This is a genomic window from Desulfosarcina sp. BuS5 (genome assembly GCF_028752835.1).
GTDB lineage: Bacteria > Desulfobacterota > Desulfobacteria > Desulfobacterales > BuS5 > BuS5.
In genome coordinates this window covers 3,200,858-3,258,528 of sequence record NZ_CP087952.1, presented here as the reverse complement: position 1 = coordinate 3,258,528, position 57,671 = coordinate 3,200,858, and the positions used below count along the sequence as shown (strand labels likewise).

Below are 57,671 nucleotides of genomic sequence, written 5' to 3'. Positions count from 1 at the left end.
TGATGATAATCTTTTTGAGTAAGGCGAAGATTTATACGCTTATCTTTCTTCAAGGTATTACGTGCTGCTAAAATTGCTTTGCTTTTTTCTTGATCAACATTCTTAACAGAGTGCCATTCTCCACGCTCAATAGATTCCATTATATCTTTTTCTTCTTGATCTATTGGGCTAAAGGTTTTGTTGCTAAATTTATTCATTATTCCCCCTTTAATCCGAAATGTTTTGAATATTTCCGGCTTGGAAATGCTGTTTTGAGAAAAATTTCTTCCTCTGTTTCCACAAAAGGTACTACCACAGCATATTGATCAATTTTTATAATATATATCTTTTGATTGGAATGCCCTGGGTTTTCCTCAATGCTAAGAATTTGCCCAGATTCAATTAAATAAGCAATTTCTTCAAAAGAAATCCCACGCTTACACTTTAAAAGCTCATTTTTTTCAGAATTCCAATTTAAATATTTCATGTACAAACAATATGCTTATGGATGCCTTTTGTCAATATGAAATGCTAAAAGTATTAAGGAAGATATCAGAAACAGAACATACTGCATCACAGGGCGCAAAAAGGAACGTGGAAATGGCAAATGTGATTGGGAATTTAGTCGGAGGAAGTAAGCCATGCTGGCCCTAAAAAAGAAAGAGAGCGATTCAAGCCCTATTGCGAGAAGTTTGTATCTTTCCCAAGATGAACCATGGGAAAGATTATTGGAAATCAAGGGTAGTTGTTTACCATTGAAAGGGTATTTGTGGCGTCCCCAAGGGGATTTGAACCCCTGTTGCCGGCGTGAAAGGCCGGTGTCCTGGGCCAAGCTAGACGATGGGGACGCAAAAATTTATAACACCTGATGGGCCGTGCGCGACTCGAACGCGCGACTCTCTGCTTAAAAGGCAGATACTCTACCAACTGAGTTAACGGCCCGATGCGCTAAAAAAATAATATTTTTAACTGTAAAATTTATTTTTGTCAACAAAAAAAGTAATATTAAATTTATTTTTATCTATCTCTTTAATCTGCGCCAGTCCTACATGTTGACATCCATTTTCAGCGTATTATTATTGAATCATTATCAAATACTAAAATCGTATAATAAAACAGGAGAATAAAATGGTCGTAAAAAAAGAGACTCATCAATTTAAAACAGAAGTTCAGCAAATGTTAAAATTAATTATAAACTCAATGTATTCCAATAAGGAAATCTTTTTAAGAGAATTGATTTCCAATTCTTCGGATGCCATTGACAAGCTCAGTTTTGAAGCTCAGACTTCACCAGACATAATTGGTGATGATACCGAATTTAAGATAAAAATCATTCCGGACGGTATAAAGCAAACCCTGGAAGTTTCAGATAATGGAATCGGTATGACCTATGATGAGGTAATGGAGAATATAGGCACTATTGCCAAAAGCGGAACCGGAGCCTTCCTGGAAGCGCTTGAAGCGGCTCAGAATAATGACACCTTGGCGCCCGAACTTATAGGCCGATTCGGAATCGGTTTTTACAGTGCCTTCATGGCTGCTGATAAAATTATTCTGATAACCAGGCGGGCCGGTTCTGAAACTGCCACAAAATGGGAATCCCATGGTGACGGCTCCTATACAATTGAAGAGACCTCTAAGGAATCGCGAGGCACTTCTATAATTTTAGAATTAAAAAAACAGGAAAAAGGCGAGAAGGATTTTACTGATGAATGGACTATAAAGTCTATTGTCAAACAGCATTCGGATTTTGTTCATTACCCGATTGTTATGGATGTAGAGAAGGATGAACCTATCCCCAAAGAGGAACAGGTTCTTGATAAAGAGGGCAAGCCTGTAGGAGAGACAACCAAAAAGGTAATCAGGGAAGAGACCCTTAACTCCATGCAGGCCATATGGACAAAAGCCAAGGATGAGGTTTCAGACAAAGAGCATGAAGAATTTTACCAACATATCAGCCATGACTGGAACCCTCCCCTGACACGTCTGCATATGAAGTTTGAGGGCGCAACCGAATATACCGCTTTATTATATATTCCCTCCAAGGCGCCCTTTGATATGTTTCATACTGAAAGCGGTCACGGTATACACCTTTATTCCAGACGTGTATTTATTATGGATAACTGCAAAGAACTTATACCGGAATACCTGAGATTTGTAAAAGGTGTGGTAGATGCACCGGATCTCGATCTGAATGTAAGCCGTGAAATTTTACAACAAAACAACCTCATCAGAAATATACGGCGAAACCTTGTAAAAAAGATCTTCGAGCTGTTGAAAAATATGGAAAAGGATGATTATGAAAAGTTTTATGAGGAATTCGGACAGCTTATCAAAGTAGGCATTCATACAGATATTGAAAACAGAAATAAAATCTCCGAACTTATCCGGTATAAAACTACCAAATCCGAAGGAAAACTGATTTCCCTAAAAGAGTATGTTGAGAATATGGACAAAGAACAGGAAAATATTTACTACATCACAGGGGACAATCTGTCGGCCATCATGAACAGCCCGCATCTTGAACAACTGAAAGCAAAAGATATTGAAGTCCTGTTAATGTCTGACCCTATCGACGAATGGGTTGTGCAATCATTAACGGAATACGATGGTAAACAGCTCAAAAGCGCTGAAAAGGGCGATCTTGATTTAGAAAAAATTGATGAAAAGAAACAGGATGAATATACCGATCTGTTCAACTTTATTAAAATAGAACTTCAGGATAAAATTAAGGAGGTGAAGGCCTCCACGCGTTTGAAAGATTCGGTTGCATGCCTTTCGGGAGATACTTACGACATGAGCGCCTATATGGAAAAAATCATCAAGTCATCAGGGCAGAAGACGCCTGATGTTAAACGGGTGCTTGAGTTAAACATTGATCATCCGGTCATGTCACAAGTTAAAGCGTTGTTTGAAAAAGATCCTTCTGTGCCGGTAATGAAGGAATATTGCAACCTCTTCCTTGATATTGCGCTAATCAGTGAAGGCGGCAAGGTGGAGAATCCTGCCCGATTCTCAAAAACAATCGGAGAGTTGATGTCAAAAGCTATAACCGTGTGAGATTTGTAAACTTGATTTAACCGCGGAGAACGCAGAGACCGCTGGAAGAATATTATATTAAAATTCAAGCAGTTCCTCTGCGCTTTCTGCGGTTAAAATATCGGGTTCATAAAAAATTTTTCCAGGATTCAGAATGCCTTTAGGGTCAAATATGTTTTTGATTTTTTTCATCAAAGCTGTTTCAACCAGGCCGATTTCCTTTTCCAGGTAATTTGACTTTGTAATGCCTATGCCATGCTCTCCGGAAATTGTTCCCCCCAGCTCCAGGGCATAATCGAAAAGAGCATTGACTGCATATTCAGCCTTTCTAACATCTTCTATATTTTTTTTATCAAGCATCACATTTACGTGGATATTTCCGTCTCCGGCATGGCCGAAACTGACAATTGTAAGCCCGGTCTCTATTTTTATCTCCTTTATCTTTTTAACCATATCCGGAATTCTGCTTTTAGGAACTACAATATCTTCATTTATTTTATCAGGGCCATATTCAAAGAGCGCCGGGGATAGAGCTTTGCGGGCTTTCCGGATATTTTCAGATTCCTCATTGTTTTTTGCTATCTGAATATCAACAGCTCCCATTGATCGGCAGATTGCGCCAAGTTCCTTTATTGATCTATCCGCATCTTCTTGTTTTCCGTCCGCCTCGATTATCAGCAGGGCGGCAGCCTTAACCGGCAGGCCGGTTTTAAGATAGCCTTCGGCGCACCTTATGGATGCATTATCCATATATTCTATCGAACGTGGTATGATACCGTGATTCATGATTGCAGAGACTGTTGCAGCAGCTGTTTCCATTTCTGAAAAAGCGGCCTTCATTATTCTTACTGTCTCCGGAAGCGGTAAAAGACGCAGCACCATTTTTGTGATTATTCCGAGAGTACCCTCCGAACCTATTAGAAGTCTGGTTAAATCGTATCCGACAACCCCTTTGGCTGTTTGCACACCGATATTAATTATCTCGCCTGTGGGGAGCACAATTTCAAGGCCGAGTACATAATCCCGTGTTACTCCATACTTGACGGCACGCGGGCCTCCGGAACATTCGGCCATATTTCCGCCCAGAGTGCAAAAATCAAAACTGGCCGGATCAGGAGGATAAAAGAGTCCTTCCTTTTCAACTGCGTTATGCAAACTAGCCGTCACGACTCCAGGCTCAACATGGGCTACAAGGTTGTCTTTATCAATTTGTATTATCCGGTTAAAACGGGTCATAACTACTATTACGCCCTGTTTAACCGCAAGGGACCCACCTGTCATTCCTGAACCTGCTCCGCGGGGAATCACAAAAAAACCATCTCTATTTGCAAGTGTTAAAATGGAGGAAACTTCCGCTGTATTTTCAGGGAACAGCACCGCATCAGGCATATAGGTTAATCCGGTTGCATCATATGCATAACAGGCAAGATCTTCCTTATCTCTAAGGCAATTTTTTTTGCCTACTATTTCCCTGAGTCGTCGAAAAGTTTTTTTTGAAAGAGTCATTAAGGTACTTTTAAGGGAACTGGAAGGAAAAAATCTACGCATATCGTGCAGAATTTTTATTCGTCTTCAAGGCGTAGTAACAGTTGCATAGTGAACTATACAACTGTTACCGCAACGTAGAAGACGGACAAAAGGGCAAGCAGGATGCGTAGATTATTTTCTGTAAGTTCCCTAAGGTATAGAAGACAATCAGAATTTTCCAGCATCCAGTTTGCCGGTAAGTATCTCAACCTGCTTTTTGATTATGGTGTTATCTTTTATTCCACGCTCAACACAGTTGATTGAATGAAGGGTTGTGGCATGATACCGGTTATAACTTTTTCCTATTAACTGGAGGGGCGCGTCAGTATACTTTCTGGAAAGATACATGGCTATCTGCCTAGGCCGTGTATAGCATCGTTTACGTGAGCGTGAAACAATATCATTAACTGAGACATTAAATTCCTTGCAAACAAGTTTTTTGATAATATCTATAGTTATTCTCTTTTGTATTCTGACTATATCCTTTACAACATTTTCCGCAAGATCGAGATCTATTTTCTTTCCCAGCAGAGATGCCCTGGCTGTAACGCCTATAAGGCCGCTCTCCAGCTGCCTCACATTTTCCGTAAGGGCGCCTGCCAGAAAATTAATGACATCATCTGAAATCATCATATGATTGCGTATCGATTTTTTCTTAAGTATGCGTACCCTGGTTCTGAAATCAGGCGGCTCTATACTAGAAATAAGGCTGTAGGAAAAACGGGATCTGAGTTTATCATTCAGGCCGGGTATATTAGAAGGTAAATAACAACTCGAAAAAATTATTTTTTTATCAGCTTCGTGCAGTGATTCAAGTGTTAAGGAGAGCTCTTCCTGGGTTCGTTTTTTTCCGCTCAAATAATGCACATCCTCAAGCAGCAATACATCGCAACCGTTTCTGTACTTTGTTTTAAATTGATTGATAGAATTATTCTTGAATGCGTTTACCATTTCATTGGTAAAATCTTCAGCAGTAATATAATATACCTTTTCGGTAACATGTTCGGATAATAAGTGATGCCCGATTGCCTGGGAAAGGTGGCTTTTACCCATACCTGTTTTTCCCAGAAAAAAAAGAGAATTCTGCTGGGAACTCTTCATAGATGCAAGCGACAGCGCAGCTGAATATGCTAAATCATTGTTATTCCCCACAACAAACTGATCAAAAGTATAATTTTTACTCAGCAGCCGTCCGCAGCGGGGTTGGAAATTCAGGTTTGGTAGAGTCATTTGAGGGTTTGATGAGATTGATAGCGGCTTTTTTTTCTGATTGGCGGAAATATCTACTGATAATCTACATTTTTCCCCAGTAATTTTTTCAAATTCCTTTTCTATAAGAGCAGCATACTGGTCCAGAATTCTTTTTCGGGAAAAAAAATTAGGACTGTTAACCTGTAATCGCCCCCCCTGAAAAGATTGAAACTCCAAAGGCCCTATCCACATCCTGAAGCTGTGACCAGGAACACTTTTTTTAATAACAGACTGAACATTTTTCCATACAGTTTCCATCAACAGCACACCTGTAATTTAAATAAGATTAATATAAAAATTTTGTCACGCCATTAAAGGCGAAGAAATGTAAATTTGAATATACATATATTCGGAGGAATCTATATCTGGCCAGAAAAAGAATGAATCAAAAACTTAATGCCTTTTTATGGGAATAGCGCTCATAGGTCAAACCTGGAAATTGCAATTTTACATCTATGGGAAGCCGAGTTATGAACATTTTATAACTAAAAGTTTTTATTGATATAATTGGCAGAGCTCAAGATAACAGGCTTTAAATACGCCCTTTTTAAAATTAAATTTTTTTGCTAAAAAATTTAAGCATATCCGCCTTTATTAGACAATTTATCAACAAAAACATTTTCTGCTGAAATCTAGTTTATACTTTTATTATCGTCAATTTTTAAAAAAGCAAAAATTTTTCAGCCTGCTTCCAGGCAACATCTTTGATTGAAAGAATATATCACATAATAGCAATAGATTTTATCTGCAATCAAACTATATCGGTGTTATGGTAAGATCCAGCCAAATGTGGTTACCCTGCATTTGCAAGCTTTACCCGTTGCTTTTTCGATTTGATCCTTTCTCCTGTTGGCAACAATCTTGGAATTACACCCTTTTTAGGGCAATCCTGCTCAAACAGGCAGCAGTCGCATTGAGGCCCTACCGGTTTGCAGCGCTCTTGTCCGAACGTGACTATAATTGAATTAATCCTGGTCCAGTATTTGATGGGTAATACTTTGCACAAAGCCCTTTCTGTGGCTTCTGGAGTTTTGGTGTTCACAAATCCCCAGATATTCATGATGCGGTGCACATGGGTGTCGACGCATATGGCAGGTTTGCCGAATGCCACCGCTAAAACAAGGTTGGCTGTTTTACGCCCCACCCCCGGCAGTTTTAACAGTTCCTCAAGTTCATCCGGCACCTTGTCGGCATAAGGTTTCAAAGCGTACGGCAGCCCGTAAAGATACTTCGCTTTATTATTAAAAAATCCAACCGGGCGGATCAATGCACGGATTCTTTCCTCACTCAGACCGGCCAGCGCATGAATATCAGTCGCCTCATTAAATAAGCTGCGGGAGGCCCGGGCAGTGGTTTCATCCCTGGTTCTGGCTGAAAGAATTGTTGCCACCAGCACCTTGAAGGGATCACGGGTCTGCACTGCGATCAGGTCAACAACAGGAGTATGGTAATTTGCAACCTCCTGTTCCAGAGCCAAAATAAAAGATTCAAGCTTGATGCCCATAGTGTTTCTCTTTATCCTTTGCGAAGTTTCCCCGAACATTTCCAGACTGCACATAAAACATTACAAATATAAAAAATATATACGATATACGAGGGATGATCAAGTTTTCCCAATCTTACAGGGCGATTGCATCAAATGCGGCCTGATTTTTGATTTACAATAAATTCAATATGGTAATTTAATAGAAAATAAAAATAAGGAGGGCGCCTGGCAATTGTTGTAATATTTGCTTGTTTTTGACGCGATTAAGCTTTATCATCGCTTCAAAAAATTAAGCTGTGAAAGTCAGGAAGCGCAAGCTCAAATAAATATTTATGGTGGAAAAAAGGTATAATGATTTAAACGGATATTTTAGAAAAATATTCGGTTGCAGGGTGCAGAAAATTTCCATAGATGCCGGTTTGTCATGCCCGAACAGGGACGGCACGCTTTCAAGGGGGGGCTGTATCTATTGCAATGCCAGGGGCTCAGGAACAGGGGCGCACTCCCGGGGACTCTCCATAACAGAGCAGCTTTGTAAGGGTAAACAGGCGCTTGAAAAAAGATATAAGGCAAAAAAATTTATGGCCTATTTTCAGTCTTTTACCAATACTTATGCCCCGGTCGAGAAGCTTGAGCAGCTTTATGGCGAGGCCCTGGCGGTCAAGGATGTGGTGGGGCTTTCAATAGGGACAAGGCCGGATTGCGTGGACAAGGAGGTCCTGGAACTTTTGCAGGATTATGCTCGGGACCGGTTGATATGGATCGAATACGGCCTCCAGACTGCGCATAATGCAACTCTCTCTTTTATTAACAGGGGACACGATTTTACAACTTTTCAAAATGCTGTAGATGCAACTGTTAATCGGAATATCAAAATTTGTGCTCATATTATCCTGGGTCTTCCCGGTGAAACCAGTGCGATGATGATGGAGACCGCCAAAACTTTGTCCGACATGCGTATTGACGGGATTAAGCTGCATCTTTTATATGTTGTAAAAGGGACAAAACTTGAGAAACTATACAATAGAGGACGATATAGATGCCTTGAGCAGGATGAATATGTAAATATCGTTGCAGATTTTCTTGAAAAAATACCTTTTAATATAGTGATACAGCGCCTGACAGGTGATCCTCACCCTGAAGAACTGGTTGCGCCGGCCTGGTCTATTAAAAAAACGGAAACTCTTGCTTTGATTAACGACATATTGACAAAAAGAGATTCCCGGCAGGGTAAGTTTGCCGGAAGAAGAAAAAAATGAAAATATTATTAACTAATGATGACGGAATTTATGCAAAAGGACTCCTGGCGCTTTATGATAGATTTGCTGAAAAACATGATGTCACGATAATTGCGCCGGATCGGGAACGTAGCGCCGTAGGACACGGTTTAACAATTTATTCGCCGATTAGAATAAAAAAAATTAATGATCATTGCAAGGTAAATGGTTATGCCGTCAGCGGCACACCTGCGGACTGTGTCAAGCTCGGTATAGTGGAATTGCTTGATCACAAACCTGATATGGTAATTTCCGGAATAAATCCCGGCGCCAATGTGGGTATAAATATAAACTATTCAGGCACTGCAGCGGCTGCCAGGGAGGCGGCCCTGTTAGGAATACCTGCGATGGCCGTTTCAGTACAGGGCTTTATAACGGATCATTATGCCGATGCCGCTGTTTTTGCCGAAAAATTATTTGAAAAAATTGTGCAGCGCGGATTGCCCAGGGGAACTTTTCTAAATGTCAACCTCCCTGATCTGCCTCTGGATAAAGCAGAAGGGGTTATTATAAGCCGGCAGGGAGCTTCTGCTCTTGACGAGTATTTTGATCAAAGAATCGATACCAGGAATCGCACATACTACTGGCATGGGTGTGATCTGCCGGCTGAAATAGAGATCCGGGAGATAGACGAAAACGCTGTCTTGAATAATTTTATTTCAGTAACCCCTGTAAGGTGTGATATGACGGACTATTCATTACTGGATGATTTAAAAACATGGGATATTGGCGGGATTATTGAATGAAAAATCAGTTTGTAAATGATTTAAGTTCCGGCGTTAAGGTGGATGATCTCTTTGTGTTGTCGGAAAAGAATATTGCCCAGAAAAAGGACGGCAATAATTTTCTGCATGTTGTTCTGTCTGATAAAACAGGAAAAATAAAAGGTGTTGTATGGGATAATGTGGACAATATCATCAATAGTATAAAATCCGGGGATTTTGTTCACGTAAAAGGAAATGTCGTCGAATACAGGGATTCTTTGCAGCTTGTTGTAAAGACCATGGAATATCTTGCTGAAGATTCTGTGGAACCGGCTGATTTTTTACCTGTAACATGCCATGATATCGAAAAAATGTTTGACCGTATAAAACAAATAACATCCTCTATCAAGACTGATTATCTAAAGGGACTTTTTGACGCGTTCTGGAACGATCAGGATTTTGTCAGCAGGTTCAAACTTGCTCCGGCCGCAAAAAAAATGCACCATGCCTATATAGGCGGCCTGCTGGAACATTCATTATCCATGGCGCTTCTGGTTGAAAAAATAGCAGGCCATTACGGTGGAATAAATCAGGATCTGCTCCTTGCGGGAGCTATACTTCATGATATTGGGAAAATACGTGAATTCAATTACAGGACAAAGATTGACTATTCGGATGAGGGTCGGCTGTTGAATCATATTGTTATTGGAATACAGATGGTTGATGAAAAAATCGGTCAAATAAAAAATTTCCCCGAAGAAGATGCCCTGCTTTTAAAACATATGGTTGCAAGTCATCACGGCATCAGGGAGTTTGGTTCGCCGGAGCCGCCCAAGACAATTGAAGCTGTTTTGCTTAATTATGTTGATGAGATAGATTCCAAGATTAATGGTATTCGCAATTTTATTTCTTCTGCAGATCAGAATGAAGCCTGGACATCATATCACAATCTCCTGGGACGTCATTTTTATATAGGGAAAAAGGAATAATAACTACTGTTTATGTTTATTACTTTTGAGGGCATAGAAGGGGCGGGCAAGACAACCCAGGTAAAACGACTGCATGCATTTTTAATTAATAACGGTTATGAATCCATTATGACCCGTGAACCCGGCGGTACCAGGATAGGCGGCCATATTCGTTCTATTCTGCTTGATCCGCAAAACAGCGATATGGAGCCTCTGACCGAACTTCTTCTTTATACGGCAGACCGGGCTCAACATATTAATGAAATTATAAAGCCGGCTTTAAGCAGCAACAAAGCCATCTTGTGCGACCGTTACTTTGATGCAACCCTGGTTTATCAAGGCGTTACTCGAGGACTCAACACCGGACTTATTAAAAAATTACATGAAACAATTTTTAATAATCTTAAACCTGATATCACCTTTCTCCTGGATCTTGCGCCCGAACTCGGTTTGCAACGCGCGTGGAACGATATTAATAATGGTTCCAGAAAAAATCATGAAACCAGATTTGAGAATGAGAATTCTGCTTTTCATGAAAAAATCAGGACCGGCTATCTTGAACTTGCACATAGTGAACCTGGGCGGTTTCGCATTATTGATGCATCTAAAGACCAGGATCATATATATCAGGATATAATAGAATCATTGATCGAGGGAAATTCCTTATTGCAGAGGGTTTGAATTTATGAAAGCGATATTTTTTCCATATACACATATTAATAACACTGTTGCTGAAGCATTGAATTCATGGTTCCGGCAAATTATCGTTTACCATCCATCCAAGCTTAATGATCCGGCCATTATGAATGATGCCGAATCTATTGATTTAATAAGTATACGCACTCCTGTGTCCGGCGATGAAGATTTGATCAAACGCATTATACAGGACTTCAAGGCTTGGGGGGATATTCACAATAGTGGTGAAATGGATACAATAAAGTTCACCGGTAATACTATACCTTTTTTTGATGAGAACTCAATAAATCAAATAAAGGCAGATATAAAACAAGGGATGTCAAATCCCGCTGAAATGAAAGAAGACCATCTCTTGAATGCAAGAGTCTTTCTTCATTTGGCCCAGGAATTTGACCAACAGAATAATGAAATGAGACAGGAATTACTTTTGTGTGAAGAACTGGAACAGAAACTTATAAACGATCTAATGGGAACCGACAAGAATAGTGCGGATCACAACAAACCAAAGGAATTTTCCCCGGATAGTTCCGGCAATTTTATGATAGAGCAGAGAATTGCCGCGTGGTCCAGGCTTTTCATGCATGAGCAGGAATGCGTGCCTCTGTTTATTACCACCAGCAGGCAGGCAATCGAATATTTAACGGATAAGGCCGGCGCCGCCGGGGAGATATTAACAATTAATGCTTATGAACCGGAAGCCGACGGTTTTTTAGACAAAATTGATGATATGGCGAGAAATGTGTGGGATCCGTCAACAACTATCCCCCATATGAAAACCAGGAGCCTGCAAGATACCGATAATCCGGAAATAGAAACATCCAACAGACTAACCTTTTATATAATACCTGATAAAACGCCCCATGAGTTTTTTGCCGGCTGCGCTGATATTGACATTTCCGGAATAGACCTGGTCGAAGAAAGAAAAAAGGTGAGGAATACCATATTGGGGCTCTTTCAAAGATCTCAAAATAGATCATAAATTAAATAAAGGAGGCTATTTATGTATTTTAATCAAAAGGGAGATGTAAATACGGAACAGACGCTTAAACTTGCCTGTGAAAGAGCAAAAGAACTTGGCATAAATGAACTTGTCATCGCTTCTACAACAGGAGATACCGCTTACAAGGCTGTGGAAGTCTTTTCAGGTTTCAAGATTACCTCTGTAACTTATCACTGCGGTTTTAAAGAACCTTTTAAGAGCGTGATGGCGGATAATGTTAGAAAGGATTTGGAGGAAAAAGGTGTTAAGGTTATTTCCGCAACCCATGCGCTGTCGGGCGTGGAAAGATCAATAGCAAAAAAATATTCCGGATCACTTCCTGTGCTTCTTATCGCAGATACCTTGAAGCTGTTCGGCCAGGGCACCAAAGTAGCGGTGGAGATATCAGTAATGGCGGCAGATTCGGGTGTGCTTTCCGGAAACGATATAGTATCCATAGGCGGATCGGCAAAGGGCTCGGATACAGCCTTGATTTTAAAACCGGCCCATCAGTCGTCTTTTTTTGATCTAAAGATAAGGGAAGTAGTATGTAAACCGAGTTCTTGTTGAACCGGATACCAATAACGGAAAGGAGGCCGTTTATGTATTTCAATCAAAAGGGAGCAGTAAATACTGAACAGACGCTTAAACTCGCCTGTGAAAGAGCAAAAGAACTTGGTATAGATGAATTGGTCATTGCTTCTACAACAGGAGATACCGCTTACAAGGCTTTGGAAGTATTTTCCGGTTTCAGAATTACCTCTGTGACTATTCACTGTGGTGCTAAGGAACCTTTTAAAAGTGTAATGGCGGATAATGTTAAAAAGGATTTGGAGGGAAAAGGTGTTAATGTTCTTTCCGCTTCCCATGCACTGTCAGGCGTGGAAAAATCAATAGCAAAAAAATATTCCGGCTCACTTCCTGTGCTTCTTGTCGCAGATACCTTGAAGCTGTTCGGCCAGGGCACCAAAGTAGCGGTGGAGATATCAGTAATGGCGGCAGACTCGGGGGCGCTTTCCGGAAACGATATAGTATCTATAGGCGGATCGGTAAAGGGCGCAGATACAGCCCTGATTTTAAAACCGGCCCATCAGTCGTCTTTTTTTGATCTAAAGATAAGGGAAGTAGTATGTAAACCGGCTTCTTGTTAAGGGGCTGGAAATAAATAAATCATTGGAATTAGCGCCCTGATTTAGGTCAGGTTTAGTCGATCAGATTGAACAAAACCGCAGGCATAGCAGGGCTACGTCGAGGATTTTGTGATTGAGGATCGGCTGAAGATGGCCTGAAGCAGGGATGCGAAAACGATGAGTTATTTCGTCCACGTTCCTAAGGCTGTTTTTTTAAATTTTTTTGCCATAAGCTCCATGTTCTCCTTATTGCCCGGATATTCATTATTCGTTAAAGTTTTTTTGTTTTATGCCGATAAAGAATACATATTCTCTCCCTGAACATAAAAGGAGAATATTATGGAGATAAATACTGTAAGTGTGGCACAGTCTAACGTCATACGAGATGTCGGACCAAGCGTTTTGGATAAGTCTTTAAATCAAAAAGAAGAACAAGCGTTAGGAATTGGCAACCATGGTCGAGAGGTTGAAAATACAAAATCGGATGATCCTTTTTTGGGTCAAAATATAGATTTGTTCACATAGAATCTATATTCTCCGGTTTTGTCAGTAAGACAACAGCAAGACCTGTTTAGGGAGAGTCTATAAATCTTCAGGCGTAAAAGCCACAACATCATCGATTTCAGCCGTGTCGGCAAACAGCATTACAAGTCTGTCTACCCCAAGGGCATTACCGGAAGCTTCAGGCATGAAATGCAAGGCATCGAGAAATTTACCAGGCATGGGGTATTCTTTTTTTCCTGATAAGCGGCGCACTCTTATTTCATGTTCAAATCTTTCTCTCTGCTCGTCAGGATCGGTGAGTTCGCTGAAAGCATTGCATAATTCGATTCCACTTATATAGAGCTCAAAACGTTCTGCGAAATTGCTATTATCAGGTTTCAGCTTTGCGAGGGCGCCGGAGGACGCGGGATAATCATAAAGAAAAAGGGGCTTTTCGAGGCCAAGGTTTGGTTCTATTTCCAGCCCAATGATTTCATCAAGCCTGTCTTGTTCAAGTGCCGTCTGCATCGACACTGAAGAAAATTTTTCAAAGGCCTGGGCTACACTCATACGATCCCATGGGTGCGCTAAAGAAATTTTTTTACCTTGATATTTAATCTGCCCTCCAAATCCGGTATTCCGGGTGATTTTTCTTATTAAATCTTCACACTGCTCCATCATATCCAGGTAATTGCTGTTAGCTGTATACCATTCGAGCATGGTGAATTCAGGCAGATGTTTTTCGCCTCGTTCAGCTTGCCGGAAACATCGGCATATTTGAAATATACGCTTATACCCGGAAGATAGCAGCCGCTTCATGCATAATTCAGGTGAGGCCTGCAGAAAAAAATCGCCTGTTTCAACGGCATCTATAAATGTTTCCGGCGCAGGCGCAGGTATCCTTAACGGGGTCTCTACCTCCAGATAGCCTTTGTTATAAAAAAAACTGCGCGCGGATCTGATTATATCAGCCCGCAATTTCAGGTGTTTTTTAAGCTTGGGCATAGTATTTGATAAAAACAATATATTGACAACAGGTTAATCGGCAACCTATTAAAGGAACCGTTGACAGTTAACCCTTGCCTGGAACAAAATTTACATAGTAAATATTTCTTTATAATCATTCGTAAAGTAATTTCCAAGGATTAAGAAAATTAATATACTTATTGTTAAATTAAGCGCCATCGGAGATGTGATTCACACTCTTCCTTCTTTAAACGCATTACGAAAAAGATATCCTGCGGCTAAAATTACATGGTTGGTAGAAGAAGCCGCATCGGATTTTGTCAAGGGCCATCGGGCGCTTGACCGGGTTATTGTTTCCAAACGGAAAAAATGGATTAAAGGGCTTTTTAGCGCATCGGTTTTAGAAAATTTTCATGAATTGTTAAATTTTGTTAAAGAGCTGCGTGATACAAAATATGATTTGATAATCGATTTTCAGACTCTTATGAAAAGCGGGATTCTGGTTGCCCTGGCAAAAGGCAAACGCAAAGCAGGATATGGAAAAGGCATGGAACATATGGAGCATAGCTACACATTCCTGAATGAACGGATCCCGCCGGTCGATATGAATAACCATGCTATCTTAAGGAGTTTAATGCTGCTTGACTCCCTGGGGATTAAATCTCAAAAGATTCAATATGATCTGCCGGTGTTTAAGGAGGATATAGAAAAAACAGCTGATCTTTTAAAAACAACCGGTCTTAGCGGATCAAAACCTGTAGTATCTGTTAACCCGGTGGCCAAATGGGAAACAAAATTATGGGATAATAAAAAATTTGCAGAATTAGGCGACAGTCTGGTCAATGATTATGGGGCGGAAATAATATTTACAGGAAGCAGGGATGATCTACCTGTTATTGAAGATATAATTTCCCACATGCAAACAAAAGCTGCTAACCTGGCCGGAAAAACCACATTAAAAATGCTGGCCGCAGTCTTTGAGCAGGCTGACCTGGTTATTTCAACAGATACTGGCCCGATGCATGTAGCTGCTGCAACCGGAACACCTGTAGTTGCTATTTTCGGACCGACCGCGCCATGGCGCACAGGCCCATTTGGTTCCATGCATCAGGTCGTGCGGGCAGAATTGGAATGCAGCCCATGTTTTAAGCGTAAATGCAATTCTGTAGACTGCATGCGAAACATATCCGTGGATCAGGTCCTGTCTGCAGTCTCTGCTGTTCTTGAAATTGAAAAATCAGCATGATTTTTTAGGGAACTGGAAGGAAATAATCTACGTATATCGTGCAGAATTTTTGTTCGTCTTCAAGGCGTGGTAACAGTTGCATAGTGAACTATACAACTGTTACCGCAACGTAGAAGACGGACAAAAAGGCAAGCAGGATGCGTAGATTATTTTTTGTAAGTTCCCTTAGTTCTTATTTAAACAGGCCTGGTTGCAGATAATTCTGATATGATACACATTTATTTTTTTGTTTGCATTTTCGGCATACATCTACATGCTTTCTTGGGTTGCCTTTTTTGGGGCAGCTAATATATATTTTAAGTTTATGGGGTCGTATTAATTTTTTAAGTTGTTCCATTACATTGCCTAAGGACTATTGATTTATGCTGCTTGCTATAGATGTGGGAAATACAAATATTGTAGCAGGTATCTTTGAGGGTGACAAACTGAAAGTAAAATGGCGGTTCAGAACTGAAAAAGATTCCACTGAAGATGAATTTCAAACACGGATGGCCGTTTTTTTTGAAAAAAGCGGGATAAGCTTTGCTGATATTAAAGAAGTCGTTGTTTCATCAGTTGTGCCTTCCATAGGTATAACCATCGATTCTTTTTGTTATAAATGTTTTGCCTGTTCTCCTTTATGGGTTGATGCAAGCTCAGCCCCAAATCTTACAGTTCTTTACAGGGAGCCGGCTGCAATAGGCGCGGACAGAATTGTGAACGCCGTGGCCGCATTTAATAAATACGGAACAGATCTGATTGTAATAGATTTCGGCACAGCGACGACTTTTGATGCCGTTTCCGGAAATGGTGAATATCTTGGGGGCGCTATCAGCCCGGGAATCAAGACTGCTGCGGAAGCGCTTTTTTTAAATGCGTCTCAACTGCCGCGGTTTGAGCTCTCGGATCCTCCTGAAGTGGTTATAGGAACTGATACTGTAAGCAGCATGGAATCAGGGATTATATACGGATATGCCTGTCTTGTGGATGGTATGGTCAGGTTGATAGGGGAAGAAATGGATAAAACCCCGATGGTAATTGCTACCGGAGGCCTGGCGACATTAATGCTGGATGTCTGTGAAATTATTAAAACGGTTGAACCGGATCTTACCCTGGAGGGGTTATGTTTAATCGGGAAGGGGTCAGGTCTTCATTCTTGACAGATGAATAAGTTCATTTGATGTATAAAAATCATAAATCTGTCAAGAATGAAGACCCGACCCCTTCCTATCTGGGAAATGCTGCCACAATCCCCCCATCCACCGGCAGGGATGCGCCGGTTGTGGGCGTCTGGTCGCCGGCAAAAAAGACAACCGCATTTCCAACATGTTCCGCTGTAACCGATTGTTTTAATAAATTCCTGTTTCTGTAGTATTCTTTTAATCCTTCAGAATCCAGGCCCCTCGATTTCATCCTGTCCGGGCCTATAAGATCCCATAATTTTGACGAAATATCATTATCTCCAAAAACAGCATCAGGGTTTATCATGTTTACTTTAACACCTATTGATGCAAGTTCCATGGCAGCTATTTTGGAAATTTGATGAGCTCCGGCCTTGGATGCACTGTAAGCGCCGAATGCCGCTCCGGGGTCAAATACATTTTTTGAACTTATAACAACTATATTGCCGCCGGTATTCTGCCTTTTAAAAACAGGAATCGCAGCTTTTATAACATTAAAAGTGCCTTTGAGATTTACATCAATTACCTTATCGAATCTGTCCGGTTCCAGATCCTCAATGGTGGCGACATGTGCAACCCCGGCATTTGGAACAAGAATGTCTATCCCTCCGAATTTCAGGCTGATTTCAACAAAGGCGTCTTGAACGGACGGATAATTTGTAACATCAAAAATTTGAATTTCAATCCTGTTATAATCAAATTCTTCCGACAGGATGGAGCGAACTTTAATAAGGCTTTGCTCATCAATATCGGAAAGTACAACTGCCGCGCCGGCTTTGAGTAACTGCCTTGCTATGCCGAAACCTATGGCGCCTCCGGCGCCTGTTACCAGGGCCGTCTGACCTTCGAGAATAGTTATTGATCGTTTTTTTATTTTTTTCAATTGTAATGGCCAGTATTCCATATCAAAAAGATGAGAATCGGATATGGGCAAATAATCTCCGATAATATTAGCGTACAATTTGGCCTTAATGGTCTGTTCACCAATATCTGCTGCTATAACTGCATCTGTTTTTGTGTATCCTAATGCAATCAGTCCCAGACCGGATACCAGGATGAGCCGTGGAAAAGGATCCAGTTCTTTGCGCTTGGCATCTTTTTTCCCGGACTGAGTAATGAAATAATGATGGTAATCCTCTTTATAAGAACCGATTATCTTATCAAGATAAGTCCTGAGATTGTCATCCTTATCAGGAACAGAGTCAATATATACCATTCTGTTCTTTGTGCGGATTACATGGTCAGGCGTCAAGACTCCGGTTAGGCATAAAGCTTCCGCCTCTTTTGAACAGGAGGCTCCCACCATTTGGGAATTATTTCTTAATTCAACAAAAAAACGCCTCTTTCCTCCATCAACCCCATATGTACAAGCACCCCTGATCGACTGGGCAAGCCTGGCCAGGGCTGCTTCCGGATTTTTGTGAACCGGCACAGGCTCGGGAAAGCTCATGACGGGTTTATCTCTCACCCGTTCCATAATAAAATCTTCCGCCCGGGTTACATAATCGATCATTCTATTGTAGGCTGTTTCGGCATCTTCGCTAAAAGTAAAAATCCCATGGTTCATTACTACCACAGCTTCTATGTCAGGATTTTTTTTATATGCAGCCAGAATAGATTTAGCCAAAGGAAAACCTGACATAATGTATGGAATTACAGCTATACCAGAACCCAGCGCCTCTTTCAGCATTGCAGGTCCATTTACACTGTTGGTCAGAATAAGAATGGAGTCGGCATGGGTATGGTCTATATATTTATGCGGCAAAAAGGCATGCACTACGGTTTCAACAGAAGGATCGGGAGAATCTGCCAATATCCTGTGTATTCGCAATTGATTATCCATATCATCTTCCGAGAGATTTTTCAGGGAACACAGTTTGCGCAGTGGTTCCAGATTCAGTCCTGTAAATCCTTCGGGAGCAACAGTTTTCAGATCGGCGCCGCTTCCCTTTACAAATATAACTTTTCTGTCCGCTCCGGTTATATCAGGCAGTATGGTCTTCACGGAAGTGTTTCCGCCTCCGTGAAGAACCAGATTTCTATTGCTTCCCAAAAGACGGGAGGTGTAAACTCTTAAAGCCAGATCTTCAGGATATTTTGAAAAATTACTTATAAAGACCAGGCTCTGTTCAATATCAAAAAGATTTTTCATGATGCCTTTTACAATTTACCTTTTTCTTCCTGATAAATATCGGCAGCGTCTTTTACATCCGCGTCCGCGTGAATTATTGCGCGCAGGGCCTTTATCATGGGTACCGGATATTCATGCTGCCAGACATTCCTTCCCAGAGTCAGACCAATTGCTCCCCTTGTCATGCCGTCATAAACAAATTCAAAAACTTCCTGTTCTGTTTCACATTTTGGGCCGCCGGCCATGACTACCGGAACCGGGCACCCATTAACGACCTTGTCAAAATCCTCGCACCAGTAGGTCTTTATCACTTTTGCTCCGAATTCTGAGGCAATTCTGCAACATAAACTAAGATATCGCGCATCTCTTTTTTTAAGTTCCTTTCCAACCGCGGTTACAGCCATTACAGGGATACCATAATCCTCGCATTCATTCACAAGTTTGCCCAAGTTTACAAGCGAATCATATTCATAATCACTGCCAACGAAGATGGACATCCCAACGGCGGCCACGTTAAGTCTGATGGCCTCCTGTATGGATGTGGTTATAGCTTCATGGGCCAGATCCTTGCCTATTACACTGGAACCCCCGGACATTCTGAGTATCAAGGGCGGACTGTTTTCAGGATCAACACATGCCCTTAGTACCCCGCGTGTTACAAAAAGCCCGTCTGCATAAGGAACCAGGGGTTTGATTGTATCACCCGGTTTTTCCAATTTAGTTGTCGGACCTTGAAAATAACCATGATCAATAGGCAGAAACATACAGTGTCCGTCCGGTTTTATAAGCCTGCCCAAACGATTTTTCATTCCCCAATCCATAATCCCTTCCTCCCTCTGGTTTTGTGCCAAATTTTAAAATCAGGTAATTATCTGACGGTCTATACCTGACAATATATAGGTTAAAAAATCCTTTTAACCTTTTTTATTACTTCACAACATGAAACCGTTGCAATAAACGATTTAACCTTTGATAGATCTTTTTTGCCTGGAGATGCTTCCACTCCGGAACTTACATCTACAGCATCCGGCATCCCGGACTCTATTGCTTCAGCCACATTACCAGGTGTAAGTCCTCCGGCCAGAATCAAAGGATGTTTTTTTCCAACATCCCGCGCCTCGCTCCAGTTCCAGGTCAAAGCATTCCCTCCGGGCAGCGCTCCCCGGCCGCATTCCACCAGATATGCGGATGCGTCGTAATTATCAATTGCATTAATAGAAGGTTCCCTTTTAACAAAGAGAGCCTTGATGACCTTTAAATCTTCTTTTGCAAGGCGTTTAACAAGATCAGGAGCCTCTTTCCCATGCAGTTGAACGGCATTTAGGCGGCAAGATTCAACAATACGCATAATTCCTGCATAAGATTCATTAACAAATACGCCGACGGTGGCAATATCATCAGGCAAGGCGGAAGATATTTCTTTGGCCTGATGTAAGGATAGATTTCTCGGGCTTTTGTTAAAAAATACGAGACCGATGGCATCTGCACCCAATGATGCCGTTTCAACGGCCTCTTTAACATCAGTCAGACCGCAGACCTTGACCTGGGGATGGTTTCTATTCTCGATAATCATTTGTCCATAGTAATGACTTAATAAAATCAGAAGCCTTTTTTGCCCTTACCAGGCTTTCTCCAATCAAGAAATTGTTAATTCCCGCTTCTAAATTTTTTTCAATATCTATTCTATCTTTTATTCCACTTGCAGCAATCGGTATCTGACCGGGGGCAAGCATTGATACCAGGCGGACGGCAATAGATAAATCAGTTTCAAAAGAACTAAGATTCCTGTTGTTTATTCCAATAAGCCGAGCGCCGGAAACAGAAGCATTCTCAAGATCTTTTTCTGAGTGGATTTCCACAAGCGCATCCAGACCAAGTTCTCTGCACAGACTTAAATAATCCTTAAGTTGTTCGCCGGATAAAATGCGAACTATAAGAAGAACCGCATCCGCTCCAATAGCGGCCGATTCATAGATCTGGTAAGAAGATATAATAAAATCTTTGCGCAGCACAGGTAAATTCGTTGATTCCCTGGCCCTGATTAAATCATCGAGACTCCCCTTAAAATAATTTTTTTCCGTTAAAACAGAGATGGCTGCCGCTCCTCCCTGTTCATATTCCTTAGCCAGGTCAACAGGATTAAGATCAGGGGCAATAAGCCCTTTGGAAGGGGATGCCCGTTTAATCTCAGCAATAATATTTATACCTGCTGGTCCGGGCTGAGCAAGATTATTAAAAAAACTCCGTTTTTCCCTGGGCGCACCTGATCTTGATAAGGCTTTAACCCGGGCTGTCTCTTCAGGAACAATTTTTTTAATGCTTTTAATCTCTTCCTGTTTATTATTTACTATTATATTTAAAAAATTTGAAGTCATTATGCGGGCAACTTTAATGCATGGAAATAGAAGTGTCAATAGAGGATGCTTTTTAATCCAGGGCGATTGCATCAAATGGTTGTGTGGTTGTTGCAGAGACGCAAAATTTTGCGTCTCTACTTGTTATGCATATAGATTGTTACATAAATAATTTCACTGCTTTATCGGTCGTCGTAGTATTACAATACGCCTTTCTCATTTATCGCTGTAAAATAGGGAGATCACCAATGCGCGGCCCAACATATTGATGGATTATCTTCATATACTCTCTTCCAATCTTAGTTCTTCGTTTAGCAACAAATCGAATTACTCCCAAAATTTTTACGATTATCTCATTGTCTACATCTTTCAAGTCACTTATCATGGCATCTTTAACGTAAGTAACTCCATTTGCAATTACCTGGCTGTCTGTGTCCATTTGCTGATCTTTAAAATGATATATATCAATGAGCAATTCAATGATTCTTATTGCATCACTATCGTTTAGTTTATTTTCATTTTCTATATCATATGAGCATAAGGCACCTTCCACTGTGTTTCCATATGATTCAAGTTCCATATTGCCATCCATTTCGGATACTGAATATGCGGGAACGTCATTATATTTTCTTTTTGGTTTCTTATAGAAACCACATTCCGAACATGTCTCAGGTTTTCTTGTATTTCCACAGCACAAGCTGCAAACGAGACCACCGGCGATTAAGCACCGCCTTTTCCCTTTTCTTGAATTGCATATTGAACACTTAGCCATTTATTTTCCTTATTAACTCAAGTTTTCGAAAAATAGTTCCTGTAAAAATTGACATCTGGCATATTTTTTGCTATGCGGCCTTTTTTATAGGAGCAGTAACATCCCCATTAATAACAACTAACTCTTTGTATTTCTTACGATTGCGGTTCATGTTAGCCCTGCTGAATTCAACCAGTTTGTTAACGAAATCCTCATCGGATTGTACTCGCAAGACAAACGCTTCCAAATTTTCGTTTTGCGCTCGGCGAACTATTGAAGGAATCGTTAATGGTTCCTTTGGCAGTTTTCCAACAGTGCATTGCTTGTAATTCTCCAAATGGAGGAGGAAGTCAATCCAGGACACCAGGTACAACGCTAGTGTTGCGCCTTGTTCACTCCTGATAGTGGCTCCCTCCATATCGGACAACTGCTTTGCATTCTTGAAAAACTCCTCAATAACCCAGCGGTGGCTATAAACAGAAATGATTTTGGTGGCTTCCCAGGTGAGACAATTGGTGAGGAGATACTTGATGGTTTGAGTGGCAGGGTCGTGACTTTCAACTATTCGATGTTTGCCAGGTATGGCATTCAAGCGAACTGTTGAAGCCTTGGTTATGTAAAGTGCTTTTTCCTTTTGACCTGTTTCCGGGTCGGCAGGAAATCCACAACGAACAAAGGTTGTTATTTTTTCAAAATATTTTGCTAATCCAACAAGATCGTATTGATATTTTGCTAATCGTCCCTTTGGAGTTAACTTTGGTTCTTTGCATGATTCTCTTATCTTGAGATTAGCTTTTATCTCAAGCACATAGTCAAGATTAAGCCGATTAAGCTCCTTGATAAATGGCGATATTCCAAACCAGGAGTCGGCAAGAACAATACACTTTGGAAACCCTTTTAATATGGCCCACTCCATCATTTCTACTGCAAGATCATATTTGGTTATGCAGTCACACCGTTTACCGCGTTGCCAAGGCATAAGAGTACCGGTTCCCTTGTGATATACTCGAAAAGCAATGGGGAATTTGATAAGTGCCCCATCACTATAATAGAGGAAAACAATGCAAGTTGCTTTTAAATTGGTTCCAAGTGCATGATCGAACAATATGAAAACACCATGAATCCATTTACAAAATTTGGTATGATGTTTCATGGTATCATCTATGATGAAATAGCCATGAGAAATTTTGTATGTGTTGAGTGTCTGAAGCAAATAGAGCATTTGCAATTCATCTGTACAAATTTTTGCATTCGAAAAAAGATAGGAAAGTGTGCTCACTGCTTTCTCTTTCAGCAACATACAGCTAATTTCAGTAAGATGTAGACGTGACCCTAATATTAATGCTGTAGCAACCAAGGTAAAGTCATACATCTGGGCATTCGTCAGTGCGGGTTGAAGAAAAGAGAGACCACTTACAACAAAACCAAGCCGTTTGGCACATGGAATTTTCATTTGTTCTCCTTGATGTATATGTGAGAAAAAAAATGAACCAAACTATTTTGACACGTTTTGTTAATTTTGTCTACTATTATTTTTCGAAAACTTGAGTATTAAGTAGAGACGCAAAATTTTGCGTCTCTACGGTTGCCCACCGCATAAAATTTATCATTTTCCCATTTTTACGGATTGTTTTTAACATATTCTGTTATTTCGTTAAATGATTTTTCGTTTCGGATAATGTGATCATGGAATCGTGATTGCCATGTAAATTCAATATGATTCATTGTGGAATATTTTTTGACCCGGATGGTAAGATTCAAATAGTGTAACGCCCATGCTGACAAAATATTGTAACGGTTTTAGGGAAGGTATTCCGCAGCCGTACCCTGCCCTGAAAATCTTATGAATACCCCGCCTATCCCGCCTTTGGGACAAAATTTGGTTGCTGAATTCAGTCCGAATGAGCGTTACAGTATTTTGCAACTTTTCGCTGAAAAGACCCCATTTTTAGTACGTTTCAGCTCAGCTTTCTGATACTTAATTATACGAGTACGATCAACTGCTTTGTCTTTCCAGGCAGTTCTACTTTTTTTTAATTTTGAAACTTTACTCATAGCAATAGCCATCTTTTTGGTTAAAATATTTGAATATATAGGGAATAATGATTTTTTTCAATCAGCAATCTTGAATTATTGACGGCATTTTGTTATGGTCTACGCAAATTTTACTGAAAATATTGAAGGTGCCTGAATGACATATGATAGGTTGCAAGCAAAAATAATCCCTGGCAAACATTGTAGCTTTTGTGGAAACGATTCTGTTCCTTTAATAAAAACAAAATGTTGTGACCAATGGATTTGCTGTGACACTTCTTTTGCATCTATAAAAGGTGGAGATTATTGCCAATATCATCACGAGTACGAGAGTCTCTGCTATTTTCATTACAATAACAGCCATTCAGGGATATGGCAGGAGTGCAAAGAATGCCGGGATTTGGTTGGGGAAGATAATTTTAATGCTGCATTTCATGACCCCAACAATGTGCCAAGATATTAATCGCACTCATGATAGGGCCAAAAGTTGAGCAAAAAAAGTAGCCACAAAACTGAGTTTTTGGACACCCCAATCTTAAAGCGGTTAGTTCGAAGGAGAAGTATAAAAAGCTGGGCAAATATTTTGAGCTCAAGAAACCAGATTCGGTGTATCTGTGGACGTGGGAGCTATTATTGATGATTTGCTCGGCATTTAATGCGATGCTGATAGCTAATGGATGATGTCGACTTGGGTGCACATGTGTCCCTAACAAGACGGTTTCACCTGATCGCAGGGGTTGAGCTGTTTTGGAAGCTCTTCGTTTTTTGAAAATTATAGGTGTTTTTAAGTCTACCGGAAGCTCCTGCGCCAGGTGAACCGCGCCGTTGGGCAATAAAAAAGAAACCGAAACTTTAAAGAATCTGACGTAACCCCCCTGGAGTCAAAAATGAGAATAGGTTTTATTTCTACTTATCCACCGATAGAATGTGGTATCGCTACATACACACAATACCTTACCGATGCATTAAGGCGCAACGGTATGGATGTATATATCGTCTCCCATTATGGTGGGGGGGGGAGAAATGTGTTTACGGCCTTTAACTATGAGGATGGAGACCTTGCCGAAAATGCATTTTCTATGATGACCAGGCTTACACCGGATATTGTTCATATCCAACATGAATTTGGTTTATACGGAAAACATTTTGGTGTGTCTGTCATCCCATTAATTATGCTGTTCCGACTTACAGGGATACCGGTTGTAACTACACTCCATACGGTTTATTCTAAAATTTCTGACGAACACCTCATAATTCTTTCCTCTCTCATAGAAAATTCAAATTCAGTAATAGTCCATGAGCCTTATCAGTTTGAGGCATTAAAAGCCCACTTTAACAAAAAAGAGTTATTGAATAAGATTCAGGTGGTTACTCATGGAGCCAGAGAAGTCGAGCCAATAAAAAATGCAAAGGCAACTATGGGAATTCCATCCGGCACAAAGGTCATACTTATGATTGGGTATTTCAGACCGTCCAAGGGATTCGATAGGATCATAAGGTTGTGGCCCAGGATAGTTGAAAAACACAGCTTAAATGACATATTGCTTGTGGTAGCAGGCAAGATTAGAGGTGTTGAGAACCGAGATTATCGAAACATGCTTTTTAAAGAGATAAATTCATCTGCAGAAAAGGATACTATCAAAGTAATAAGAGGACAGATATCACAGAACTCCTTCGATACAATATTATCAGCGTCTGATGTAGTAGTGCTTCCTTACTCTATAAGCTCTCAAAGCGGCATAGTCGCGCATTGTCTTGCCTTTGGGAAGCCTATTGTCACGAGTAATACACTTGCAATGTCCTCACTTATTGAAACGATACATGCAGGTTTGGTATGTAATACAGATAAAGATTATATAGAGAACATTAATGCCATTTTAAGTAACGATGATTTGAGAAAAGAATTTTCTGAAAATGCCCTGAGATATGTGAGAAATAATATATCCTGGATAAAGATAGCTCAGAAACATATAGAGATATATAAAATGATTGTTGAGCCGTCTGTTCTGGATATAGATGCTATATGGATGGATTAAAATAGGTATTAAGGAGTTTAATAATGAACCGTTCACCATTTGAAAGATATTATAAAAACCCCATTATCAAAAGAACAGACATCCCTTATCCCTGCAGTTCGGTCTTCAATGCCGCTGCATGTAAATATGGTGATGAATACATATTATTATTAAGGATAGAAGACCTTGAAGGAAAAAGCCATTTAACCCTTGGCAGATCTGCAAACAGTGTAGATTTTCGTATAGATAAGGAACCATGGATCGAGACATCACAAGATCCTGTCTTTGAACCTTATGAAAGATTTGGGGTGGAGGACCCGAGGATCACAACCATTGACGGTATCTATTATATTACCTATACTGCATTCGGTCCCTATGGTGTTAGGGGGGCCATAGGAAAGACATCTGATTTTGATAAATTTAAGCGCATATCTTTTGTGACGGATGTCGATAACAAGGATGTGGTATTGTTTCCGGAAAAAATCAACGAAGAATATATCTTAATTACCAGACCCGGAGGATTTGGGGGGCAAAGAGGAGATATATGGATATCTTATTCACCTGACCTTATTTATTGGGGGAAATCCAGAATACTTATGAGTCACGCCCCTGGTGGATGGAGCTCAGGTAAATTGGGGGCGTCTGTGCCACCTATAAAGACCCAGGAAGGGTGGTTATTATTCTACCACGGTGTTAAGCGCACAGGGAGCGGGAACATATACCGAATAGGGGCCGCGCTCTTAGATCTTGAAAGACCTCATATAGTCATGGGGCATACCAAATATTTCATACTCGGTCCTGATGAAAGCTATGAAAGGATTGGCGATGTCCCAAATGTTGTATTCCCATGTGGAGCAATACTGGAAGAAAACGGTAGGATAAAAATGTATTATGGTGTATCAGATACCGCGATAGCTATGGCTACTGCCGATATAGAAGAGATCGTCAGACGTTGTTTGTTATAAAAAGCAGAATATACGTGAGATGGGATCAGCCGCCCTTGACATTGGACATTTTGGCCGAACAAATCACTGCTCGTGCCAAGATAAATCCGAATCGTTGGGATAAGACACAAGGTCTTTGAAACTCGATATTGTTACCAAGTGGGTGCTCGGGAAACGGTTTGTTTCCTTCATCTCTGCAGGGCTTGCTCTGGCATTGATGTTAAGATAGTCCCACCTGACTAAAGACTAACCAGCAGGTCAGTAGCGAAGTCCACAGGTAAACCCGGTAACGGGAGTCTGGAGCTGGACGGAGCAAGATTGCAGGCTCTGTATTGAGCCCCGAAAAATGTATGGTTGTGGTCATTGTGATAATCCTGCTTGCAGGAAAAAGCCGACGCTTTGGAGACAGCGGAAGGCAGCAGTCCTGAATATGCTAAGGCAAGTATTCAGGACACCACCGGGGTCTTAGACCAGGGCATGTACTCAAAGGGGTAGCTCGGGAACTTGGGAGACCCGGATGTTTCCTTGGGTAAAAAGAACGGTAACAGGAAATCCAGCGCAAGCGAAATCCCGGCGTTGCATAGGAATGTCCCGCCTTGCAACGAGTCTGCCATTGGCAGAAACACAAACATTAAAAGATGGGCGATACAAGGTATCAGGGGAGGATAGCGAAGAGCGAACGAACCTGAGATAAACATTCGGAAGTCTTAGCAGATCATAGTACCGATGATTAAGAATTGAACTATCTTGATCGGAAAGGTGGGGAAGTGATGCCCAAGCGACCCACTGCAGGGAAGGTGAAGCAGGGTATAACGTTTTTTTGGCAGGAATTATGGGAGATACACAGATGTCACAAACCATATCAACAAAAAGCCGAGAAATTGCAAGAACGGTCGCTTGCAATTCCAGACCGATAGAATGGGGACAACCACCGGTGTTAACAGGTGGGTCATCCCTTATCAAAATCGAGCTGCTTGCTCAAAGTAATCCTGAACTGGTATTTACATCAGTAGTCCATCGGATAGACTTTGATTTACTGAAACAATCCTTTCGTAAAATTCGGAAAAGCAAATCTGCAGGAGTGGACAAGGTTACGGCAAAGGAGTATGCCGAAAATCTTGATCAAAACCTCTATAATCTGTATGAACGACTGCGGAGAGGACAGTACGTTGCGTCTCCTGTAAAGCGTATCTGGATAGACAAGGAAGGAGGGAAAAAGCGTCCAATTGGCATACCTGTACTTGAGGATAAAATTGTCCAGAAAGCAGCAGCAGCCATATTGAATGTCATATTTGACAGGAATTTTTACAATTTTTCCCATGCATTCAGAAAAGGTCGGAGCCAACACATGGCAATCAAAGATTTACGTGAGCAATGCTTGAAGCAGAATATCAGCTGGATAGTAAGCGCAGATATTACAGGACTATTTGACAATATTAATCACGAGTTACTTAAAGACATGATACGTCGGAGAGTAAGTGACGGCGGAATGATTCGCCTGATAGGGAAGTGGTTGAATGCAGGCGTAATGGAGGAAGGCAACCTGACGTACTCTGAAACGGGCACTCCACAGGGAGGAGTAATTTCCCCTGTGCTCAGTAATATCTTTCTTCATTATGTTTTAGATGACTGGTACGTGAAAGAAGTGATCCCCCGGATGAAAGGGAGATGCTCCATCATACGCTGGGCGGATGATTTCATCCTCGGGTTCGAGTATGAAAAAGACGCATTGCGTGTCATGGATGTATTACCCAGGCGGTTCGAACAGTTCGAGCTGTCACTTCACCCGGAAAAGACAAAACTGATTCGATTTTCCAAACGCATTAGCGGAAAGGGAAACGGGACGTTTGATTTTTTAGGGTTTACATTTTACTGGTCAAAATCATTAAAAGGGTACATGGTAATAAAGAAAAAGACGGCAAGAAAGCGTTCAAGCCGTTTTATGAAGAGAATATGGATATGGTGCAAGGATAACCGTCATAAGCCAATGGCCGAGCAGTATGAGATTCTTTGCAGTAAACTGCGAGGTTTTTACCAGTACTTTGGAGTAATAAGTAACTACAAAGTGCTGGAAGTTGTGTTTGAATATACTGAGAAAGCATGGCGTCGATGGTTAAGCCGAAGAAGTCACAAGGGCGAAGTAATGTTCGAGGACTTGCGCACAACATACCCACTGCCATTACCCAGAATAGTCCATAATATTTGATGCCGTAAGGGCTGCAAAGTTATACGCCAAACGGGGTGTCGCCTGTTTGGTTGATAATCCGGTAAAAAGGATTTGAACCGAGGAACCGTATGAGGGAAATCTTCACGTACGGGTCTGTAGGGGGGGCGTCGGGTAACCGATGCTCCTACCTGGAACTGGATTTTTACTCCGCTGCGCTCCGTAAAAACCAGTGAGTTCAGTCGTTGGGCTTCAGAAATATTCTTGTAAATAAATACGAAATTTAACTTAAAAGACTACTCTGGAGAGTTTTTAAATTATCTAATATCAGACCTCGGAAATCATAGGTTGAATAAAAATGCGAAAAGCCTTATTATTCAGGTCTTTCGGCCATTACACAATGATTTATTGGACAGAAACAAGCAAAAAGATTGATTAAAAAACATCTACTGCATAGTGGTCTATCATTCCAAGCAATTGCCAATTCGGTTTCAAATACCGTATAGGGCAACCACAAGGGATTGCCCCTAAGAAAATCAAATGCACGGTGAAAACAATAGTAGGGGCAGGCCTTGTGCCTGCCTGCAGGGAAATGAAACTTTGAACACTGAACCTTTGAACCCGTGAACGGTTACTGATTTTATATATTATTGGCATATTGATTGGCGATGGTTTTTTGTTTGGCGTGTTATGTTTTGATGGGCAAAGCCCACCCTACAAGGCTGTAAACTTATTCCCCAATAATTTTTACCAAAACCCGCTTGCGCCTTCGCCCGTCAAACTCACCATAAAATATCCGCTCCCAGGTGCCGAAATCGAGTCTCCCTTCTGTAAGGGCTACAACTACCTCGCGCCCCATGATCTGTCTTTTCATGTGCGCATCTGCATTATCCTCACCCACATTGTGCCGGTATTGGGATACAGGCTCATGGGGAGCGAGTTTTTCCAGCCAGATATCGTAGTCATGGTGAAGTCCTGATTCATCGTCATTAATAAAAACCGATGCTGTGATATGCATTGCATTAACCAGGATCAGGCCTTCTTTAATGCCACTTTCAAGAATACAATCTTCGATTTGTGGTGTAATATTGATAAAAGCACGTCTTGCCGCAACGTTAAACCAGAGTTCTTTACGGTATGTTTTCATACAGTCTCCTCCTGAAAGGGTTTATGCCTTTTGTTTAATTTTATGCCACCAGAAACCGCTGAGAAAATATGCATAAACATAAGTGCCGGCGGCAATAATAATAAAAGCCTTTACTATATCAAACAGGTCTCCCTGGAGGGAAAAACCGGGTACATAGCCGAATAAAAAAGGCGCCAGATAAAGGAATTTTGCGAATTTAAAAGAAGCAAAGGCGGTTTTCCACATATTGGCTTGGGCAATGGTTGCACCGGCAAAGGCCGCAATGCATACCGGCGGGGTAATATTGGAATCCTGGGAGAGCCAGTAGACGATCATATGCGATGCAAGTTCGTTGACTCCAAGATGGGTCAGAGCCGGCACTGCAACAACGGCAGTGATAAGGTAAGCGGCAGTTACGGGAACGCCCATCCCAAGCACCAGGGAAGCCGCCGCTATCAGCAGGATTGTCAAAAAAAGTTTTCCGGCGGCAAGCTGTATAACTATATCTGCAAAGGTTAAAACCAGTCCGCTGAATGTGAGCACAGCGATTATAATACCGATCACTCCGACGGTTGCACCGATTTTAAGGCTGTTCTCAGCGCCGGCCCGGGACGCTTCAATAAAATCTTTCAGCCCTATTGCAGTATCCTTTTTAACCCAGCTTACAGACAGGCATGATATGATTCCGATAACTGCGGCAAATCCGGCTGAATAGCCCGCCAGCATTATCAAGGTAATCAAGATCAGGGGAAGCGTATAATACCATTCTTTTTGCAATATCCGTTTGGCACTGGTATGAAATTTATCGCCGATTATATTATAGGCTTTGGCCTCATAATGGACCATTACAAAAACACTGAAAAAATAGATAAATGCCGGGAAAACAGCCACAAGCATGATGCGGGAATATGGCAGGCCGGTGAGTTCCGCCATAATAAAGCCGCCGGCTCCCATAATCGGCGGCATGAACATGCCGCCGATGGAGGCCGCCGGTTCAATCGCCCCGGCAATATGCGGTCTGAATCCTGCTTTTTTCATCAAAGGGATTGTAAATGCTCCTGTTGACACCGTGTTTGCGATGGCGCTGCCGGATATGGAACCGAATAAGGCGCTGGCAATAACAGCCACCTTGGCGGGTCCGCCGGTCCTGTGACCCACTGCGGCAAGGGGAAAATCGATAAAAAACTTCTGGGCGCCTGATTTTTCAAGAAAAGCACCGAATAATACAAACAGGAGCACGTATGTGGCCAGAACATTGGCCATTATGCCAAAGACTCCGTCATTTTTATAAAAAATGGTGATGCATAAACCGGTAAAACTGTCGCCCGGATGAGCAAAAAGCTCGGGCGCATAAGGGCCGTACACGCCGTAAATAATTAAAAGGAAGCCTATAATTACAAAGACCCCGCCTATTACTCTGCGAGCGACTTCGATTCCAAGAATAACGCCAATAACGGCAATTATGCTGTCGATAAACGTTTCAGCGCCAGCGCGGTAATTAATGGCCTCAAAATTAGCTATCCAGTAACCGCATGTTATAATAGATAATAATATTAAAAGATAATCTACTTTCCTGAACAGACTGTTTTTTGATTTGTATAGCAGGAAGCATAAAACATAGGTTATGATAACATATATACCCCGGTGGTACTGGGTCGCCGCGGGCCTTAGCAAGGCTGAAAAGGAGTAAAAAAGGACCAGACCGACCGATAAAAGATCAAAAATAATTTTTTCGAATCTGTTCAGGGGGGCATACATTTTATTTCAAAATTCCGTTATCCTGCCAGAATTTTGCGGCTCCGGGGTGTAAGGGGGTTATAATACCATGAATCCCGTCTTGTATACTCATGGCCCTGGCCGACTTGTGAACACTTACCATATATTCAAGGCCCTTTTGACTGTAGATAATCTTTAAAAGCCTGTATACCAAGTCTGCCGGAACTTTTTTGTTTGCCACCCACAAGGTTGCATCCTGAAAGGTTATTGTATCGGTTGATACTCCTTTATAAGTGTCGGCCGGAATAACTACTTTGGTAAAATAGGGATATTTTTGCAGAAATCTAGTTTTTTCAGCTTCAGGATATAAATTTATCAACTTGATTTTGTTCTGGAGCGCGGTTTCTATAACCGCCGAATTGGGGAAACCGGAAAAAATCCAGAAGGCATCAAGTTGTTTATTTTTAAAGGCATCGGCCGCCTGCCGGTAGCCGAGAAAATTCCTCTTTATCTTGTCCCAGAGACCCAGTTCCGAAAAAAAAAGTTCGCAGTTGGCTGCGGCACCTGACCCGGCATTACCCGTGCCGACTCTTTTGCCGGCAAGCTGCAGAGTTTCTGTAATTCCCGAGTCAGCCCTTACAACTAACTGGGCCGGCGCACCGTATAAATAACATACAGCCAGCACATTCTTATATGTACGTGTATCCTTAGGTAACAAACCGTTTTCGGCCTGAAACAGATGGCCTGAGTATGCCACCGCAAAACTTGCTTTCCCTGAATTTGCAAGCCTGATGTTCTCAATCGAACCGCCGGAAGAACTGGCCAGCACGTTTATCCTGTTCTGCTTGGAAAGGGTGGAAACAGCACTTGCATAATACTGAAAAGTGCCGCCTGAAGGTCCACCAGAAAATCGATACATCATCGCATAAGCAGATCCGGTCAGGATCATAAAAATCATCACGGCGGTGCAGCAAATAAGAATAATCGGTATTTGTTTCGGTTTCATGGGGTATCTCCTACATTGCAGATTTAAAAAAATCCTCTTCTTCTGTGATTGAATCCGGCTTTTTTGTATATTCCGTGGGAACCGTTCCCTCTTTAAAGCATTCAAAAATAACCTTGTTAGATTCAGGAATCGGGAGAAGCCCGGTTTCGGCATCTATCTTGGAGAATACAACACCCTCCGGAACCTGAAATATTCTGACAGGTTTATCTGCAAGCACCTTTTTCATAAAAGCAAGCCAAATGGGACTGGCCGCCCTTGAACCTGTTTCCGATTCCCCAAGGGATCCGCCATCATCAAAGCCTACCCAGACACCTGTTGTATATCTTGGTGTATACCCCACAAACCAGGCATCAAAAAGATTATTTGTAGTCCCGGTTTTGCCTGCAACAGGTCTTTTCAGGGCTCGAACCCTGTGTCCGGTACCGTGTTGTACAGCACTTTCCAGGAGACTGGTCATTATATACGCCGTACTTTTATCGATTACCCTCTTTCTGTCAGGCAAATTCTCCTCAAGAACTTCACCGTTCCTGTCCAAAATTTTAGTAATAAAAACAGGCTTAACCAGATAACCCTGGTTGTTAAAAACGGAATATAAAGTAACTACTTCAAGAAGTGAAAGGCCTGAAGAACCAAGGGCTATGGACAGGTCCCGGCTTAGCTTTGATGTTACTCCGAGTTTATTTGCATATTCTATTGCATAGTCAATGCCGATACTCTGTAAAATTTTTATTGTCACAACATTACGCGAGTGTGCGAAAGCTTTGCGCAACAGGGTAGGGCCATAAAATTTATTTTTATAATTTCTAGGCTTCCATGTAAAGTCATGTTCAACATCCCTTAATACAATAGGAGAATCTATTATAACTGAAGCGGGAGTAAATCCTTTGTCTATTGCCGCTGCATAGATAACAGGTTTAAAGGCCGAACCCGGCTGCCGTCTCGACTGAACAGCTCTGTTGAACTGGCTCGTTTTAAAATCTTTTCCCCCCACCATTACCTTTACCAGTCCGGTTTCCGCTTCAATAGACAGCAATGCGGACTGGGCAGCAGGGGTCTGCTCAAGTGAAAGTTTATATAGATCGGAACCATCAATCTTCCCTGCAACCTTGACCAGTATCACGTCACCTGTTTTGAGAGCTTCCCCGGGATGATATATTCTTGCTTTAAAATAAGGGGTTTCGGGATCAGGTTTTCTGGCCCATTTCATATCTTCGATACTAATCGCGCCTAGCTTACTGCCTATACGAACAGTAGCCATTTTTTTTTTATCATCGACTTCTATTACCATTCCCTTTAAGATGTCGCCCTGCAGCAGAGGCCGGGCGCCCAGACTATCGGTGACCTCTTTCGAAAATGACTCTATCTCTCCAGGAGCTAAATTTTTTAGAGGTCCCCTATAACCCTGGCGTTTATCCAAAGCCATCAGTCCATTATTTATCGCTTCCCTGGCAATCTTCTGCATCTCTATGTCAACAGCAGTGTATATCTGCAATCCGCCATTATAAAGGGCATTCTCTCCGTATTTGTTGTCAATATAACACCTGATATATTCGGTATAATAAGGCACCTCCTCAATATACCAATTGCGCCGCGGTTTAATATCGAGCCTGGTATTAATTGCCTCTGTAGCTTGAATATTGGTTATATATCCCTCGGCAACCATACGGTTCAAAACATATATCTGACGTTGCTTTGCCCTTTTAGGAAATTTAAAAGGTGAATATCTGCTTGGAGCCTGGGGCAGGCCGGCCAGCAGTGCAGATTCCGCGAGATTTAATTCTTTTACGGATTTGCCGAAATAATTTTCAGAAGCTGCTTCCACTCCATACGCCCCATGCCCCAGATAGATCTGATTAAGATATAGAAACAGTATGTTTTCTTTGGTGAAGGCCTTGTTGATTTTGTAAGCCAGCAAGGCCTCTTTTGCTTTTCTTGTATAACTCCTTTCAGGCGTCAAAAGAAATGATTTTGCCACCTGCTGGGTTATGGTACTGCCTCCCTGCACTATAGTTCCGGCTTCTATATTTTTAAAAAAAGCTCTTACAATACTAAGAAAATCTATCCCTTTATGTACATAAAACCTGGCATCTTCAGCCGCAAGAAAAGCCTCTGTCAACATAGGGGGTATTTCGGAAAAAGGAATAATTATCCTTCGTTCATGATAGAATTCAGCTATTTTTCTATTGTCATCAGAATAGACTGTTGTAATCACCGGAGGTTGATAATCCGAAAGCCGCGAAATTTTCGGCAAATTTTCACTAAGGTATAAATATATTCCTGTGACGGCCATGCCTGTCGAACATATTATTAATATTACAAATAAAAAAAACCACAGAAAAATTTTTGACAAGATACCTTTTTTCTCTTTTTTCGCCCTTTTTTTCAATATCCTGGAGACGCTTTTATTTGTTGCCATACATTCAAATACCTTTTATATAAAAAAATGCTTTATGTATTGTAGCTGGATCGAATTTTATGAAGACCCAATCCGGTTTTATAAAAATATAAATCTCTCTTTCCTTTTTTGTCATGTCAGCCATGGTATTGGGGTAATAAACAAAATAAATTTCAAACGTTGGAAGGCTAACAAAGATTAAATATTAACGCAAGAAACTTGTCTAACCCTATTTTCTCATAAAAAACATCAAAGATAATGGTGAGATAATGTGGAATTAATGATTTGAAATTTTATAAGACTACTGCTACCGATTAAAAGTGAAAAAATCGTGTAACTTTCCCAAGGAGACTCCAATGAATTCCAGACTGAAAAAAATACTTACAGAATTTGCTCAAAACAAAAAACGTATAACAGTTTTAACCGGCGCGGGCATTTCCGCCGAAAGCGGCATCCCTACTTTCCGTGGGCCGGAAGGATACTGGAGCATAGGTTCAAAGGAATATCACCCTCAAGAGATGGCCACATACAATATGTTTATGCAAAAACCGGATGAGGTTTGGAAATGGTATCTTTACAGAATGAACATATGCAGAAAGGCCAAGCCGAATCCGGGGCATATTGCCCTGGTTGAAATGGAAAAACTTTTTCAGGACAGATTTACGATCATAACCCAAAATGTCGACAGCTTGCACCTAATGGCCGGCAACAGCCTTGCAAGAACATATCAAATACATGGCAACATCTTCTTCATGCGCTGCGTGCATGACTGCACTTCAAAAATTTATCCGCTCCCCAGAGATCTACCGGGCAAAGAAAAAGGAGAAAATATTACAGAAGAAGAACGGCAACTTCTCAAGTGTCCTGATTGCGGAAAAAACACCAGGCCCCATGTGCTCTGGTTTGATGAAGCCTATAATGAAAAACACTATCACTTCCACAGCTCCCTGGCGGCGGCCGCAGAAACGGAACTACTCCTGATAGTCGGCACTTCAGGCGCAACAAATCTTCCTAACCAAGTAGCCTGGGAAGCAAAAAATCATAATGCAATAATTATTGATATAAATATTGAAGAGAACCCGTTTACCAAGCTGGCGCTGTCAGTCGAGCGGGGATTTTTTATCAAACAAGCGAGCGGCACTGCTCTTCCGTCCATAATGGAAGTCTTCAGAAGCTGAAATTAAATCTATATCTTTACAATGCTTCGAATACTTCTTCCGCAGCTTTTATTGTTTTATCTATGTCTGCACTTTTATGAACTGCTGAAATAAAGATTGCTTCAAACTGTGAAGGCGCCAGGAATACTCCTTTTTTCAACATACCCTTATAATAAGCTGCAAACATATCAAGATCGCAGTTTTTTGCATCATTAAAGTTCTTTACATCCCTATCTGAAAAAAACAGACCCAACATGCCGCCCACCCACTTGACCTGGACTTGTACTTCTCTCTTTACAGCGGCCGTTTTGAGTCCTTCGACCAGACGTTCCGCTTTTTGATTTATCTTTTCATAAAAACCTGGTTTCTTCAACTCCAGCAGAGTTGCTATTCCGGCAGCCATGGCAAGAGGATTACCAGACAATGTTCCGGCCTGATATACCGGCCCCTGGGGAGCAATATGCTCCATAATCTTTTTGCGTCCACCATAAGCTCCAACCGGCAGGCCGCCCCCTATAATTTTACCTAGACAGGTTATATCCGGATTAATCCCATAAAGAGACTGGGCACCTCCGTAAGCAACCCTGAAACCGGACATTACTTCATCAAAAATCAGCAAGGCCCCATATTTTTCCGTCAAAGACCTTAATATCTCCAAAAAACCTTCCACTGGCGGAACAAGGCCCATGTTTCCCGCAACCGGCTCAACTATTACTGCGGCAATGCTGTCACCTCTATCATCCATGAACTGTTTAAAACAATCAATATCATTAAACGGAAGAGAATTAGTGTGTTGGGCAATCGATTCAGGGATGCCTGGACTTCCCGGAATCCCAAGAGTTGCAACGCCCGATCCTGCCTCGACTAAAAGGGTATCTGCATGGCCATGATAACAGCCGTCAAATTTAACAATCACATCCCGGCCTGTATATCCCCGTGCAAGCCTCACGGCGCTCATGGCTGCTTCCGTACCCGAGTTAACCAAGCGAACCATTTCTATGGACGGCACCGCATTAATTACTGTTTCAGCAAGCCTTGTTTCAAGATCTGAGGGGGCTCCGAAACTGGTACCGCGATTTAAAGCAGATCCAAGGGCCCTAATAACTGACGGATATCTATGTCCTAATATCATTGGTCCCCAGGAACCTATGTAATCTATAAACGAGTTTCCATCCACATCATAGATCATGCACCCTTCGGCATAATCTATAAAAACAGGTTCTTCACCGACAGATTTGCATGCCCGCACAGGACTGTTAACTCCGCCTGGTATGATACCAGTAGTTCTATTAAACAGGTTTTGTGATTTTTCTCGTTTCATGTTTAAATATAGACCCTCTCATAAAAAGTTATCGGATGATTTCAACTTCGCTATCGGTCAACACTTTCCTAAAACACCCATTCTATTACTTTTGAATTTTTAACGACAGATGCTATATGCCCGTTAAAAAAAAAATGTTCAACTATCCAGGTATTATCCATATAACCCACAACAAGTCGATTTTTATCCATAATTTTTATAACATTACATTTTAAAAGATCTTTGATGCCTGTTCCGTTTGCCTTTATTACAGCCTCTTTGGCGGTCCAGTATCTAAAAAAAAGTCGATCCGGTTCTTCATCAGAAAGAGACCATTCTTTTTGACTTGCCGTTTTCTTAAAAAGAGACTTGGAGCATGACTTGATTTTTTCTATATCGATTCCAATCCTTGCTGGTGAGACCACACCACCGACATATTCATCCTTGTGGGTGATAGACCAGCATTTTCCATCAAATGGCTTGGGTGCCCCCTGGTCATCTTTTACTAATTCGGTTAAAACAAATCCATTTTTACGCGCTGAAACTGCAAGAGCTTTTCTTGCGTGCCGGCTTAAGTATAATACCTTTTCCCTGCCGGAAAGGATCTGATCTTTTTCAGGCACAGGTAGTATGACGGGATAAATAATACCCATAGCGCAGATTGCCCCTAATCACTCTTTAGTAATTCCTTCTTCATTCTAACCGCGTCATCATAGACGCTCTTTTTTGAAACACCGAATTTTACTGCTATATCTTTTGAAAGTTGTGAAATGCTCTCATCGGATACTTTCAGTCTTCGCCTGATTTCGTCTGTGACAGTCTCCGGCGCAACTTTTTCTTTTTCCACGCAGCCGCTTACTATAAGCGTACACTCTCCCTTGACAACAGTACGCTTTTTAATACTGTTGAAAATATCAGAGATTGGCCCCCTGATAAACTCTTCATGTCTCTTTGTCATTTCACGGGCAAGAACTCCATATCTGTCGCCTAAGGTTTCTATTATTTCCCCTAAAAATCGTTCTATCCTCTTATTCGATTCATAAAATATCATGGTTCTTAATTCAGATGTAAACTTTCCTAACTGCCCCAAACGTTTTCCCTTCTTTTTGGAAAGGAAGCCGGCAAAGACAAAAGAATCGGTGGGGAGGCCTGAAACGGAAAGAGCTGTTACAGCAGCAGATACACCGGGAACCGGAATTATTTTTATACCCCCTGCAACAGCCTCTTTAATAAGGCGATATCCGGGATCAGAGACAGACGGGGTTCCGGCATTAGATACTAATGCGATCGATAATCCTGAATCTATTTTTTTAATCAGTCTTGCAGTACTCTCAGCTTCATTATATTCATGATAAGATGTCAGTCGATTATTAATCTTGTAAAAAGCAAGTAGGCGGCCCGTCTTTCTTGTATCTTCCGCGGCGATAAGATCGACTTCTTCAAGAACTTTTAGCGCTCTTAGTGTAATATCATCCCTGTTTCCTATGGGTGTAGAAACAATATACAGGCAACCCTGAACTTTGCTTTTTTCAGGATCATCTATAGGCAAGTTCAAAGGCATTTTTTATTATTTCTATTTCAGGGAGTTGTTTCGAAAAATTTATTGCCACTACATCAAATCTTGCTTTGGCATTGCTTAGCTTTCTTGTTTTAAGATAATAAAGAGCCGCCATAGATATTTTTTTCTGTTTCATGGATGTTACCGCGTACTTGGGATTTCCATAAAATGACGATCTTCTGGCTTTTACCTCCACAAAAACAAAAGTATCCCCGTCTTTTGCGATAATATCAATTTCTCCAATTTTTGTACGATAATTTTTTTTAAGAATTTTATATCCTAATCTTTTCGCAAGATACCCGGCAGCCATTGATTCACTTTTTTCACCAAATTTTTGATTATTATTAAGCATAATCCGGAAATCTATAGATATTCTTTAACCCCTTTAAAGGTGCGCCTGTGAATAAGACACGGACCGAACTTTTTTATCGCTTCCTTGTGGGCTCTGGTAGGATAACCCTTATGCCGTGAAAAGCCGAATTGAGGATATTTACTGTCATATTTTCTCATAAGCCTGTCACGCGTTACCTTGGCGATAATGGACGCGGCGGCAATGGAAATGCTGAGAGAATCACCTTTGGGAATTGTAGTTTGGGGAAGGTCGGATGGAATAGTGAATGTGCCGTCAATAAGCAGGCAGTCGGGTCTGATTTCAAGATTTTCAACCGCTTTAAACATTGACAGCAGAGTTGCCTGAAGTATGTTAACTCGATCAATTTTCGCGGAATCTACGATACCTGTTCCTGTTGCGAGAGCCTGCTTACAAATTTCATCATAAAGATAATCACGTTTTACAGGGGTTAATTTTTTTGAATCATTTATACCGGATACCGAAAAAGAATCAGAAAGTATTACTGCTGCGGAAACAACCGGACCAGCCAGGGGACCTCGGCCGGCTTCATCCAAGCCGGCAATTTTAAAAAAACCTTTATTGAAAGCTTCCCTTTCAAACTTCCACCAGTCCTGGCCAGCCAATTCTTTAATCAGCACTTTAATCGACAATATAGATACCCCGGCCTCCTAAAAGCGTCGCTCTTTTATTCTGGCGGCCTTACCTCTTAAGTTACGCAGATAATATATTTTTGCCCTGCGCACAAGACCTCTTGTTACAACTTCAATTTTATCGATGGTAGGGGCGTGCAGCAGAAAAATACGCTCAACGCCAACGCCGTATGAAACCTTACGTACCGTAAAAGTTGCGTTCGACTTGCCCTTGCGTTTGCTGATTACAACTCCTTCAAAAATCTGAATACGTTCCTTTTCACCCTCTCTTATCTTTGCATGCACCTTGACCGTGTCACCGGCACGAAAATCCGGTATGTCAAGTCTCATGCTTTCTTTATTAAGCTGATCTATGATTTGCATAATGTCTCCTGAATTATTATTTAAAAAACCTTTTATAGATTTTCAGATCCCAAACAGTCTGTCTAATATTATTGCTGCAGCAGACCTGACAGAAAGATGATTATAGTCTGTGCAGCCCTTAACCGGTTCAAGCAAATAATCGGCGGCGCTGATAAATTCTTCAGTGAGTCCCCACCCTGTTCCGAATAACAAAAGATATGTCCCGGAATTTTGAAGCATTGTACGAAAATTATCAATAACCAGTTTCGGTCCAAAATTTTTAGACGACGTAACAACTACTTTCGGAAAAAGCTCACACCGATCATATATATCTCCCACAACTTCATTCAAAGAAGACTTTATATTTACCAACTCAAGAGCTTTGCGCCTGAGGGGGTTATACTCGGCCCCGGCTCCTTCGGTCCAATGTGAGGTTATCTTCTTGACGAGCCGTTGCTGATCCATCAGGGGAGTTACAATATAGAATGCTTTAACACCGTAAGTTTTAGCCGCCCGTGACATATCATGAATATCAAGATTTGTTACAGCCGATGTAATTATATCGCCATTACGATTAACTACCGGATAATGCATCAGTGCCATGTAAAGATTGGCTGCGTATAATTTTCTCAATATCAAGACACCATTTTTTCAGAATATCTATCTCCCCGGAATCCAATCTTTTCTTTTCAAGCAGGTCCGGTCTTTTCAAAAAAGTTCTAATCAGAGATGATTCAAGCCTCCACTTATCAATAGCCCTATGGTTACCCGACAAAAGCACTTCAGGAACATCAATTTCCTCAAAACTTCTTGGCCTGGTATAGTGCGCATGCTCCAGCAAGGTGTCTGAAAATGAATCTTTTTCCGCTGATTCAGCTCCTCCCAACGTATCAGGAAGCAATCTGGTCACTGCATCCATGATGATCATAGCCGGAAGCTCACCTCCGGTCAGAACATAATCACCAATAGAGATTTCAAAATCTATTAAGGTGTCGCAAATACGCTCATCAACGCCTTCATAACGACCGCACACCAGGATAAGATCATTTAATGATGCCAGAGCATAGGCCAGATTCTGATCAAACCTTCGCCCCTGTGGTGTAAGGAGGATTGTTTGCGAAGCAGGATTTCTTATTTTTGCGGATCTTATTGCTGCGGCCATAGGTTCGGTTTTCATAAGCATTCCGCACCCGCCGCCGAAAGGCCTGTCATCAGTCGACTTATGCCTGTCCATGGCAAAATCCCTGATATTGACTGTATGAGCAGATATCCTCTTTTTTTCTATGGCCCTTCTTACTATTCCGTGGGACCAGAACAGATCAAACATTTCCGGAAAGATTGTAAGAACAGCAAAATTCATATACCGACAACCGTCACAGCCCTTCCGGGAGATCTACGATCATTTTCTTATGTTCTAAATTAATCTTTAATACCACCGACTCAAGTGCTGGAATCAGCAGCTCGCTCTTCTCAAGATTATCGGAATTCTTCACAACATAAACATCATTACTCCCTGTAGTCATTATTGATTCGACTATTCCAAGAAACTCCCCTTTTAATGTAAAAACTGAAAGCCCAATAATATCAAACCAATAATATTCATTTTCATCAATCTCAGGGAGCTTAAATTTTTCCGTAAAAACCTTTGCCCCTGTCAGGGGCAAAGCAAGAGCCCGACTATAAATCCCATTAAGTGATAAAAGGATAATGTTTTTGTGAGGCTTAACCGATTCTATTACAAAATTCTTTTCAAATCCTTCAGAATCAATAAGCAGAATTGAACTCCCTGCTTTAAATGTAGAAATGGATTCTGCATATGAGTAGACCTTGACGTTCCCTCTTACACCATGAACGCCAACAATCTTGCCGATTAAAAGAAAACCCTCTTTCCCCACCAAATTATTCCATGATCTCAAGCACCGTTCGTTTTCTCACCTTGGCAGAAGCAGCGCTTAAAATAGTCCGCATGGCTCTTGCAGTCCGCCCTTGCTTCCCGATAACCTTGCCCAGATCTTCCTTGGCAACTTTAAGTTCCAAAACTGAAGTCTGGTTCCCCTCTACCTCCGAGACCTCTACCTGATCAGGATTATCAACAAGTGCCTGAGCAATATATTTTACCAGCTCTTTCATAGATCCATCTCCTTTGTTAGGCTGTTCAAGAATGAAGGGTTGAACTTTTGCCGATTATGTAATTATCACACATCCGCAGCAAAAAAATCTTGTTTCTTTAAAAGGCTTCTTACTGTATCTGTAGGAATAGCACCGTTATCCATCCAGTATCTGACTCTGTCGGCTTGAAGAATAACTGCACCTGGGTCTTGTAATGGATTATATGTCCCTACCGATTCCAAAAATTTACCATCTCTTGGAGATTCGGAATCTGCAACAACTATTCGATAAAAAGGCCTTTTCTTTGCGCCATATCTTGCCAATCTAATTTTTACTGACATTAATTCTCCTTAGGGAACTGGAAAAAAATAATATACCTATATCGTGCAGAACTTTTGTTCGTCTTCAAGGCGCGATAGAAGGTGCATAGTGAGCTATGTGCCTGTTATCACAACATAGAAGACGGGCAAAAGGGCAAGCAGGATGGGTATATTATTTCTTGGAAGTTCCCTTAAACCTGCAGCATACCCCTGCCTAATCCATGCATGCCGCCCTGATTAAATTTTTTAAGCATCTTCATCATCTGAGCATAATTTTTAAGCAGCTTATTTACATTCTGTACACTCGTACCACTTCCTTTTGCAATCCTTTTTCTGCGGCTGCCATTAATAATAGTATGTTTTTGCCGCTCCATGGGTGTCATGGAACTGATAATGGCTTCAATCCTGGCCAGCTCCTTTTCATCCACTTTAAGATTTTTCAGATGCTTGCTCTTACCTATCCCCGGTATCATCTTTATAAGATCATCAAGCGCGCCCATCTTGCGGACCTGAACCATTTGGTCACGAAAATCATCTAATGTAAAACTGCTCTTTCTTAGTTTTTTTTCAAGTTCAGCGGCTTTTTTTGCATCTACTGTCGATTGTGCTTTTTCAATAAAGGTAAGGATATCTCCCATTCCAAGAATTCTCGAAGACATCCTGTCGGGATGAAAAGGCTCAATATCACCTAACTTTTCCCCGACGCCAATGAATTTGATCGGCTTGCCTGTTACCGCCTTAATGGAAAGAGCAGCTCCGCCTCGGGCATCGCCATCCATTTTAGTCAAAATAATACCGCCGATATCAAGCGCCTTATCAAATGATTCGGCAATATTGACAGCATCCTGACCTGTCATTGCATCTGCCACAAGCAGAATATCCGTAGGACAAACCCCCTCTTTTATTTGAGAAAGTTCACCCATCAACTTCTCATCAATATGCAGCCGTCCTGCTGTATCAAGAATAAGGGTATCATATCCCTCCTGCAGGGCAGAGGCTCTAGCATCCATACAAATCTGCACAGGATCCATATCCGCACTTGAAGGAAAAACAGGGACAGAGAGCTGTTTTCCAAGCTTTTTCAGCTGATCAATTGCAGCCGGCCTGTAAACATCAGCAGGCACCAGATAAGGTTTTTTTTCTTCTTTCCTTAATAAAACAGAAAGCTTGCCTGCGGTAGTTGTTTTGCCCGATCCTTGAAGCCCGACAAGCATAATTGAAACAGGTTTTTGTCCGGCAAGATTCAAGCCCACGCAGGTGGCCCCCATAAGTTCCGTAAGCTCATCACTAACTATTTTTATAATCTGCTGGCCAGGTGTAAGACTTGATAACACCTCCTGACCAAGGGAACGCTCTTTTATAGCCGAAATGAACTTCTTTGCAACCCTGTAATGAACATCAGCTTCCAGTAATGCCATCCTGACTTCTTTAAGACCGACTTCAATATTTTTCTCAGTTAATTTACCATGCCCTTTTAGCTTTTTAAATACTGAGTTTAGCCTGTCACTTAAATTATCAAACATAAACGGATCCGAATCAAAGATGGATTAATACACATAAAATAAATAAAATTAATATTAAAAGCAAAAAGTGTCAAGCTAAATCATAGCTGTTTTCCCATAAGCATTCCCTATATATAAAAAATAATTCTTGAAATATTGACTTTTCATCATAAAGCCTTCAAAAAGTCAATCTAATTAAAAAATCTCTAAAACTCCGATATAAGGATTTAAGCAAAGATAATAATATAAAATACTAATTATATCAATATGTTAATTAAGTAAACTTGATAGCCACACAGTCATACAAACACCTCTATTTATGCAATTACGCGCCTGTACGCGCTTTAAAACCCCTCGTAACGTAGGCGTTGAAGGCTACCTCTTTATTTAAAAATCCTTATATCGGAGTTTTAGAAAAATCTACATTTAGGGCTTAAGAGATTCATTTCTAACTTGACATACATGGTGTTTTTATACCATATTAAATAAATTAAACGTATAGTTTTTACACACAATATAGATTTTCAGATAATTAATTTCAAACGAAAACTCTTGCAAAAAAGGCCCGAAATTTCAACCGAACACTTATATTTTTTTTAAAAGGAGCAATTAAATGAGTGTAGAGATAGTATCCCCAATGCCAGGAACCATAATAGAAGTTTTGGTAAAAACCGGAGACAAAGTAAATGCTGATGATGAGTTGATAATACTTGAATCCATGAAGATGGAAAATCCGATCTGTGCTTCGTCAGACGGCACAGTTACCGAGGTCAAAGTAGAAGAACAGGATAAGGTGCAAGTTAATCAGGTACTGGCGATAATAGATTAATACTTTAACCTAAAACAAAAAGGGGTCGGCTCGATGTTTGACTGTCAGTGGTCGAACATGGATTTGACCCCTTTTTCATTTATAATCCTGTTGAGGATAGATTGACGTTTTTCGAGCTCCGCGTGGCTTTTAAAATCTATGGTTAATTTATAGATCTTTCCTTCAAAATTTTTAGGGGGAACAAGTTTTATACCATTTCCGAGTCTTAATACTTTGATAAGCTTTTTAAAATTTTTCTCATAATCTGTTATGACGGGAAACCGTCTCTGCTTTAAGTAAGATCTTATTTCTGCGGTTTTTTTTGCCCGATCCGGGTCTTTACTGTTAATTATTTTATTTAACCCGTTCTCCTGCAGCACTTCCAAAATTGAGCTATCATCACGCAAAGCAATTTCTTTAGTTAAACTAATTATCTCCTTCTGTTTATTCAGGCTTGTTTTAAGTTCATCAAAAAGATCGGCAAAAGCTACTCCGGCATGGTTATCCAAAGCCCCAAGTTCGAGAGCTATTGTAAGGGAAAGGGTCTTATTGAGTACATATTCCTGTAAAGAAGAAGATAGATTATAAAGGTCTTTAAGTTTTTTAATAATAGACTGATTTCCCGGCAGACACAGTCCGGATGCAATCTTTGCCGCTGCAGTATCATCTTCAATATATTTACCGAGCAGATGAACCGCCCGTGCTTGCTCTATCAAATCCAAGGGCCTTTGGAGAGCGTTCTCAGCAACAGCAATTTTAATCGATGTTAAATCAGTTACTTCCGAAGATAAAACACGCGCCTTGATATGAACAAGCCCGAGCAATTTACATGCTTTTATCCGCCTGAAACCGCTAACAACTATTAATTTTACACCTTTTTCTTTAAGTATGGGGAGGGTAATCAACCCTATTTCCTGAATAGATGCAGCCAGGGGATCAATTTCAGTTCTGGTTGTAATACAGAAAGTCTTATCTTCTGAATCAATACACGCAAGCTCTATGTTTTTTTCTTTAAAGTGCATAGATGAGTATTTAACGCCCATTCACGGTTATCAGTTCCCGGTTTACCGTTTTTTTTCTGTTTCAACCAGCCGTGACCGCTATTTATTCTGTCAACTGCTTTAACGCCTCCATATATTTGCTGCGCGTATTCTGAATAACTTTGCCGGGCAGGTTTGGAGCAGGCGGTGTTTTATTCCAATTGATTGAAATCAGATAATCCCTGATGTATTGTTTATCATAACTATCCTGCGGGCCTCCGGGATGGTAAGATCCCTTGGGCCAAAATCTGGATGAATCGGGGGTAAGCACTTCATCTATTAAAATAACCTCATTATCATAAAGGCCGAATTCAAACTTGGTATCGGCAATAATAATTCCTTTCTCATCAGCAAGCTCAACTCCCTTTTTATATATTGCAATACTGAGTTCTTTGACTCTTGCTGCAAGATTTGGCCCAACCATCTTGGCTGCTGATTCATAATCTATATTAATGTCATGCGCCCCTTGCTCCTCTTTTGTAGAAGGAGTAAAAATAATTTCCGGGAGTTTATCCGACTCTTTAAGCCCTTTAGGCAGCTCTATACCGCAAATACTTCCGGATACCTGATATGACTTCCACCCTGAGCCTGAAATATATCCCCTTACAACGCATTCGATAGGAAGGGGTTTCGCTTTTTTAACAAGCATGCTTCTTCCGTCCAGGAAATCAGCATACGGTTTACATATATCAGGATAATCTTTTATGTTACTTGAAATAAGATGATTTTGTACAATCGGCTCCATAACTTCAAACCAGAACAGGGAGATTGCTGTAAGAATTTTTCCTTTTTCAGGAACAGGATCCGGCATTATAACATCAAACGCAGAGATTCGATCGGTTGCTACTATCAAAAGTCTGTCTCCAAGGTCATAGATATCTCTTACCTTCCCCCTTTTCGCCAGTTCCAGCTCAGTAAAATCAGTCTCAAATAAAGATTGTCCCATTACACCTTATCCCTTTCCCTCGTGCCTGTTAAAATAATCGATAAATAACTTTAAAATCTGAAAAGCTGTTTCATCAACATCATAAAACTCAATTCCGGTTTTATATTTTCCATTCTCGCAATCGGCTGAATAAATAACATTACCCTTGATATCAACCACATCGTCTTCCAGGCCTATTGCCAGCAATATTGCCTGCTTTAAATCAACAGGAATATGGGTTTCCAAAAGAATTCCCGATTCTGAAACATTCAATGTTCTGCCAATGCTCTGCTTTACAATTTTATCATTTTCATCAAGTGCAAAATATGTCAGATTGATTGAGTCTATTCTTATATGTCTTCTGTTGTCTTTAGTCATCATATTCCCACTTTTTCATTCTTATTAATTAAACAGCTCTTGTTCTTATCACAGGCCAATCTTGTGGTAACGGCAATACAATTTCCCGTATGTTCAATAATTTTTTTAAAAATTAATGGAGTACCATTATATTCTTTTTGCAACTTACCTGGATCAATCGGCATAACCTCAATATCTTTTGATCCGAAAACAGAAGCTGCACCAGGCTCATGCCCTATCGAATGGAACGGAATATTACCAACAAAATCTCCCTCGCTTAGATTGGCAAGCTTAACATAACCTCCCGGTGTATTGCGAGCAACAAAGGCTTGGCCGTATGTTATCGTGAAAAGCCTTGCATCTCTCCCACCCTGCACGAAGAATGGGTCTTTGCCTTTGATGAAATCATAAAAATCCTTATTAGGCATTCCAGGCCCGATATACAAATTGGTAACCTGATCCAGTCTGTTTTCAAGGCTCGTTACAATATTCCTGAACTCATTAGACATGCAGGAGTATTCATTGGACAAACGTTGTAAATCGAGTACGCCCAGTTGAACATTACCAACAGCAACAACAGTAGCATTACGTATATCCCTTCGCACTAACAATGAAGTTAACCTGCCGATAAAACCACCCTTGCCGATCTTTAAAATTACCTCCGGGCCTTGTTTTGTTTTTCTAATTATATCCACTACACCGCTCAATATAACCCACATCCAGTTACCGAATTTATTCTCTTCAACAATTCTATCACCATCAAGAAATTCTTCTTCGTCCACCACATACATATAATCGATAAGCGGACCCTTAATCAAAGGTTTGCCAGGCTGGCTATCGGGAATAAATTTCTTGACATCAGAAACAGGGCCAAGTCTTATAATTTTTCCATCATCCAGCATCCTCAATCCGTCCAGGATCATTTTCATCCTGCTCTGGTTGATCTTCTTCTCAATATCTAAATCCATAAGGGTAAATTCAAATATACCTTCAGTCCATCCAAACAGCGAATAAACAGCTTCGGCCCCTGTGTTTGAACCGTTTGAGGCATCTACAAGATCACCATTTTTAAAGTATATGAAACCGGGCTTTTTAGCATATCTGCTGGTAATGCGCAGAATACCATTACTTGCATTTGTACCAAGAACCTGTATCAATTCAGCAAGATTTAAAAACTGAAGTTCGCCGGAAAAAACAATGCTGTTTTTCATACCTGTTATTTATTCAGCCCACTTTAATTGTTTCTGTAAAAATTCCAGTGTTAATTTCATGCATCCCTGTAAAGTTTCTCCAACACCATCACCAGTGATTGCACTTGCGGAAAAGGAAGGCACCTTAAGCTGCCTGTTCAGATCCCTTTCCATCATTTCCAGAGACATCAATGGAAGCCCTTCTTCAGCAAGATCTCTTTTATTATACTGCATAACAAGAGGTATTTTTAAAATATTTATACCATATTCCTTTAAATTCTTCTGCAGATCCTGCAATGAGAGCATATTTTTTTCACGCCTGACCTTAAACGAATCAGCGACAAATATTATGCCGTCAACACCTCGTAAAACCAGCTTTCTGGTTGAAGAATAGCGTACCTGACCAGGGACGGTATATAATTGCGCTCTAATTTCACAACCCCTAATTTTACCAAGGCCCATGGGAAGAAAATCGAAAAAAAGGGTACGATCACCCTCTGTATTAATGGAAACCATTTCGCCGGTTATCTGTTTCTGATAAGTCCTGAAAATTGATTCAAGATTTGTTGTCTTTCCACACCTACCAGGGCCGTAATATACAATTTTACACTCTATTTCTCGTTTCTTCAAATTAAAAATAGCCATATTTTCCAGCTCCAAGGCAATAAGAGGATTTTTTTAACAAACTCATAAAAATATTTTGCAAGCTACTTCAAGCAAAAATGCAACATTTATCTTATAACAGTTACTATTTTACATACTTAAAATTTTTATATCCAGACAATAATCTCCTCTCTTTGGCCCTGATTTTATCTCTGTCTTGGATGAAACAAGACCGGAACCGTTAAACATTGCTATAGGAGAGTAATATTGAACATCTTCAAGCTTATGGTCTATGGAAAGGCTGTCGACCCATTCCTTCTCCTTGCTTGAAATTATCAAACTAATCATATTGCCGGATTGAAAGCTGACATCATATTCTACAATTGATCCCTTTCGAGGCCCGGAATCAAAAATAATCCCGATTGAACTGATATCCAGCACATTAGCAGGATCATCCTTCTCCTGAAGTTGGTTAGACCCCTTATCCTCACCGCGTATTTCAGGAAGAGTGATATTCACCTCCTTTTTATCAATCATATCCTGCAGGAATAACCGTATCTTTTTTAACTCTGCGGAATTAAAAGAATCACTGGTCAGCCATTTTTGGAATTGAGCCACAGCAGCATCCAGTGAAGATAAAGCTACATGGCATCTAAGAATATTCTTTGCAGCCACTACCCGGACAGTATCATGTCTTAACAATTCGAAAAAATCTTTTAATGCCCGTTCAAACTGACCGAATTTCGCCAACGCTATAGCTCCCTCAAGCTTTGCAGCCTCTTCATGTTCCTCACTTGAAAAAGAGAATAATTGTTTTATAAGATTCTGCGCCTTTATAGATATTTCATGGTTTGCTCCGGTTCCGTCTAATGACTTAATCTTCTGTCCCAATGCTGAAATTTTTTGTAAAATTACACTTAACAGATTATCGCTGTTTTCAAGTTGTTTACTTTTTTGAAATAATCCTGCTGCATCTTCATACTTTCCCTTAGCTTCAACATACAACCCCTGAGAACTATAAATATCCGCTTCCTGTATTAGTCCCTTAATCTGTTTTGCAATATTCATATTTGATACCACCAATTGTTAGTATTAGCACAAGCATCGGTAATTAATACCTTTTAAATTAAATAGCTAGCCCGGAAAATTAATATAAAATTTAATTTATAGCTTTTTTTTATCAATTTTGTCAATCTTTGAAAGGTACTGACGCGATAGACGTTAAAATTTTGGATCTGGTTAAACCGAAATTTTCGAACAAAAGATATGCAAATATCATACCTGATGACACCTCAAAATAGCATGGTTAATTTTTTTCAATAAGGACCAGTAATTGTTCGCCAGGTGCAAACACGCAAATCTGCTCCTAAGGATATTCCAATACATTTGATCATGGGATAAAATGTTGCGGCATGCTTTTTGTCTTGACAATGAAAAGATCCTTGGAATATATATAAAAGTTAATATTATAATAATAACATTAAGAAAGGAGAACGTTGTGGACAAAAAAGTGACCGTTGTGGGAGCCGGTAATGTTGGAGGCATGGCTGCGCAGCACTTGGCTATGAAAGGGATATGTGATGTAGTCTTGGTAGATATTCTCGATGGTATTCCCCAGGGAAAGGCTTTAGACTTGGCAGAAGCATCGCCGATAGAAAAATATGACGTTAATTTAACAGGTTCCAACGATTATGAACCATCTGAAGGATCAGATATAGTTATAATTACAGCAGGCGTGCCACGCAAACCAAACATGAGCCGTGATGATTTATTGGGAATAAATGCCAAGATCATGAAAGATATAACAGGAAAAGTGGCGAAACTTTCACCCGAAGCAATAATTCTCGTTCTCAGCAATCCCCTTGATGCCATGTGCCATGTTGCTTTTGATACAACCGGATTCCCGAAAAACAGGGTTATAGGGATGGCCGGTGTTTTGGATTCCGCAAGATTCAGGACATTTATATCCTGGGAGCTTGGTGTCTCGGTGGAAAGTACACAAGCGCTGGTTTTAGGCGGACATGGCGATACCATGGTTCCCCTGCCGCGATACACTACTGTCGCAGGCATACCGATCACAGAACTGCTTCCGGAGGACCGTATTGAAGCTCTGATAGAAAGAACAAGAAATGGTGGAGCGGAAATTGTAGGTCTTTTTAAGACCGGAAGCGCATTTTATGCTCCTTCATCGGCTGTGCTCGAAATGGCTGAATCGATTCTTCTGGACAAGAAAAAAATCCTGCCATGCGCTGCTTATCTTGAAGGTGAGTATGGCAAGAATGGTCTTTTTATAGGGGTTCCGGTAAAACTTGGAGCAAACGGCATTGAGGAGATCATCGAGCTTAATCTGGCAGACAAGGAAATGGCGGAACTGGACAAATCAGCCGATGCCGTCACAGAACTGGTTGAAGCATTAAAAAAACTGGTATAATCAATCCTGAATTAATCTTTTTTTAACCTCTTTTGCAACACTTTTACTCATTCCGGGCAGCGCGCTTATCTCGTCAAGTGCGGCTGTCCGGATTTTTTCAATACCCTTAAAATGAGTTAAAAGAATTCTTTTCCTCTTTTCGCCAACTCCCGGAATATCATCAAGCTCCGAATGAATAAATGACTTGCTGCGCCGCCGGCGATGAAATGATATGGCAAAACGGTGGGCCTCATCTCTTATTCTTTGCAGGAATAGAAGTGTATCTCCTCTTTTTCCCATGTTAACAGGATTAATTCGTCCGTACTTATATATCTTGTCTTTGGTTTCCCCTTTTTTGTCATCTCTTTTTGCTATTCCGATTATTTCAAATTTTCCAGAAAGGTTCAGCTCTTTAATAACTGATACCGCAATATTCAGTTGGCCCTTGCCTCCGTCAATAACAAGAAGATCAGGATAAGCTTCTGTTTTTCCGGCATTCCCGTAGCGCCTGATTAAGGTTTCCAACATACAGGCATAATCATCCTGAGCATGGGCGGTTTTTATTTTGAATTTTTTGTATGAGGACTTATCGGGCTGACCGTTTTTAAAGACCACCATTGCAGAAACCGCATCTTTACCTGAAATATGAGAATTATCAAAACATTCTATCCAAAACGGGATCCTGTCTATTTTCAGCTCATATTTCAGCCTTGCAAGCATATCTTCTCTAACCGCATCAGAAGCTGCTATCTCCCTTAACCTGTTCCCTGCATTCTTTACCGCCATATTAACAAGCTGCAATTTTTCACCCCTTTGAGGCCTGAGTACCCGGACTTTTTTACCTTTGATTCTGCCTAAGAAATCTTCCAGCAAAGATAAATTATCCGACATCGAAGAGACCAGTATCTCTTTTGGAATATAAGGGGTATTCTCGTAATTCTGCCTGATAAAATCCTCTATAATTTCCGCATCAATTGAAAAAGTTTCACCAAAACCAAAATGCCGGCTGCCAAGCAGAAATCCTCCACGCACGGTCAGCAATGTAATCATGGCATTCCCATGCATTCGTGCCACTGCCAGCACATCCCTGTCCTTCAAATCGGTTGTCACGGCAACCTGCTTTTCAAGGGTTTTTTCAAGAGCAAACATCTTGTCCCTCAACTGGGCAGCCCTTTCAAAATCCTTATGTTCAGCCGCAGACTTCATCCGGTTCTTTATATCCTGAAGCAGCTCAGTAGTTCTGCCCTTTAAAAACATAATAACTTCATTGACTATTTCATCATACTCAGACTTGGCTACATCGAGACAGCAGGGCGCCAGGCACGCTCCGATCTGGTGGTTAAGACATGGGCGGGACCGGCTTTTAAATGACCCGCCTTTGCATTTTCTCAGCTTGAATGTTTTATTGATAACCTTGAGAGTCTGCCGCACAGCAAGAGCCGAAGAAAAGGGCCCAAAATATTTTGCGCCGTCTTTGGTAATTTTTCGGACTATAGCAAGATTAGGATAATCGCTGTTAAGGTCGATGCGCAGGGACGGATACCTTTTCCCGTCCTTTAAAATAACATTATACTTGGGCTTATATTTCTTTATCAGGTTAGATTCGAGAATCAGGGCTTCTTTTTCAGTTGCGGTGATAATGGTATCAAATCCGGCAATCTTTTTTACAAGAACACCGGTTTTCATGTCAGTATGCACCGGTTTGGAAAAGTATGAATAGAGGCGTTTTTTTAAATTTGCAGCCTTACCCACATAGATAATCTTTCCGGCATCATCCTTCATCAAGTATACACCAGGTTCGGAGGAAGTCATTAACAGCTTGTCGTGTAGATTTTTTGACATTAATTGATTCAGTTAATTTTAATTAAAAATGATAAAAAACAGGTTAAAATAAGGCAATAGTTTTTTTTCAAGCCTTTTTTCAGTAATTGCTGTAAAGGCAACTCAACCTTAGAGTAACAATTTACTGTTCAGATTGCAAAGCTATTGAGGTTTCCCTTAGACCAGTTGCCTGTTGTGTCATACTTGAATCGTGTTTTCATGGATATCCTCTCATAATACAGCAAAAATTTTGCAATCTGAATACTATTTTTTTAGAGGTTATCATAAAAAATAAAGGTTAGAGAAAAATTAGCAATTGATTTAATTTTTGTTTGTTTTTCTCACTACCTTGTTCATTTTGGATTTTAGTCATGAAATCAGCACTGTTACACTTAGTCCAAAAGGCGTATTATAATACTCCGACGACCGATTTGGAGAAGGGGATCAGCAGAGCATCTGTGAAGCATATCATTTGTACAGGAAAAATGATTGAAAATTATCCTGATAACAAACCTTTCCCAAGTGGATTATTCTACGGAATATGGCAAAATCAGCCATTGCATGCAGTTATTGTCTATGATCTTACCGAGCAAAAAATATTCTTAATCACAGCTTATTGGCCGGATGAAGAACACTTTGAAACAGACTTAAAAACCAGGAGGAGGTAATGAGTTCAACCAAAAATATTTGTCCACTTTGTGGAGGGCTTAAAAAACAGGGAACCGCAACATTTACGGTAGATATGGAAGATACTCTGATGGTGATCAGAAAGGTACCAGCAACACTTTGTTCGTTATGTGGGAACGAATGGCTTTCTGACGAAGTAGCTGCAAACGTTGAAAGTATAATGGAAGAAACTAAGAATATACATCGTCAAGTGGAAGTGACCAAATATCGCAAAGTGACATGAAATAGCCGAACAAAAAAAAGCCTTTGAAGGCTGCGAACGTGTAATATTTCATATTGATGAGGCAATAAGCTGGGAGTCTGTTCGTAATCTTCAACGGATGTCTTCTCTTATTTTAATCATTAAAAATATATGCACTCAGGGCCAGGCACAACATGAAATAATAGCTAAGGCGGGCTAAACGCCCGCAACCCAACTCATTGTATTTACTATATATCTGTCACCACATACAAAATTTGTAGCTAATTTTTCATTAATAATTTTCTTGTTTTTTATGACAGAAGTTCAGGAGTAAGGTACTAATATTCAAGAAATTGAAAATATTCTTGAAGAAGTTCTTCTTGAATATCACAATTAGCTGTATTTACAATCAAATCAGCTCACAGGTCAAATCGATGGATGTTTCCCAAATCGAAGTTTTTGAGCCATTAGCTTTTAAAATCAAATAGATAGTTCCTTGAGACAATAGCTAACGGCTAAATGCTAACAGCTTTTCAAAAATTTTCGTTGCTTGAATAATGTTTAACTATCCGAAATAGTATCTGTTTTTAGTTTTCGCTCAGGCATTACTTAAAATTTTTTTAAAACCTATGGCCGAAAATATGATTATCCCCGGAAATTACAATTCATGAAGGCTATTTTTTCAGGTCGTATTTTTTAATCAAAGCATATAAGAGTGATCGTGAAATTCCTATCTGCCTTGCGGTTCCGGATTTATTCCAGTTATTGGAAATAAGCGCCCTTTCTATTATTTTTTTTTCGATCCCGTCTTTTGATTCTTTAAGGACATTAACTTTATTATTGCCCGCTGATTCTATCTCATCCAATTCCAGGCCGCTTGTCAAGTAATCAGGCAGATCAGCAATTTTGATCTCTTTCTTGTCGCTTACTTGAACTGATCTTTCCAGGACATTTTGTAATTCCCGCACATTTCCGGGCCAGGACCATTGCGAAAGAATTTTCAGCACAGATGGAGTGAGTCGTCTGAGATTAAAACCATATTCATCATATAATCCTTCCAGAAAATATTTTGTAAGGATTTTGATATCATCAATTCTTTCACGCAAAGGTGTAATATCAAGATTAAAAACATTCAGGCGGTAATAAAGATCGCTTCTGAACAATCCTTCTTTAACCATTTGAGTTAAAGATTTGTTCGTAGCAGATATAATCCGAAAATCAAGATTGATAATTTTGTTGCCGCCTATTCTTTCTATTTCGCGATTCTGTAAAACAGATAGTAATTTTGGCTGCATAGCCAGACTCAATGATGAAATTTCATCCAGAAAGATAGTTCCATGATGTGCCAATTCGAATTTTCCTATCCTTGGGCCCTTCCCGGCGCCTGTAAAAGCTCCGGGTTCGTATCCAAACAGCTCACTTTCCAGGAGATCAGGCGGAATAGCGCCACAGTTGACTCTGATAAACGGATGATCTTTCCTGGGGCTGGCCAGATGGATCGCATGGGCAAAAAGTTCTTTGCCGGTTCCGGTTTCACCTGTAATCAGTACGGATGACTTACCTTGCGCATAATTTTCAGCAAGTTTTTTGCTCATTAATATTTTATTATTATTCCCTATAATATTTTTAAAGGTGTATTTAGCAGACCTTAATTTGCTTAGTTCCGGATTATAGGGTGTCAGCCGATTTTTCAACAAATCGTATTTGGATATGAGCGCTTCAAGTTCCCTGGCATCATTGAAAACCGTAATTGAAATTGCGCCTATTATTTCATTATTTATCTTGAGCGGAATACGATGAATCATTGCCTGACATCCGTTTGCAGTCTTATAAGGAAGACCGATGCTGGGAATACCTTTTTTTAATACTTGCTTCAATTCTTTATAATAAGGCATGATTGAAGAATGTTTTTTGATAACATCGAAATTTTTCATCCCCGAAATATCTTCATTAACCCTGTTTCTGCATATAATCGAACCGTTTTTATCAAAAATTGTTATTCCCAGATAAGGATTGCTTATTAAGGCATCCATAATAACAGCCTTTTCATCATTTTCCATGTTATGATTACTCCTTCTGAAAATTGATATAGCAAATTTATTATAAAATGTATATAGGTTTTACATGTAAAAAAATAATACATATATATCAACTATTATTTCAAAGTGTTATTGATATGTCATGCATGGGTGTAGCCAATTCTTACGTTAACTAAAAAAAACAGGCTTAAAGGCTGTTAGATAAAATATCTGTAAATACAATACGTTATTCCATTGCAAATTACTATACAAAAATGGTATACAATTTGCTACATATTTATTCAGATGTTGCCGGATGCTCCGCTTAGGAGCACGGAAAAAAATAAATACTAAAAGGAGAATCTGTTAAATGGATCAATTACAGGAAATCAGTGAAAAAAAAGAAAAATGGTATGAAGCCAATGTTACGAATTCGAGATTCAAACCAAGGGATGTCAAAAGTTCATGGGGAGAAGAGCTTGATGTTGTTTACACGCCGGATAATCTGGCCGGAATAGATTATCTCAATGACATTGGTCTTCCAGGTGAATTTCCTTTTGTCAGAGGCGTTCAGCCAACCATGTACCGTGGGCGTTTATGGACCATGAGGCAATACGCGGGAATCGGCAATCCGGAAGAAACAAACGTTCTATACAAGGAACTGCTGTCAAAAGGACAAACCGGTCTCAGCGTTGCTTTTGATTTGCCAAGTCAGATCGGTTATGATTCGGATGACCCAACGGTGGAAGAGGAAGTGGGACGTGTGGGGGTAGCGGTTGATTCGCTGAAAGATATTGAAATAATTTTTGAAGGA

Annotated in this window: 57 protein-coding genes and 2 tRNA genes (2 of these 59 running past the window's edge); 21 read left to right on the top strand and 38 right to left on the bottom strand. The window is 40.6% G+C overall.

Going from position 1 to position 57,671, the window contains the following annotated elements; translation table 11 throughout:
- From BuS5_RS15835 to BuS5_RS15820, 4 genes are all read right to left on the bottom strand, one after another.
- Positions 1–197: the 5' portion of an antitoxin gene (locus tag BuS5_RS15835; RefSeq protein ID WP_027353636.1), read on the bottom strand. It extends 100 nt beyond the left edge of the window; 197 of the gene's 297 nt are visible here — the first part of the coding sequence; it begins with the start codon at positions 195–197; the stop codon falls past the left edge of the window.
- Positions 197–466, bottom strand: coding sequence for a BrnT family toxin (locus BuS5_RS15830; RefSeq protein WP_027353635.1), 270 nt, complete (start codon positions 464–466; stop codon positions 197–199). Before BuS5_RS15830 ends, BuS5_RS15835 begins: the two co-directional genes overlap by 1 nt.
- A gap of 283 nt (positions 467–749) precedes the next feature.
- A tRNA-Glu gene (locus BuS5_RS15825) sits at positions 750–827 on the bottom strand.
- A gap of 21 nt (positions 828–848) precedes the next feature.
- Positions 849–921 (bottom strand) — tRNA-Lys (locus tag BuS5_RS15820).
- A gap of 186 nt (positions 922–1,107) precedes the next feature.
- Here BuS5_RS15820 and htpG point away from each other — a divergent pair.
- Positions 1,108–3,039, top strand: a complete 1,932-nt coding sequence (gene htpG / locus BuS5_RS15815; RefSeq protein ID WP_027353634.1) for a molecular chaperone HtpG — start codon at positions 1,108–1,110, stop codon at positions 3,037–3,039.
- A 57-nt stretch (positions 3,040–3,096) separates the two neighbouring features.
- Here the strand turns inward: htpG and BuS5_RS15810 are convergent, their stop codons facing one another.
- The 3 genes from BuS5_RS15810 to BuS5_RS15800 all read right to left on the bottom strand — a co-directional run bounded on the left by BuS5_RS15810 (position 3,097) and on the right by BuS5_RS15800 (position 7,300).
- Positions 3,097–4,524 carry an FAD-binding oxidoreductase gene (locus BuS5_RS15810; RefSeq protein WP_051374696.1) on the bottom strand — a complete coding sequence of 476 codons (1,428 nt, stop codon included), beginning with the start codon at positions 4,522–4,524 and terminating at the stop codon, positions 3,097–3,099.
- A gap of 189 nt (positions 4,525–4,713) precedes the next feature.
- A complete protein-coding gene (dnaA, locus tag BuS5_RS15805) occupies positions 4,714–6,054 on the bottom strand; it encodes a chromosomal replication initiator protein DnaA (RefSeq protein WP_027353633.1) in 1,341 nt (446 codons plus the stop codon).
- A gap of 535 nt (positions 6,055–6,589) precedes the next feature.
- Positions 6,590–7,300 (bottom strand): endonuclease III domain-containing protein, encoded by a 711-nt coding sequence (locus tag BuS5_RS15800; RefSeq protein WP_084445810.1) that lies wholly within the window; start codon positions 7,298–7,300, stop codon positions 6,590–6,592.
- A gap of 314 nt (positions 7,301–7,614) precedes the next feature.
- Here BuS5_RS15800 and BuS5_RS15795 point away from each other — a divergent pair, with 314 nt between their 5' ends.
- The 8 genes from BuS5_RS15795 to BuS5_RS15760 all read left to right on the top strand — a co-directional run bounded on the left by BuS5_RS15795 (position 7,615) and on the right by BuS5_RS15760 (position 13,561).
- Positions 7,615–8,541: a TIGR01212 family radical SAM protein gene (locus BuS5_RS15795; protein WP_027353632.1), complete on the top strand. Its 927-nt coding sequence runs from the start codon at positions 7,615–7,617 to the stop codon at positions 8,539–8,541.
- The gene (gene surE / locus BuS5_RS15790) at positions 8,538–9,305 is read left to right on the top strand and encodes a 5'/3'-nucleotidase SurE (protein ID WP_027353631.1); all 768 of its coding nucleotides are present in this window, start codon (positions 8,538–8,540) and stop codon (positions 9,303–9,305) included. Before BuS5_RS15795 ends, surE begins: the two co-directional genes overlap by 4 nt.
- Positions 9,302–10,252, top strand: coding sequence for a 3'-5' exoribonuclease YhaM family protein (locus BuS5_RS15785; RefSeq protein WP_035265060.1), 951 nt, complete (start codon positions 9,302–9,304; stop codon positions 10,250–10,252). Before surE ends, BuS5_RS15785 begins: the two co-directional genes overlap by 4 nt.
- Positions 10,253–10,264: 12 nt before the next feature.
- The gene (gene tmk / locus BuS5_RS15780) at positions 10,265–10,912 is read left to right on the top strand and encodes a dTMP kinase (RefSeq protein WP_027353630.1); all 648 of its coding nucleotides are present in this window, start codon (positions 10,265–10,267) and stop codon (positions 10,910–10,912) included.
- A gap of 4 nt (positions 10,913–10,916) precedes the next feature.
- Entirely contained in the window at positions 10,917–11,906 is a 990-nt protein-coding gene (locus BuS5_RS15775; protein WP_027353629.1) for a hypothetical protein, read from the top strand.
- Between the two features lie 21 nt (positions 11,907–11,927).
- The gene (locus BuS5_RS15770) at positions 11,928–12,476 is read left to right on the top strand and encodes a pyruvate kinase alpha/beta domain-containing protein (protein WP_027353628.1); all 549 of its coding nucleotides are present in this window, start codon (positions 11,928–11,930) and stop codon (positions 12,474–12,476) included.
- A 32-nt stretch (positions 12,477–12,508) separates the two neighbouring features.
- Positions 12,509–13,057 carry a pyruvate kinase alpha/beta domain-containing protein gene (locus BuS5_RS15765; RefSeq protein WP_027353627.1) on the top strand — a complete coding sequence of 183 codons (549 nt, stop codon included), beginning with the start codon at positions 12,509–12,511 and terminating at the stop codon, positions 13,055–13,057.
- Positions 13,058–13,375: 318 nt separating this feature from the next.
- A complete protein-coding gene (locus tag BuS5_RS15760; protein WP_027353626.1) occupies positions 13,376–13,561 on the top strand; it encodes a YjfB family protein in 186 nt (61 codons plus the stop codon).
- A 57-nt stretch (positions 13,562–13,618) separates the two neighbouring features.
- Here BuS5_RS15760 and epmA read toward each other — a convergent pair whose 3' ends face one another.
- Positions 13,619–14,524 carry an EF-P lysine aminoacylase EpmA gene (gene epmA / locus BuS5_RS15755; protein ID WP_035265058.1) on the bottom strand — a complete coding sequence of 302 codons (906 nt, stop codon included), beginning with the start codon at positions 14,522–14,524 and terminating at the stop codon, positions 13,619–13,621.
- Positions 14,525–14,663: 139 nt separating this feature from the next.
- On the opposite strand from epmA, the gene waaC reads away from it, so the two are divergent.
- Both waaC and BuS5_RS15745 read left to right on the top strand, forming a co-directional pair.
- Complete coding sequence (gene waaC / locus BuS5_RS15750; RefSeq protein WP_338000291.1) at positions 14,664–15,731, top strand: lipopolysaccharide heptosyltransferase I; 1,068 nt, start codon at positions 14,664–14,666, stop codon at positions 15,729–15,731.
- Positions 15,732–16,093: 362 nt separating this feature from the next.
- Complete coding sequence (locus BuS5_RS15745) at positions 16,094–16,870, top strand: type III pantothenate kinase (RefSeq protein ID WP_027353623.1); 777 nt, start codon at positions 16,094–16,096, stop codon at positions 16,868–16,870.
- Positions 16,871–16,937: 67 nt separating this feature from the next.
- Here the strand turns inward: BuS5_RS15745 and BuS5_RS15740 are convergent, their stop codons facing one another.
- From BuS5_RS15740 to BuS5_RS15715, 6 genes are all read right to left on the bottom strand, one after another.
- Positions 16,938–19,043, bottom strand: coding sequence for a bifunctional aldolase/short-chain dehydrogenase (locus tag BuS5_RS15740; RefSeq protein ID WP_027353622.1), 2,106 nt, complete (start codon positions 19,041–19,043; stop codon positions 16,938–16,940).
- 8 nt (positions 19,044–19,051) lie between these two features.
- Positions 19,052–19,843, bottom strand: a complete 792-nt coding sequence (lsrF, locus tag BuS5_RS15735) for a 3-hydroxy-5-phosphonooxypentane-2,4-dione thiolase (protein ID WP_027353621.1) — start codon at positions 19,841–19,843, stop codon at positions 19,052–19,054.
- Between the two features lie 80 nt (positions 19,844–19,923).
- Complete coding sequence (locus BuS5_RS15730; protein ID WP_035265032.1) at positions 19,924–20,595, bottom strand: phosphoribosylanthranilate isomerase; 672 nt, start codon at positions 20,593–20,595, stop codon at positions 19,924–19,926.
- On the bottom strand, positions 20,579–21,397 hold the full coding sequence (trpC, locus tag BuS5_RS15725) for an indole-3-glycerol phosphate synthase TrpC (RefSeq protein WP_027353620.1): 819 nt from the start codon (positions 21,395–21,397) through the stop codon (positions 20,579–20,581). The genes BuS5_RS15730 and trpC overlap by 17 nt, the downstream gene beginning before the upstream one ends.
- A gap of 199 nt (positions 21,398–21,596) precedes the next feature.
- The gene (locus BuS5_RS15720) at positions 21,597–22,148 is read right to left on the bottom strand and encodes a hypothetical protein (protein WP_027353619.1); all 552 of its coding nucleotides are present in this window, start codon (positions 22,146–22,148) and stop codon (positions 21,597–21,599) included.
- 70 nt (positions 22,149–22,218) lie between these two features.
- The gene (locus tag BuS5_RS15715; RefSeq protein ID WP_274427802.1) at positions 22,219–23,580 is read right to left on the bottom strand and encodes a transposase; all 1,362 of its coding nucleotides are present in this window, start codon (positions 23,578–23,580) and stop codon (positions 22,219–22,221) included.
- A 738-nt stretch (positions 23,581–24,318) separates the two neighbouring features.
- Here BuS5_RS15715 and BuS5_RS15710 point away from each other — a divergent pair.
- The 4 genes from BuS5_RS15710 (at position 24,319) to ltrA (ending at position 29,326) form a co-directional block, all read left to right on the top strand.
- A complete protein-coding gene (locus tag BuS5_RS15710) occupies positions 24,319–24,624 on the top strand; it encodes a hypothetical protein (RefSeq protein WP_274427801.1) in 306 nt (101 codons plus the stop codon).
- 424 nt (positions 24,625–25,048) lie between these two features.
- Positions 25,049–26,197, top strand: a complete 1,149-nt coding sequence (locus BuS5_RS15705) for a glycosyltransferase (RefSeq protein ID WP_035266681.1) — start codon at positions 25,049–25,051, stop codon at positions 26,195–26,197.
- A 23-nt stretch (positions 26,198–26,220) separates the two neighbouring features.
- Positions 26,221–27,141: a glycoside hydrolase family 130 protein gene (locus BuS5_RS15700; protein ID WP_027355098.1), complete on the top strand. Its 921-nt coding sequence runs from the start codon at positions 26,221–26,223 to the stop codon at positions 27,139–27,141.
- An 811-nt stretch (positions 27,142–27,952) separates the two neighbouring features.
- Positions 27,953–29,326: a group II intron reverse transcriptase/maturase gene (ltrA, locus tag BuS5_RS15695; protein ID WP_036019348.1), complete on the top strand. Its 1,374-nt coding sequence runs from the start codon at positions 27,953–27,955 to the stop codon at positions 29,324–29,326.
- 688 nt (positions 29,327–30,014) lie between these two features.
- Here ltrA and BuS5_RS15690 read toward each other — a convergent pair.
- Genes BuS5_RS15690 through BuS5_RS15675 form a run of 4 tightly spaced genes read right to left on the bottom strand, consistent with a single transcriptional unit; the run spans position 30,015 to position 35,548 of the window.
- Positions 30,015–30,431, bottom strand: coding sequence for a secondary thiamine-phosphate synthase enzyme YjbQ (locus BuS5_RS15690; protein ID WP_027353284.1), 417 nt, complete (start codon positions 30,429–30,431; stop codon positions 30,015–30,017).
- Between the two features lie 21 nt (positions 30,432–30,452).
- Complete coding sequence (locus BuS5_RS15685; protein WP_027353285.1) at positions 30,453–32,168, bottom strand: TRAP transporter permease; 1,716 nt, start codon at positions 32,166–32,168, stop codon at positions 30,453–30,455.
- Position 32,169: 1 nt separating this feature from the next.
- Positions 32,170–33,132 (bottom strand): TAXI family TRAP transporter solute-binding subunit, encoded by a 963-nt coding sequence (locus BuS5_RS15680; RefSeq protein ID WP_027353286.1) that lies wholly within the window; start codon positions 33,130–33,132, stop codon positions 32,170–32,172.
- A 10-nt stretch (positions 33,133–33,142) separates the two neighbouring features.
- On the bottom strand, positions 33,143–35,548 hold the full coding sequence (locus tag BuS5_RS15675) for a penicillin-binding protein 1A (protein ID WP_027353287.1): 2,406 nt from the start codon (positions 35,546–35,548) through the stop codon (positions 33,143–33,145).
- Between the two features lie 335 nt (positions 35,549–35,883).
- Here BuS5_RS15675 and BuS5_RS15670 point away from each other — a divergent pair, with 335 nt between their 5' ends.
- Entirely contained in the window at positions 35,884–36,705 is an 822-nt protein-coding gene (locus tag BuS5_RS15670) for an SIR2 family NAD-dependent protein deacylase (protein ID WP_027353288.1), read from the top strand.
- Between the two features lie 16 nt (positions 36,706–36,721).
- Here BuS5_RS15670 and hemL read toward each other — a convergent pair whose 3' ends face one another.
- The 12 genes from hemL to ffh form a co-directional block, all read right to left on the bottom strand.
- Positions 36,722–38,005, bottom strand: a complete 1,284-nt coding sequence (gene hemL, locus BuS5_RS15665; protein ID WP_027353289.1) for a glutamate-1-semialdehyde 2,1-aminomutase — start codon at positions 38,003–38,005, stop codon at positions 36,722–36,724.
- Positions 38,006–38,073: 68 nt separating this feature from the next.
- Positions 38,074–38,637, bottom strand: a complete 564-nt coding sequence (locus tag BuS5_RS15660) for a 4'-phosphopantetheinyl transferase family protein (protein ID WP_027353290.1) — start codon at positions 38,635–38,637, stop codon at positions 38,074–38,076.
- 14 nt (positions 38,638–38,651) lie between these two features.
- Complete coding sequence (gene rsmI, locus BuS5_RS15655) at positions 38,652–39,545, bottom strand: 16S rRNA (cytidine(1402)-2'-O)-methyltransferase (protein ID WP_051374631.1); 894 nt, start codon at positions 39,543–39,545, stop codon at positions 38,652–38,654.
- Positions 39,520–39,894 carry a YraN family protein gene (locus BuS5_RS15650; protein WP_027353292.1) on the bottom strand — a complete coding sequence of 125 codons (375 nt, stop codon included), beginning with the start codon at positions 39,892–39,894 and terminating at the stop codon, positions 39,520–39,522. Before BuS5_RS15650 ends, rsmI begins: the two co-directional genes overlap by 26 nt.
- Before the next feature lie 11 nt (positions 39,895–39,905).
- The gene (locus BuS5_RS15645; protein ID WP_157487334.1) at positions 39,906–40,544 is read right to left on the bottom strand and encodes a ribonuclease HII; all 639 of its coding nucleotides are present in this window, start codon (positions 40,542–40,544) and stop codon (positions 39,906–39,908) included.
- A gap of 18 nt (positions 40,545–40,562) precedes the next feature.
- Positions 40,563–40,907: a 50S ribosomal protein L19 gene (gene rplS / locus BuS5_RS15640; RefSeq protein ID WP_027353294.1), complete on the bottom strand. Its 345-nt coding sequence runs from the start codon at positions 40,905–40,907 to the stop codon at positions 40,563–40,565.
- Between the two features lie 42 nt (positions 40,908–40,949).
- Complete coding sequence (locus BuS5_RS15635) at positions 40,950–41,489, bottom strand: RNA methyltransferase (RefSeq protein WP_035264653.1); 540 nt, start codon at positions 41,487–41,489, stop codon at positions 40,950–40,952.
- Positions 41,461–42,246, bottom strand: coding sequence for a tRNA (guanosine(37)-N1)-methyltransferase TrmD (trmD, locus tag BuS5_RS15630; RefSeq protein WP_027353296.1), 786 nt, complete (start codon positions 42,244–42,246; stop codon positions 41,461–41,463). Before trmD ends, BuS5_RS15635 begins: the two co-directional genes overlap by 29 nt.
- Before the next feature lie 13 nt (positions 42,247–42,259).
- Positions 42,260–42,781, bottom strand: coding sequence for a ribosome maturation factor RimM (rimM, locus tag BuS5_RS15625; protein WP_035264677.1), 522 nt, complete (start codon positions 42,779–42,781; stop codon positions 42,260–42,262).
- 4 nt (positions 42,782–42,785) lie between these two features.
- A complete protein-coding gene (locus BuS5_RS15620; protein ID WP_027353298.1) occupies positions 42,786–43,016 on the bottom strand; it encodes a KH domain-containing protein in 231 nt (76 codons plus the stop codon).
- A gap of 65 nt (positions 43,017–43,081) precedes the next feature.
- Positions 43,082–43,336, bottom strand: coding sequence for a 30S ribosomal protein S16 (gene rpsP, locus BuS5_RS15615; RefSeq protein ID WP_027353299.1), 255 nt, complete (start codon positions 43,334–43,336; stop codon positions 43,082–43,084).
- A 170-nt stretch (positions 43,337–43,506) separates the two neighbouring features.
- Entirely contained in the window at positions 43,507–44,838 is a 1,332-nt protein-coding gene (gene ffh, locus BuS5_RS15610) for a signal recognition particle protein (protein ID WP_027353300.1), read from the bottom strand.
- A 592-nt stretch (positions 44,839–45,430) separates the two neighbouring features.
- Here ffh and BuS5_RS15605 point away from each other — a divergent pair.
- Entirely contained in the window at positions 45,431–45,646 is a 216-nt protein-coding gene (locus tag BuS5_RS15605) for an acetyl-CoA carboxylase biotin carboxyl carrier protein subunit (protein ID WP_027353301.1), read from the top strand.
- A 44-nt stretch (positions 45,647–45,690) separates the two neighbouring features.
- Here the strand turns inward: BuS5_RS15605 and BuS5_RS15600 are convergent, their stop codons facing one another.
- The 6 genes from BuS5_RS15600 to BuS5_RS15575 all read right to left on the bottom strand — a co-directional run bounded on the left by BuS5_RS15600 (position 45,691) and on the right by BuS5_RS15575 (position 50,808).
- On the bottom strand, positions 45,691–46,647 hold the full coding sequence (locus BuS5_RS15600; protein ID WP_274427799.1) for a ParB/RepB/Spo0J family partition protein: 957 nt from the start codon (positions 46,645–46,647) through the stop codon (positions 45,691–45,693).
- A gap of 82 nt (positions 46,648–46,729) precedes the next feature.
- Entirely contained in the window at positions 46,730–47,611 is an 882-nt protein-coding gene (locus tag BuS5_RS15595) for a phosphoribosylaminoimidazolesuccinocarboxamide synthase (protein WP_027353303.1), read from the bottom strand.
- A gap of 6 nt (positions 47,612–47,617) precedes the next feature.
- Positions 47,618–47,971, bottom strand: a complete 354-nt coding sequence (locus BuS5_RS15590; protein ID WP_084445697.1) for a PilZ domain-containing protein — start codon at positions 47,969–47,971, stop codon at positions 47,618–47,620.
- Positions 47,968–49,158, bottom strand: a complete 1,191-nt coding sequence (locus BuS5_RS15585; protein ID WP_027353305.1) for a DUF4388 domain-containing protein — start codon at positions 49,156–49,158, stop codon at positions 47,968–47,970. The genes BuS5_RS15590 and BuS5_RS15585 overlap by 4 nt, the downstream gene beginning before the upstream one ends.
- Before the next feature lie 9 nt (positions 49,159–49,167).
- A complete protein-coding gene (locus BuS5_RS15580; RefSeq protein ID WP_027353306.1) occupies positions 49,168–49,782 on the bottom strand; it encodes a GTP-binding protein in 615 nt (204 codons plus the stop codon).
- A gap of 108 nt (positions 49,783–49,890) precedes the next feature.
- Positions 49,891–50,808 (bottom strand): tetratricopeptide repeat protein, encoded by a 918-nt coding sequence (locus tag BuS5_RS15575; protein WP_027353307.1) that lies wholly within the window; start codon positions 50,806–50,808, stop codon positions 49,891–49,893.
- 430 nt (positions 50,809–51,238) lie between these two features.
- On the opposite strand from BuS5_RS15575, the gene mdh reads away from it, so the two are divergent.
- Positions 51,239–52,171 carry a malate dehydrogenase gene (gene mdh, locus BuS5_RS15570; protein WP_027353308.1) on the top strand — a complete coding sequence of 311 codons (933 nt, stop codon included), beginning with the start codon at positions 51,239–51,241 and terminating at the stop codon, positions 52,169–52,171.
- On the opposite strand, the gene uvrC is transcribed toward mdh, so the two are convergent.
- A complete protein-coding gene (uvrC, locus tag BuS5_RS15565) occupies positions 52,172–53,992 on the bottom strand; it encodes an excinuclease ABC subunit UvrC (RefSeq protein ID WP_027353309.1) in 1,821 nt (606 codons plus the stop codon).
- A 350-nt stretch (positions 53,993–54,342) separates the two neighbouring features.
- Here uvrC and BuS5_RS15560 point away from each other — a divergent pair, with 350 nt between their 5' ends.
- Positions 54,343–54,639, top strand: a complete 297-nt coding sequence (locus tag BuS5_RS15560; RefSeq protein ID WP_084445700.1) for a DUF4258 domain-containing protein — start codon at positions 54,343–54,345, stop codon at positions 54,637–54,639.
- The gene (locus BuS5_RS15555) at positions 54,639–54,881 is read left to right on the top strand and encodes a type II toxin-antitoxin system MqsA family antitoxin (RefSeq protein WP_027353310.1); all 243 of its coding nucleotides are present in this window, start codon (positions 54,639–54,641) and stop codon (positions 54,879–54,881) included. Before BuS5_RS15560 ends, BuS5_RS15555 begins: the two co-directional genes overlap by 1 nt.
- A gap of 632 nt (positions 54,882–55,513) precedes the next feature.
- On the opposite strand, the gene BuS5_RS15550 is transcribed toward BuS5_RS15555, so the two are convergent.
- Positions 55,514–56,899, bottom strand: coding sequence for a sigma-54 interaction domain-containing protein (locus BuS5_RS15550; RefSeq protein ID WP_027353311.1), 1,386 nt, complete (start codon positions 56,897–56,899; stop codon positions 55,514–55,516).
- Between the two features lie 328 nt (positions 56,900–57,227).
- Between BuS5_RS15550 and BuS5_RS15545 the strand changes: the two genes are divergently transcribed.
- Positions 57,228–57,671, top strand: the beginning of a protein-coding gene (locus BuS5_RS15545; protein WP_027353312.1) for an acyl-CoA mutase large subunit family protein. It continues 1,212 nt past the right edge of the window; the window shows 444 of its 1,656 coding nt (coding positions 1–444); it begins with the start codon at positions 57,228–57,230; its stop codon lies off the right edge, out of view.

What these genes read in the sequence shown, in the direction of transcription:
- BuS5_RS15830 (WP_027353635.1), bottom strand. Translation starts at nt 466, where the DNA reads ATGAAATATTTAAATTGGAATTCTGAAAAAAATGAGCTTTTAAAGTGT.
- htpG (WP_027353634.1), top strand. Translation starts at nt 1,108, where the DNA reads ATGGTCGTAAAAAAAGAGACTCATCAATTTAAAACAGAAGTTCAGCAA.
- BuS5_RS15810 (WP_051374696.1), bottom strand. Translation starts at nt 4,524, where the DNA reads ATGACTCTTTCAAAAAAAACTTTTCGACGACTCAGGGAAATAGTAGGC.
- dnaA (WP_027353633.1), bottom strand. Translation starts at nt 6,054, where the DNA reads ATGGAAACTGTATGGAAAAATGTTCAGTCTGTTATTAAAAAAAGTGTT.
- BuS5_RS15800 (WP_084445810.1), bottom strand. Translation starts at nt 7,300, where the DNA reads ATGGGCATCAAGCTTGAATCTTTTATTTTGGCTCTGGAACAGGAGGTT.
- BuS5_RS15795 (WP_027353632.1), top strand. Translation starts at nt 7,615, where the DNA reads ATGGTGGAAAAAAGGTATAATGATTTAAACGGATATTTTAGAAAAATA.
- surE (WP_027353631.1), top strand. Translation starts at nt 8,538, where the DNA reads ATGAAAATATTATTAACTAATGATGACGGAATTTATGCAAAAGGACTC.
- BuS5_RS15785 (WP_035265060.1), top strand. Translation starts at nt 9,302, where the DNA reads ATGAAAAATCAGTTTGTAAATGATTTAAGTTCCGGCGTTAAGGTGGAT.
- tmk (WP_027353630.1), top strand. Translation starts at nt 10,265, where the DNA reads ATGTTTATTACTTTTGAGGGCATAGAAGGGGCGGGCAAGACAACCCAG.
- BuS5_RS15775 (WP_027353629.1), top strand. Translation starts at nt 10,917, where the DNA reads ATGAAAGCGATATTTTTTCCATATACACATATTAATAACACTGTTGCT.
- BuS5_RS15770 (WP_027353628.1), top strand. Translation starts at nt 11,928, where the DNA reads ATGTATTTTAATCAAAAGGGAGATGTAAATACGGAACAGACGCTTAAA.
- BuS5_RS15765 (WP_027353627.1), top strand. Translation starts at nt 12,509, where the DNA reads ATGTATTTCAATCAAAAGGGAGCAGTAAATACTGAACAGACGCTTAAA.
- BuS5_RS15760 (WP_027353626.1), top strand. Translation starts at nt 13,376, where the DNA reads ATGGAGATAAATACTGTAAGTGTGGCACAGTCTAACGTCATACGAGAT.
- epmA (WP_035265058.1), bottom strand. Translation starts at nt 14,524, where the DNA reads ATGCCCAAGCTTAAAAAACACCTGAAATTGCGGGCTGATATAATCAGA.
- BuS5_RS15745 (WP_027353623.1), top strand. Translation starts at nt 16,094, where the DNA reads ATGCTGCTTGCTATAGATGTGGGAAATACAAATATTGTAGCAGGTATC.
- BuS5_RS15740 (WP_027353622.1), bottom strand. Translation starts at nt 19,043, where the DNA reads ATGAAAAATCTTTTTGATATTGAACAGAGCCTGGTCTTTATAAGTAAT.
- lsrF (WP_027353621.1), bottom strand. Translation starts at nt 19,843, where the DNA reads ATGGATTGGGGAATGAAAAATCGTTTGGGCAGGCTTATAAAACCGGAC.
- BuS5_RS15730 (WP_035265032.1), bottom strand. Translation starts at nt 20,595, where the DNA reads ATGATTATCGAGAATAGAAACCATCCCCAGGTCAAGGTCTGCGGTCTG.
- trpC (WP_027353620.1), bottom strand. Translation starts at nt 21,397, where the DNA reads ATGACTTCAAATTTTTTAAATATAATAGTAAATAATAAACAGGAAGAG.
- BuS5_RS15720 (WP_027353619.1), bottom strand. Translation starts at nt 22,148, where the DNA reads ATGGCTAAGTGTTCAATATGCAATTCAAGAAAAGGGAAAAGGCGGTGC.
- BuS5_RS15715 (WP_274427802.1), bottom strand. Translation starts at nt 23,580, where the DNA reads ATGAAAATTCCATGTGCCAAACGGCTTGGTTTTGTTGTAAGTGGTCTC.
- BuS5_RS15710 (WP_274427801.1), top strand. Translation starts at nt 24,319, where the DNA reads ATGACATATGATAGGTTGCAAGCAAAAATAATCCCTGGCAAACATTGT.
- BuS5_RS15705 (WP_035266681.1), top strand. Translation starts at nt 25,049, where the DNA reads ATGAGAATAGGTTTTATTTCTACTTATCCACCGATAGAATGTGGTATC.
- BuS5_RS15700 (WP_027355098.1), top strand. Translation starts at nt 26,221, where the DNA reads ATGAACCGTTCACCATTTGAAAGATATTATAAAAACCCCATTATCAAA.
- ltrA (WP_036019348.1), top strand. Translation starts at nt 27,953, where the DNA reads ATGGGAGATACACAGATGTCACAAACCATATCAACAAAAAGCCGAGAA.
- BuS5_RS15690 (WP_027353284.1), bottom strand. Translation starts at nt 30,431, where the DNA reads ATGAAAACATACCGTAAAGAACTCTGGTTTAACGTTGCGGCAAGACGT.
- BuS5_RS15685 (WP_027353285.1), bottom strand. Translation starts at nt 32,168, where the DNA reads ATGTATGCCCCCCTGAACAGATTCGAAAAAATTATTTTTGATCTTTTA.
- BuS5_RS15680 (WP_027353286.1), bottom strand. Translation starts at nt 33,132, where the DNA reads ATGAAACCGAAACAAATACCGATTATTCTTATTTGCTGCACCGCCGTG.
- BuS5_RS15675 (WP_027353287.1), bottom strand. Translation starts at nt 35,548, where the DNA reads ATGGCAACAAATAAAAGCGTCTCCAGGATATTGAAAAAAAGGGCGAAA.
- BuS5_RS15670 (WP_027353288.1), top strand. Translation starts at nt 35,884, where the DNA reads ATGAATTCCAGACTGAAAAAAATACTTACAGAATTTGCTCAAAACAAA.
- hemL (WP_027353289.1), bottom strand. Translation starts at nt 38,005, where the DNA reads ATGAAACGAGAAAAATCACAAAACCTGTTTAATAGAACTACTGGTATC.
- BuS5_RS15660 (WP_027353290.1), bottom strand. Translation starts at nt 38,637, where the DNA reads ATGGGTATTATTTATCCCGTCATACTACCTGTGCCTGAAAAAGATCAG.
- rsmI (WP_051374631.1), bottom strand. Translation starts at nt 39,545, where the DNA reads ATGCCTTTGAACTTGCCTATAGATGATCCTGAAAAAAGCAAAGTTCAG.
- BuS5_RS15650 (WP_027353292.1), bottom strand. Translation starts at nt 39,894, where the DNA reads ATGCTTAATAATAATCAAAAATTTGGTGAAAAAAGTGAATCAATGGCT.
- rplS (WP_027353294.1), bottom strand. Translation starts at nt 40,907, where the DNA reads ATGCAAATCATAGATCAGCTTAATAAAGAAAGCATGAGACTTGACATA.
- BuS5_RS15635 (WP_035264653.1), bottom strand. Translation starts at nt 41,489, where the DNA reads ATGGCACTGATGCATTATCCGGTAGTTAATCGTAATGGCGATATAATT.
- trmD (WP_027353296.1), bottom strand. Translation starts at nt 42,246, where the DNA reads ATGAATTTTGCTGTTCTTACAATCTTTCCGGAAATGTTTGATCTGTTC.
- BuS5_RS15620 (WP_027353298.1), bottom strand. Translation starts at nt 43,016, where the DNA reads ATGAAAGAGCTGGTAAAATATATTGCTCAGGCACTTGTTGATAATCCT.
- rpsP (WP_027353299.1), bottom strand. Translation starts at nt 43,336, where the DNA reads ATGTCAGTAAAAATTAGATTGGCAAGATATGGCGCAAAGAAAAGGCCT.
- ffh (WP_027353300.1), bottom strand. Translation starts at nt 44,838, where the DNA reads ATGTTTGATAATTTAAGTGACAGGCTAAACTCAGTATTTAAAAAGCTA.
- BuS5_RS15605 (WP_027353301.1), top strand. Translation starts at nt 45,431, where the DNA reads ATGAGTGTAGAGATAGTATCCCCAATGCCAGGAACCATAATAGAAGTT.
- BuS5_RS15600 (WP_274427799.1), bottom strand. Translation starts at nt 46,647, where the DNA reads ATGCACTTTAAAGAAAAAAACATAGAGCTTGCGTGTATTGATTCAGAA.
- BuS5_RS15595 (WP_027353303.1), bottom strand. Translation starts at nt 47,611, where the DNA reads ATGGGACAATCTTTATTTGAGACTGATTTTACTGAGCTGGAACTGGCG.
- BuS5_RS15590 (WP_084445697.1), bottom strand. Translation starts at nt 47,971, where the DNA reads ATGATGACTAAAGACAACAGAAGACATATAAGAATAGACTCAATCAAT.
- BuS5_RS15585 (WP_027353305.1), bottom strand. Translation starts at nt 49,158, where the DNA reads ATGAAAAACAGCATTGTTTTTTCCGGCGAACTTCAGTTTTTAAATCTT.
- BuS5_RS15580 (WP_027353306.1), bottom strand. Translation starts at nt 49,782, where the DNA reads ATGGCTATTTTTAATTTGAAGAAACGAGAAATAGAGTGTAAAATTGTA.
- BuS5_RS15575 (WP_027353307.1), bottom strand. Translation starts at nt 50,808, where the DNA reads ATGAATATTGCAAAACAGATTAAGGGACTAATACAGGAAGCGGATATT.
- uvrC (WP_027353309.1), bottom strand. Translation starts at nt 53,992, where the DNA reads ATGTCAAAAAATCTACACGACAAGCTGTTAATGACTTCCTCCGAACCT.
- BuS5_RS15560 (WP_084445700.1), top strand. Translation starts at nt 54,343, where the DNA reads ATGAAATCAGCACTGTTACACTTAGTCCAAAAGGCGTATTATAATACT.
- BuS5_RS15555 (WP_027353310.1), top strand. Translation starts at nt 54,639, where the DNA reads ATGAGTTCAACCAAAAATATTTGTCCACTTTGTGGAGGGCTTAAAAAA.
- BuS5_RS15550 (WP_027353311.1), bottom strand. Translation starts at nt 56,899, where the DNA reads ATGGAAAATGATGAAAAGGCTGTTATTATGGATGCCTTAATAAGCAAT.